43 protein-coding genes, 2 tRNA genes and 1 pseudogene are annotated in these 44,979 nt (G+C 66.2%); 25 read left to right on the forward strand and 21 right to left on the reverse strand.

The features are described 5' to 3' along the window. Positions 1-225 precede the first annotated feature (225 nt). The gene (locus IOC69_RS05075; protein WP_290542453.1) at positions 226-1,740 is read left to right on the forward strand and encodes a DUF1254 domain-containing protein; all 1,515 of its coding nucleotides are present in this window, start codon (positions 226-228) and stop codon (positions 1,738-1,740) included. 259 nt (positions 1,741-1,999) lie between these two features. Here IOC69_RS05075 and IOC69_RS05080 read toward each other — a convergent pair whose 3' ends face one another. Then, entirely contained in the window at positions 2,000-2,428 is a 429-nt protein-coding gene (locus tag IOC69_RS05080; RefSeq protein ID WP_290542454.1) for a YidB family protein, read from the reverse strand. A gap of 143 nt (positions 2,429-2,571) precedes the next feature. Here IOC69_RS05080 and IOC69_RS05085 point away from each other — a divergent pair, with 143 nt between their 5' ends. From IOC69_RS05085 to IOC69_RS05110, 6 genes are all read left to right on the forward strand, one after another. Next, positions 2,572-2,832, forward strand: a complete 261-nt coding sequence (locus IOC69_RS05085; protein WP_290542455.1) for a GlsB/YeaQ/YmgE family stress response membrane protein — start codon at positions 2,572-2,574, stop codon at positions 2,830-2,832. A gap of 107 nt (positions 2,833-2,939) precedes the next feature. Then, a complete protein-coding gene (locus IOC69_RS05090) occupies positions 2,940-3,239 on the forward strand; it encodes a virulence factor (RefSeq protein WP_290542456.1) in 300 nt (99 codons plus the stop codon). Next, complete coding sequence (locus IOC69_RS05095; protein ID WP_290542457.1) at positions 3,236-4,195, forward strand: methyltetrahydrofolate cobalamin methyltransferase; 960 nt, start codon at positions 3,236-3,238, stop codon at positions 4,193-4,195. Before IOC69_RS05090 ends, IOC69_RS05095 begins: the two co-directional genes overlap by 4 nt. 59 nt (positions 4,196-4,254) lie before the next feature. Then, positions 4,255-6,297 (forward strand): ASKHA domain-containing protein, encoded by a 2,043-nt coding sequence (locus IOC69_RS05100; RefSeq protein ID WP_290542458.1) that lies wholly within the window; start codon positions 4,255-4,257, stop codon positions 6,295-6,297. Positions 6,298-6,532: 235 nt separating this feature from the next. Then, on the forward strand, positions 6,533-6,781 hold the full coding sequence (locus IOC69_RS05105; RefSeq protein WP_290542459.1) for a hypothetical protein: 249 nt from the start codon (positions 6,533-6,535) through the stop codon (positions 6,779-6,781). Positions 6,782-6,872: 91 nt separating this feature from the next. Continuing rightward, entirely contained in the window at positions 6,873-7,970 is a 1,098-nt protein-coding gene (locus IOC69_RS05110) for a Xaa-Pro peptidase family protein (protein WP_290542460.1), read from the forward strand. Between the two features lie 70 nt (positions 7,971-8,040). Here IOC69_RS05110 and IOC69_RS05115 read toward each other — a convergent pair whose 3' ends face one another. The 6 genes from IOC69_RS05115 to IOC69_RS05140 form a co-directional block, all read right to left on the reverse strand. Then, positions 8,041-8,481: a hypothetical protein gene (locus IOC69_RS05115; RefSeq protein ID WP_290542461.1), complete on the reverse strand. Its 441-nt coding sequence runs from the start codon at positions 8,479-8,481 to the stop codon at positions 8,041-8,043. 29 nt (positions 8,482-8,510) lie between these two features. Then, on the reverse strand, positions 8,511-8,957 hold the full coding sequence (locus IOC69_RS05120) for a low molecular weight phosphatase family protein (protein WP_290542462.1): 447 nt from the start codon (positions 8,955-8,957) through the stop codon (positions 8,511-8,513). A gap of 9 nt (positions 8,958-8,966) precedes the next feature. After that, positions 8,967-9,464, reverse strand: coding sequence for a UPF0262 family protein (locus IOC69_RS05125; protein WP_290542463.1), 498 nt, complete (start codon positions 9,462-9,464; stop codon positions 8,967-8,969). Between the two features lie 140 nt (positions 9,465-9,604). After that, positions 9,605-10,045 (reverse strand): DUF2948 family protein, encoded by a 441-nt coding sequence (locus tag IOC69_RS05130; RefSeq protein WP_290542464.1) that lies wholly within the window; start codon positions 10,043-10,045, stop codon positions 9,605-9,607. 8 nt (positions 10,046-10,053) lie between these two features. Continuing rightward, positions 10,054-11,340: a UDP-N-acetylglucosamine 1-carboxyvinyltransferase gene (gene murA, locus IOC69_RS05135; protein ID WP_290542465.1), complete on the reverse strand. Its 1,287-nt coding sequence runs from the start codon at positions 11,338-11,340 to the stop codon at positions 10,054-10,056. Between the two features lie 90 nt (positions 11,341-11,430). After that, positions 11,431-11,604 carry a hypothetical protein gene (locus IOC69_RS05140; protein ID WP_290542466.1) on the reverse strand — a complete coding sequence of 58 codons (174 nt, stop codon included), beginning with the start codon at positions 11,602-11,604 and terminating at the stop codon, positions 11,431-11,433. A gap of 94 nt (positions 11,605-11,698) precedes the next feature. On the opposite strand from IOC69_RS05140, the gene IOC69_RS05145 reads away from it, so the two are divergent. Together IOC69_RS05145 and IOC69_RS05150 are read left to right on the forward strand one after the other, a co-directional pair. Continuing rightward, a tRNA-Thr gene (locus IOC69_RS05145) sits at positions 11,699-11,773 on the forward strand. A gap of 121 nt (positions 11,774-11,894) precedes the next feature. Further along, positions 11,895-12,248, forward strand: coding sequence for a hypothetical protein (locus tag IOC69_RS05150; RefSeq protein ID WP_290542467.1), 354 nt, complete (start codon positions 11,895-11,897; stop codon positions 12,246-12,248). Between the two features lie 48 nt (positions 12,249-12,296). Here the strand turns inward: IOC69_RS05150 and IOC69_RS05155 are convergent, their stop codons facing one another. Both IOC69_RS05155 and IOC69_RS05160 read right to left on the reverse strand, forming a co-directional pair. Beyond that, on the reverse strand, positions 12,297-12,746 hold the full coding sequence (locus IOC69_RS05155) for a molybdenum cofactor biosynthesis protein MoaE (protein ID WP_290542468.1): 450 nt from the start codon (positions 12,744-12,746) through the stop codon (positions 12,297-12,299). 31 nt (positions 12,747-12,777) lie between these two features. Continuing rightward, entirely contained in the window at positions 12,778-14,544 is a 1,767-nt protein-coding gene (locus tag IOC69_RS05160) for an AsmA family protein (RefSeq protein ID WP_290542469.1), read from the reverse strand. A gap of 296 nt (positions 14,545-14,840) precedes the next feature. On the opposite strand from IOC69_RS05160, the gene IOC69_RS05165 reads away from it, so the two are divergent. Then, complete coding sequence (locus IOC69_RS05165) at positions 14,841-16,781, forward strand: acetoacetate--CoA ligase (RefSeq protein ID WP_290542470.1); 1,941 nt, start codon at positions 14,841-14,843, stop codon at positions 16,779-16,781. Positions 16,782-16,822: 41 nt separating this feature from the next. Here the strand turns inward: IOC69_RS05165 and IOC69_RS05170 are convergent, their stop codons facing one another. After that, positions 16,823-18,493, reverse strand: coding sequence for an iron ABC transporter permease (locus IOC69_RS05170; RefSeq protein ID WP_290542471.1), 1,671 nt, complete (start codon positions 18,491-18,493; stop codon positions 16,823-16,825). 7 nt (positions 18,494-18,500) lie between these two features. Further along, the gene (locus tag IOC69_RS05175; RefSeq protein WP_290542472.1) at positions 18,501-20,957 is read right to left on the reverse strand and encodes a PAS domain S-box protein; all 2,457 of its coding nucleotides are present in this window, start codon (positions 20,955-20,957) and stop codon (positions 18,501-18,503) included. Positions 20,958-21,165: 208 nt separating this feature from the next. Here IOC69_RS05175 and phaP point away from each other — a divergent pair, with 208 nt between their 5' ends. The 3 genes from phaP (at position 21,166) to IOC69_RS05190 (ending at position 22,349) form a co-directional block, all read left to right on the forward strand. Next, positions 21,166-21,624: a phasin family protein gene (gene phaP, locus IOC69_RS05180; protein WP_290542473.1), complete on the forward strand. Its 459-nt coding sequence runs from the start codon at positions 21,166-21,168 to the stop codon at positions 21,622-21,624. Between the two features lie 152 nt (positions 21,625-21,776). Further along, a tRNA-His gene (locus tag IOC69_RS05185) sits at positions 21,777-21,853 on the forward strand. Positions 21,854-21,944: 91 nt separating this feature from the next. Beyond that, complete coding sequence (locus IOC69_RS05190) at positions 21,945-22,349, forward strand: lysozyme inhibitor LprI family protein (RefSeq protein ID WP_290542474.1); 405 nt, start codon at positions 21,945-21,947, stop codon at positions 22,347-22,349. Between the two features lie 2 nt (positions 22,350-22,351). On the opposite strand, the gene glcF is transcribed toward IOC69_RS05190, so the two are convergent. The 3 genes from glcF to IOC69_RS05205 are packed head-to-tail and all read right to left on the reverse strand — an operon-like array spanning position 22,352 to position 26,276. Then, positions 22,352-23,635, reverse strand: a complete 1,284-nt coding sequence (gene glcF, locus IOC69_RS05195) for a glycolate oxidase subunit GlcF (RefSeq protein ID WP_290542475.1) — start codon at positions 23,633-23,635, stop codon at positions 22,352-22,354. Beyond that, positions 23,635-24,786 (reverse strand): glycolate oxidase subunit GlcE, encoded by a 1,152-nt coding sequence (gene glcE, locus IOC69_RS05200; protein ID WP_290542476.1) that lies wholly within the window; start codon positions 24,784-24,786, stop codon positions 23,635-23,637. The genes glcF and glcE overlap by 1 nt, the downstream gene beginning before the upstream one ends. Then, complete coding sequence (locus IOC69_RS05205; protein WP_290542477.1) at positions 24,786-26,276, reverse strand: FAD-linked oxidase C-terminal domain-containing protein; 1,491 nt, start codon at positions 26,274-26,276, stop codon at positions 24,786-24,788. Before IOC69_RS05205 ends, glcE begins: the two co-directional genes overlap by 1 nt. Positions 26,277-26,367: 91 nt before the next feature. On the opposite strand from IOC69_RS05205, the gene IOC69_RS05210 reads away from it, so the two are divergent. From IOC69_RS05210 to IOC69_RS05255, 10 genes and pseudogenes are all read left to right on the forward strand, one after another. Further along, a complete protein-coding gene (locus IOC69_RS05210; protein ID WP_290542478.1) occupies positions 26,368-26,748 on the forward strand; it encodes a cytochrome c family protein in 381 nt (126 codons plus the stop codon). 64 nt (positions 26,749-26,812) lie between these two features. Continuing rightward, a complete protein-coding gene (locus IOC69_RS05215; protein ID WP_290542479.1) occupies positions 26,813-27,577 on the forward strand; it encodes a (Fe-S)-binding protein in 765 nt (254 codons plus the stop codon). Further along, positions 27,577-28,995, forward strand: coding sequence for a LutB/LldF family L-lactate oxidation iron-sulfur protein (locus IOC69_RS05220; protein WP_290542480.1), 1,419 nt, complete (start codon positions 27,577-27,579; stop codon positions 28,993-28,995). The genes IOC69_RS05215 and IOC69_RS05220 overlap by 1 nt, the downstream gene beginning before the upstream one ends. After that, positions 28,992-29,660: a lactate utilization protein gene (locus tag IOC69_RS05225; RefSeq protein ID WP_290542481.1), complete on the forward strand. Its 669-nt coding sequence runs from the start codon at positions 28,992-28,994 to the stop codon at positions 29,658-29,660. Before IOC69_RS05220 ends, IOC69_RS05225 begins: the two co-directional genes overlap by 4 nt. An 82-nt stretch (positions 29,661-29,742) precedes the next feature. Further along, a complete protein-coding gene (locus tag IOC69_RS05230; RefSeq protein WP_290542482.1) occupies positions 29,743-30,588 on the forward strand; it encodes a fumarylacetoacetate hydrolase family protein in 846 nt (281 codons plus the stop codon). 236 nt (positions 30,589-30,824) lie between these two features. Beyond that, positions 30,825-32,471: a HisS family protein gene (locus tag IOC69_RS05235; protein ID WP_290542483.1), complete on the forward strand. Its 1,647-nt coding sequence runs from the start codon at positions 30,825-30,827 to the stop codon at positions 32,469-32,471. Continuing rightward, positions 32,471-33,610, forward strand: coding sequence for an ATP phosphoribosyltransferase regulatory subunit (locus tag IOC69_RS05240; RefSeq protein ID WP_290542484.1), 1,140 nt, complete (start codon positions 32,471-32,473; stop codon positions 33,608-33,610). The genes IOC69_RS05235 and IOC69_RS05240 overlap by 1 nt, the downstream gene beginning before the upstream one ends. Then, positions 33,607-34,287 (forward strand): annotated as a pseudogene (gene hisG / locus IOC69_RS05245) (ATP phosphoribosyltransferase); the annotation flags it as partial. The gene IOC69_RS05240 and the pseudogene hisG, both read left to right, overlap by 4 nt. 75 nt (positions 34,288-34,362) lie before the next feature. Beyond that, on the forward strand, positions 34,363-34,626 hold the full coding sequence (locus tag IOC69_RS05250; protein ID WP_290542485.1) for a hypothetical protein: 264 nt from the start codon (positions 34,363-34,365) through the stop codon (positions 34,624-34,626). Between the two features lie 146 nt (positions 34,627-34,772). Beyond that, a complete protein-coding gene (locus IOC69_RS05255; RefSeq protein WP_290542486.1) occupies positions 34,773-35,981 on the forward strand; it encodes a lytic murein transglycosylase in 1,209 nt (402 codons plus the stop codon). Positions 35,982-35,984: 3 nt separating this feature from the next. Here the strand turns inward: IOC69_RS05255 and IOC69_RS05260 are convergent, their stop codons facing one another. The 3 genes from IOC69_RS05260 to IOC69_RS05270 are packed head-to-tail and all read right to left on the reverse strand — an operon-like array spanning position 35,985 to position 39,168. Continuing rightward, positions 35,985-37,193, reverse strand: coding sequence for an ABC transporter permease (locus tag IOC69_RS05260; RefSeq protein ID WP_290542487.1), 1,209 nt, complete (start codon positions 37,191-37,193; stop codon positions 35,985-35,987). After that, a complete protein-coding gene (locus tag IOC69_RS05265; protein WP_290542488.1) occupies positions 37,193-37,897 on the reverse strand; it encodes an ABC transporter ATP-binding protein in 705 nt (234 codons plus the stop codon). Before IOC69_RS05265 ends, IOC69_RS05260 begins: the two co-directional genes overlap by 1 nt. Then, positions 37,894-39,168 carry an efflux RND transporter periplasmic adaptor subunit gene (locus IOC69_RS05270; RefSeq protein ID WP_290542489.1) on the reverse strand — a complete coding sequence of 425 codons (1,275 nt, stop codon included), beginning with the start codon at positions 39,166-39,168 and terminating at the stop codon, positions 37,894-37,896. The genes IOC69_RS05265 and IOC69_RS05270 overlap by 4 nt, the downstream gene beginning before the upstream one ends. A gap of 98 nt (positions 39,169-39,266) precedes the next feature. Between IOC69_RS05270 and IOC69_RS05275 the strand changes: the two genes are divergently transcribed. Continuing rightward, positions 39,267-40,061 carry an alpha/beta fold hydrolase gene (locus IOC69_RS05275; RefSeq protein ID WP_290542490.1) on the forward strand — a complete coding sequence of 265 codons (795 nt, stop codon included), beginning with the start codon at positions 39,267-39,269 and terminating at the stop codon, positions 40,059-40,061. Between the two features lie 129 nt (positions 40,062-40,190). On the opposite strand, the gene IOC69_RS05280 is transcribed toward IOC69_RS05275, so the two are convergent. The 3 genes from IOC69_RS05280 to IOC69_RS05290 are packed head-to-tail and all read right to left on the reverse strand — an operon-like array spanning position 40,191 to position 42,854. After that, on the reverse strand, positions 40,191-41,060 hold the full coding sequence (locus IOC69_RS05280) for an SDR family oxidoreductase (protein WP_290542491.1): 870 nt from the start codon (positions 41,058-41,060) through the stop codon (positions 40,191-40,193). After that, positions 41,057-42,178 carry a tRNA epoxyqueuosine(34) reductase QueG gene (queG, locus tag IOC69_RS05285; protein WP_290542495.1) on the reverse strand — a complete coding sequence of 374 codons (1,122 nt, stop codon included), beginning with the start codon at positions 42,176-42,178 and terminating at the stop codon, positions 41,057-41,059. The genes IOC69_RS05280 and queG overlap by 4 nt, the downstream gene beginning before the upstream one ends. Beyond that, the gene (locus IOC69_RS05290) at positions 42,171-42,854 is read right to left on the reverse strand and encodes a glutathione S-transferase family protein (protein WP_290542492.1); all 684 of its coding nucleotides are present in this window, start codon (positions 42,852-42,854) and stop codon (positions 42,171-42,173) included. The genes queG and IOC69_RS05290 overlap by 8 nt, the downstream gene beginning before the upstream one ends. Before the next feature lie 158 nt (positions 42,855-43,012). On the opposite strand from IOC69_RS05290, the gene IOC69_RS05295 reads away from it, so the two are divergent. Then, a complete protein-coding gene (locus IOC69_RS05295; RefSeq protein WP_290542493.1) occupies positions 43,013-43,837 on the forward strand; it encodes an undecaprenyl-diphosphate phosphatase in 825 nt (274 codons plus the stop codon). On the opposite strand, the gene IOC69_RS05300 is transcribed toward IOC69_RS05295, so the two are convergent. Further along, complete coding sequence (locus IOC69_RS05300; protein ID WP_290542494.1) at positions 43,804-44,784, reverse strand: complex I NDUFA9 subunit family protein; 981 nt, start codon at positions 44,782-44,784, stop codon at positions 43,804-43,806. The genes IOC69_RS05295 and IOC69_RS05300 overlap by 34 nt on opposite strands. Between the last annotated feature and the right edge of the window lie 195 nt (positions 44,785-44,979).

Genomic DNA, 44,979 nt, shown 5'->3' on the forward strand with positions numbered 1-44,979 from the left:
AGAATTGGACTCGTGGGCCCCCCACCCCTACCCCTCCCCACGAGGGGGAGGGAAATCCTAGTGGAGTCAATTGACCGCCCGCCGCTTTAAAGGATTTTCAGGTCAAGTGGACACCGGCTGACCGTCGAAAATGCGACAAAACAAATAGATAAAGCAGGTTTCGATTCCACTGAACCGAAACCTGCTCTATTGTGCCGCTCAGGGTTAAACAGGAGGATCGACAGCATGACGAAACGATTGGCATTTGCCGCCGTGCTTCTGGGCGCCATGGCCGGGGCGCTGGCCTTGCCGGTGCAGGCCGAAACTTACAAGATGAGCACGCCCATTGCGCCTGGCGTCGCCACGCCGGATTCGATGGACTCCTCGATCGGCCCCCTCAAGCTCCGCGACGGCTTCCCGACTCCCGAAACGAAAGAGAAGATCTGGGACAATCTCGACCGCTCGCGCGCGCTGCAGGCCTATCTGCTGGCCATTCCCATCGTCAACCAGGCGGGCATGCGCGACACGCTCCTGAAGTTCGGCCCGGTCAACCGCACCAACGTGATCTGGGAAAACCTCGTCGATCCCAAGACCGTCGAGCTGACCGCCAATGACAACACCATCTACAGCTTCATGTGGATCGACACCAGGCAAGGCCCGGTGGTGGTCGAGATTCCGCCGAGGGTGCTGGGGACCATCAATGACTTCTGGTACAAGTGGGTGGTCGATGTGGGCATCACCGGCCCTGACAAGGGGGCTGGCGGCAAATACCTGATCCTTCCGCCGGGCTACACCGGCGAGGCGCCGGAAGGCTATATCGTCGTCCGCCCAACCACCTATGGCATGTGGACGGTGTTCCGCTCCTTCCTGGTCGATGGCAAGACGGGCCCTGGCGTTGAGGATGTGAAGAACAATCTCAAGATCTATCCGCTGGCCGATGCCGCCAGGCGCACGCCCGCAACACTGGTGAATGCCTCCGGCATTCCGTCCAACTTCGTCATGCCCACCGACTATTCCTTCTGGGAGCTGCTGAACCAGGTGATTCAGGAGGAGCCGCCCGAGGGATCGGACCCGACGACACTCGGCCTCTTCGCGTCGATCGGCATCGAGAAGGGCAAGCCCTTCAACCCCGATCCGCGCATGAAGGCGATCCTCACCGATGCCGCCAATATCGGCGCGGTCACGGCGCGGGCGCTTGCCCTCGACATCCGCGGCCGCGACGCCTTCTTCTATCCCGACGGCAAGAGCAGCTGGCGGCTGCCCTTCTTCGGCGGCTACAAGTTCCAGTCCCAGCCCGGTGTCTCGAACCTTGATGGCGCGGCCTTCTATTATTTCTTCGCCACGGGCGTGACGCCCGCGATGGAAGAGAAGATGGTGGGCAAGGGCTCGCAATATCCCTGGACCGCGCTCGATGCCGACGGCAAGCCCTTTGACGGCGGCAAAACCTACAAGCTCACACTGCCGAAGAACGTGCCGGTTGCCGATTTCTGGTCGGTCATCGTCTATGACGTCCAGACCCGCTCGATGCTGCAGACCAACCAGGCAGCACCCAGCGTGTCGAGCCAGAACAAGGACGTGAAGGTCAATGCCGATGGCTCGGTTGACATCTGGTTCGGCCCGAAGGCTCCGGAAGGCATGGAGAGCAACTGGGTCGAGACCATTCCCGGCAAGGGATGGTTCATGATCCTCCGCCTCTACGGCCCTCTGGAACCGTGGTTCGACAAGACCTGGCGTCCGGGCGAGATCACGCTGCGGCAATAGCTCCACACCCAAACGTCATCCCGGCGTTCCATTTGCGCCGGCACCCGAAGCTGGACCTGGCCTCAGCCGGGGTGACGCCAAGGAGGAGGCCAGGGCATGATCCGCAAAAGCGGAGCCGCTTTTGCAACAAGATCATGCTCAAGCTTTTGATCTGTCGCATGTTCCGTTCGGGCGGTTCCGCATGAACGGAACCTGCTCTGTCTCTTTGTTTGGTCGCATTTTCGACGGTCAAGCGGCGTCCGCTTGACCTGAAAGTGTTTTAAGCGGCGCCCTCGCGCGAGGGGGACGGCAGGCGGCCTTCCGGGGTCATGTGATCCACCGCCTCCGGCAGCACCTGGGCCAGGCGCTTCACCAGCTCCGCGCGGGAGAGGCCTGTCTGCTGCGCCAGCCGGTCGAGCAGGTCCGGCCCCAGGGCCTGGTCCATCTCGTTCTCGTCCACGGGTTCGTTCCGGCCGGTCGAGACCCAGCTCTCGGCCTTCTGGCCCAGGCCGGAATTGCGGAAATGCTCGATCAGGTCGCTGAGGCCACCGCTGGCGGCGGCCCCGGTGTCGCCGCCCGGCGCGGGCGGCGCCGCAGCCCCCGGATTCTGCAAGTTCCTGACGAATTCCCCGATCTTTTCGCGGTTCTGATAGCCGGCGACGGCCACCAGGCCCAGCAGCGCGGCGATGGAAGGCATGCGGTTCGACATGAGACGCTCCTGATGTGTGCCCGCCAAGAGTTGACCGTGGCCGGCAGGGATTGCAACTGTTAGTTTGACGATCCGGGGACGGGCAGGTTCATCCCGCCGTCAAGCAAGTCCGGTACTCATCGCAACACACGGAGGGAAAAGCGGTGTTTTACATCATAGGCACGATTGTTATCGGTTTCTTGGCAGGTGTCGTCGCCAAGTTCCTTGTGGGGGGCAAGAACGAGCCGTCGGGTTTCGTGCTCACCGCCATTCTCGGAATCGTGGGCGCTTTCGTCGCCACCTGGCTGGGCCAGGCCATCGGCTGGTACGGGCCGGACGAGGGAGCGGGCTTCATCGCCTCGATCATCGGCGCGATCATTGTGCTGGCGGTCTGGGGGGCGATCGCCAAGAACCGCGCGGGCTGAGCCGGAAAGCTGGCTGAAAAGGGCGGGACGGGGCTTCGCCCCGCCCTTTCTCCATGTCGTTTTCAGGCTATCGGTTCGGTTTCGGACCGGGCATACAACCGGCCATCATGGCCAATCTCATCGTCACCTACTGGCGCGACATACCTTCCGCGGTTTCGGTCAAGGCCGGCCGCAAGGAGGAAAAGCGCATGCTGGCCGACCGTTTCCAGGAAGCGATCGACATGGCCGCCATGCGGGGCGGCGCCTCCGACACCGACAGCTATCTCGCCGACTGGCGCCGGGCCGAGCCCGTTCCGGTGGGTGACGACCTTGCGGCGGAGGTCGAGAAGGCCAGGGCCGGGATCGAGGCGGCCTTCACCCAGGACAGGCTCAAGACCCTCATTGCCAACGGAGGCAAAGCCCAATGACCCACACCCTCGTCGCGTCCGCCACGCGTGAGCACATCATCGGTTTCGACCGTCCCTTCACCGTCATCGGCGAGCGCATCAACCCCACGGGCCGCAAGAAGCTCGCCGCCGAGATGCAGGCCGGCAACTTTGACACGGTGATCAGGGACGCGCTGGCCCAGATGGAGGCCGGCGCCCATATTCTTGACGTCAATGCCGGCGTCACCGCGGTGAACCCCAATGAGTCCGAGCCGCCGCTCATGCGCCAGACCCTCGAGATCGTGCAGTCGGTCTGCGACCTGCCGCTGTGCATCGACAGTTCCGTCTCCTCCGCCCTCAAGGTGGGTCTTGAGACCGCCAGGGGCCGTCCGCTGGTGAACTCCGTGACCGGCGAGGAAGAGAAGCTCGAGGCCATCCTGCCGCTGGTCGCCAAGTACAATGTCGCCGTGGTCGCCATCTCGAACGACGAGACCGGCATCTCGGAAGACCCGGACGTGCGCTTCGCGGTGGCGAGGAAGATCGTCGAGCGCGCCGCCGACCACGGCATCAAGCCTCATGACATCGTGGTCGATCCGCTGGTCATGCCGATCGGCGCCATGGGTACGGCCGGCCAGCAGGTGTTCCGCCTGGTGCGCCGCCTGCGCGAGGAGTTGAAGGTCAACACCACCTGCGGCGCCTCCAACATTTCCTTCGGCATGCCGAACCGCCGCGCGCTGACGGGCTACTTCCTTGCAATGGCGGCGAGCCATGGCATGACCTCGGCCATCATGAACCCGCTGCATGACGAAGACATGCACGCCATTTTCGGCGCCAATGTGCTGAACGGCACGGATGCGCACTGCAAGTTCTGGAACAACAAGTTCCGCGATATGGCCCCCGCGCCCTCGACCGCCGCGCTGCCGCCCGGCGAGGCAGCGCCAACGGCCGAGGAGCTTGCCGCCCGCCGCGCCGCGCGCGAGGCGCGCCGCCGCCGCTGAGACGCTTGCTTCCCCCTCCCCTTGCGCGTGGGGGCGCCATTCGTGAGGAGCCGTCCGCAATGACCGAAACGAACCCTCTCATCGTCTTCACGCCTTCGGGCAAGCGTGGCCGCTTCCCCGTGGGCACGCCGGTTCTTCAGGCCGCGCGCGCCTTGGGGGTCGACATCGACTCGGTGTGCGGCGGGAGAGCGATCTGCGGGCGCTGCCAGATCGATGTGGGCGAGGGCAGCTTTGCCAAGCATGGCATCGCATCAGCCGCCTCGCATGTTTCGGGCATCACCGGGGTCGAGGAGCGCTACGGCAAAATCCGCGGTCTGCCCCAGGGCCGCCGCCTCTCCTGCCAGACGCGGATCATGGGCGATCTCGTCATCGATGTGCCGCCGGAGAGCCAGGTCCACAAGCAGGTTGTCCGCAAGGAGGCCGACACCCGCGCCATCGAACTCGATCCGGCCACCCGCCTGTGCTTCATCGAGGTCGAGGAGCCCGACATGCACAAGCCGTCCTCCGACCTCGAGCGCGTCTACAAGGCGCTGAAGGATCAGTGGGGCATCGACAATCTCTCCTGCGACCTCCCGATCGTCTCCGACCTGCAGAAGACGCTGAGGAAGGGCGAGTGGAAGATCACCGCCGCCGTGTTCAGCCGCGCGCCCGGCGGCGGCAACCGACTCGCCGCCATCTGGCCGGGCTTTCATGACAAGGCCTTTGGGCTCGCCATCGATGTGGGCTCGACCACGATTGCCGCACACCTCACCGATCTCTCGACCGGCGGGGTCACGGCCTCGGCCGGGCTGATGAACCCGCAGATCCGCTTCGGCGAAGACCTGATGAGCCGCGTCTCCTATGTGATGATGAATCCGGGCGGCGAGAAGGAGATGACCGCCGCCATCCGCCAGGCGCTGAACACGCTGGCCGAGGACGTGGCCAGACAGGGCGGCATCGAGCTCAGTGACATTCTGGAAGTCGTGCTGGTCGGCAACCCCGTCATGCATCACCTGTTCCTGGGGATCGATCCGGTCGAGCTCGGCGGCGCCCCCTTTGCGCTCGCCACCGGCCTCGCCGTCACCTGCCCGGCGAAGGCGCTTGACCTGCGGCTCAACCCCGGCGCCTGGGCCTATGTTCTGCCCTGCATCGCCGGCCACGTGGGCGCCGACACGGCGGGCGTGGTGCTTTCCGAAGCCCCGCATGAGCAGGACGAGATCATGCTGGCCGTGGACGTCGGCACCAATGCCGAGATCGTGCTGGGCTCCAGGGCCCGGCTGCTTGCCTGCTCCTCACCCACCGGCCCCGCCTTCGAGGGCGCGCAGATTTCGTCGGGCCAGCGGGCCGCCCCCGGCGCGATCGAGCGCATCCGCATCGACCCGGGGACGCTGGAGCCGCGCTATAGGGTGATCGGCTGCGACAAGTGGTCGGACGAGGAAGGCTTCGAGGAGGCGATTGCGCAGACCGGCGTCACCGGCATCTGCGGCTCCGGCATCATCGAGGCGATCGCCGAGATGTATCTCTCCGGCGTGATCAATCAGGATGGCCTGATCGACGGATCGCTGGCGGAGCGTTCGCCGCGCATCGAACCCCACAGGCGCACCTTCAACTATGTGATCCGCGCCCCCAGGGAAGGCGGCAACGAGCACTGGATCCGCGTGACGCAGAATGACGTGCGCGCGATCCAGCTCGGCAAGGCGGCGCTCTATGCCGGCGTGCGCCTGCTGATGGACAAGCTTGGCATTGAACAGGTCGGCAAGATCCGTCTTGCCGGCGCTTTCGGCAGCCACATCGATGTCAAGTATGCGATGATTCTCGGCCTTATTCCGGATTGCGATCTTTCCAGGGTGCAGAGTGCCGGCAATGCCGCGGGCACCGGCGCGCGCATCGCGCTGCTCAACAAGAAGGCGCGTGACGAGATCGAAAGCGTGGTGCGCCGCATCGAAAAGATCGAGACGGCGGTGGAGCCGATGTTCCAGCAGCACTTCGTCGAGGCGATGGCGATCCCCCACAAGACTGCGCCTTTCCCGCAGCTGTCGAAGGCCGTCACCTTGCCGCCGCCGAAGGATGTCGTCACGGCCGGTGATGACGGTGCGGAGCGCCGGCGCCGCCGCCGTGGCTAGGGTAGGTTCCGCAAAAGTGGAATCGCCTGGCCGGATCATGCTCCAGATCAAAAGTCTGAGCATGATCTTATCGCAAAAGCGGTTCCACTTATGCGGATCACGCTCCAGTCAGCTGCCTGCGCGGTGAAGATAACTTGGGATTGCCTTGAACCGCTCTTCAGGCTAAGCAAGCGGGTATGACAGCCTGGGCGTCTGGGTTGTTTACCGCCATTCTCCAGACAAAACCGGAAAGATAATGCCACTTTCGAAGAGACAGATTGCACATCTCAACAAGATCATCGCGACAGCCCGGAGGATGCTCGACACCGCGCATCTGGAGGACGGCCGGGCCGGTGGCGCGGTAAGGCGCCGCCGCCGCTCGTCAGTCGAGACCGGGAAGATGCGCGCCGACATTCTGGCCAAGCGCGCCAAGGGCGTGCCGGCCGCCAAGCTCGCCGAGAAATATGGCGTCAGCACTGCTTACATCTACATGATGAAGGAATAGCGGGGCGTCCTCCGCAACTTGCTGGAGTCAAGCGGCGTGACGTGGCTTGCGAACAGCGCGAAGATTCATTTCTGCCACGGGGTGCAACCCGATGCTTGAACCGCTGATGACGGTGCTCGCACGCACCGGTCTCGACGCCGTCGTGCTGGTGCCCGGCGCCAATTTCCGCCGCGTCTTCCGCAAGGACTTCCACCAGATGGAACGGCCGCTTGCGGTGATCGTTCCGCGGGAAGGTTCAGCCGTTGCCGTGGCGCCCCAGCTCGAAATGGGGTCATTCGCGCCCATCGGCTTTCCCGGCAAGGTGTTCCCGTGGCGGGACGAACAGGGCTACATGGGCGCCTTCATGGCCGCGGGCGAAGCCCTTCCGCAGCTGCGCGAGGGCACGCGAGTGGGCGTCGAGGGCCAGCGCATGCGGGTGTTCGACCTTTTTGCCCTGCAGCAGGCCCTGCCAGGCGCGGAATTCGTCGACATTCATGGCGAGATATCGAAGGTGCGCCTGCACAAGACGCCTGAAGAGGTTGAACTGCAGCGCAAGGCGATCCGGATTTCCGAAGCAGCCCTTGAGGCAACTCTCGCCGAGGTGAAGGTCGGCATGACGGAGACGGAAGTCGAGCGCATCCTGCTGCGCAACCTGTTCTCGCAGGGTGCCGACGGTCTGTCCTTCGCGCCGATCGTTGCGGCGGGCGATAATGCCGCGAAGCCCCATGCCCATGCGCGGCCGGACTACCATCTCAAGCCCGGCGACGCGCTGCTGATCGACTTCGGCGGCGCCTGCCAGGGCTACTGCGCCGACATCACGCGCACCTTCTTCGTCAGGGAAGTGTCGGACTACGACCGCGCCTTCTACGAGACGGTGCTGGCGGCCAACGCGAAGGGCCGCGAGGTTTCGCGCCCCGGCATCACCGCCTCCGACGTCGATGACGCCGTGCTCACGGTTCTCGAGCAATCGCAATTTGCGCAGTTCGCACGCCACAAGACAGGCCATGGCCTCGGCCTTGACGTGCACGAGGCGCCGCAGATCATGCGCGGCAACAGGGATTTGCTCGAGCCCGGCATGGTCTTCACCATAGAACCCGGTCTCTACCGCGAGGGCGAGGCCGGTGTGCGCATCGAGGACGATGTGGTGGTGACCGAAAACGGAATCGAGTGCCTGACGAGCTTCCCGCGGGAGCTGCGGATTGTGGGTTAAATCATGCGCCAGATCAGAGGCTTGAGCATGATCTTATCGCAAAACCGGTTTCACTTTTGCGGATCACGCTCTAAATCTCACCCCACTGCGCGTTGTCGATCTCCAGACCCTGTGCCGCGGCAAGGCCCAGCTTTTCCCCGTAGGGATTTTTGTGGCGCTCGCCGCCGACCGCGAATGACGGGTCCACCGGGCAGCCCAGCCCGACGTTCCCGCGCACCGCGAAAGGCAGCATGTAAAGGCCGTGGCGGACGTTGCGCAGGAAGGCGCGGCCATTGGCGGCGACGTGGCGCATGATGGCGGGCGCCAGGAAGGCGCAGGAGACATGCTGCAGGTCGAGGCCCAGCGCATCGCGCGTCAGCTCCAGCGTGTGGCGCTGGTCCTTCAGGGCCTCGCCGAGAATCTTCACGCCGGAATAACCGCAAGCCTCAAGCCAGACGGTGGCCCACGCGATCTCGGCGGCGTCAGGGAGGTCTCCCAGCTTTTTCGTAAGTTCGGCTTCGGCCGTCTGCATGTCGAGGCGCATAAGGGAGCAGCTTATACTTAAACCCCGCGCGCGGCAAAGGAACCGAAGCGCTGTTTGATGCGCCGGACCAGCTGGTCGCGCACGTCGCGGTAACTGCCGAGGATCTGCTCGCGGCTGCCGGCCGTGATGGAGGGGTCGAGCGTCGGCCAGTATTCGGCATCGATGGCCATGGTGCGGGTCATTTCCAGCGCGCGGTGGTGCGCCTCGGGGGAGAGCGAGATGACCACGTCGAAGCTCGAATCCTCCAGGTCGTCGAAGCCCTGAGGCCGGTGCTTGCCAAGGTCGATGCCCATCTCGTCCATGACCGCGGCGACGAAGGGATCGGCCGATCCGGGCCTGACGCCGCAGGAGGCGATAAAGACGCGCCGGCCGTAAAAATGCCTCATGATGGCGGCGGCCATCACCGAACGGATGACGTTCTGCGTGCAGGCGAAGAGGACGGCGCTGGGAAGATCTCCCGCCATCTCCTGAACCTAGCCCCGCCAGTGCAGGACGCAGACAAGGGTGAAGAGGCGGCGCGCCGTGTCGAAGTCCACCTCCACCTTGCCGTTGAGCCGCTCCCTGAGGAGTTCACTGCCCTCGTTGTGAAGCCCGCGGCGCGCCATGTCGATGGTTTCGATCTGGCTTGGCGTGGCGGTGCGGATCGCCTCGTAATAGCTTTCGCAGATCAGGAAGTAATCCTTCACGATGCGGCGGAAGGGCGACATCGACAGGCCGATCAGCGTGAGGCGTTCCGCCGCGTTGTTCAAGACGTCGAGGATCAGCCGGCCGTCGGCGGTGGAGAGCCTGAGGCGGTAGGGGCCTTCCGGCCGGCTGAGCAGCGTGAAGCTGTTCTCCTCCACCAGATCATAGATGGCGACGCGGCGTTCATGTTCGGCTTCGGGCGATGGGCCGGGGCCTATGGTCGCGTCGAGCTCGACGGCGCAGAGGCGGGTTTTCGGTTTTTCCGTCATGAGGGGAGGATAAAGCATTTTCAGGTCAAGTGGACACCGGTTGACCGTCGAAAATGCGACCAGACATCGTCATTGTGCAGGTTTCGAGCCCACTGAACCGAAACCTGCTCCGGCCGGGGGAGGGCCGGAGAAGCCAGGGCGGCGGTGAAAGGCTGGCGTTACGCCGGGTCTTCTTCTTCCCCGTCCCCGATGCCGTGGCGCGGCACGGCGATCGCCGCCCAGGCCGGCCCCAGGTCCGTCATCTGGCATTCCAGGCATTCGACCGAGAGCCGGATGGTGGCGCCTTCGGAAAAGCTCAGCAGCACCTCGCCCGAGGGCGCATCGCGCTCGGCGAAGGTGACGGAGAGGAGCGAGAGCACCTCGTCCTTCTCGAGGCGGTTCACGTGAAGCGTCCTGACGCCAAGCACGCGGTCGAAGCGGAGCCCGGTGCGGCGGCGCTGCGGCGTGTCCGCATCGTCCCAGGCGAAGCGGTTGGCGAGCAGCACGAACTTCTTGCGCTTCGGATCATAGCTCATGTCGCCCGCCAGCAGGACGGCGTCCTGCATCTGGGCGGAGACGATGGCAAGGTCCTCGGTGTCGAGCGCGGAGAGCCGGAGCATCGGATGACTCAGCCCGAGATGCGCGCCACGTCGGCGCCGCAGGCGGAGAGCTTTTCCTCCAGCGTCTCGAAGCCGCGGTCGAGGTGATAGACGCGGCTGATCATCGTCTCGCCCGCCGCCGCAAGTCCGGCGATGACGAGGGAGACCGAGGCGCGCAGGTCGGTGGCCATCACCGGCGCGCCGGTGAGCTTCCTCACGCCGCGCACTTCCGCGGTGTCGCCGTGGAGGTGAATGTCGGTGCCAAGACGCGCCAGCTCCTGCACATGCATGAAGCGGTTCTCGAAGATCGTCTCGCGGATCACCGACGTGCCGGTGGCCATGGTCATCATCGCCATCAGCTGGGCCTGGCAATCCGTGGGGAAGCCGGGGAATGGCTGGGTGTCGACGCGCACCGGTTCGAGCGCCGCTCCGTTGCGGTAAATCCGCAGGCCGTCGTTCTTCACGTCGATGCTCACGCCGGCCCGCCGCATGACGTCGATGACGGCGCCAAGGTGGCTGGCGTCCGCGTCCTTCAGCAGCACGTCGCCGCCGGTCATGCCCACGCACATGGCATAGGTGCCGGTCTCGATGCGGTCCGGGATCACGCTGTGCCCGGCGCCCGAAAGACTGGTGACGCCCCTCACGCGGAGTGTCGCCGTGTGGATGCCCTCGATCCTCGCGCCCATCTTGACGAGGCAGGAGGCGACGTCGCCGATCTCGGGTTCCGACGCGGCATTCTCGATGGTGGTGTCGCCATGGGCGAGCACGGCGGCCATCAGGGCGGCATGGGTGGCCCCCACCGAGACCTTGTCGAAGACGATGTGCGCGCCCTTCAGGCCCTGCTTCGCCGTTGCGATCACATAGCCGTTCTCGATGGATAATTGCGCGCCGAGTTTTTCCATCGCCATCAGGTGCATGTCGACGGGCCTGGTGCCGATGGCGCAGCCGCCCGGGAGCGACACCCTGGCCTCGCCGCAGCGCGCCAGCAGCGGACCCAGCACCCAGAAGCTCGCCCGCATTCTGGAGACAAGCTCATAGGGCGCGGTGGTGTCGACGATGTCCGCGGCGGAGAGGTGCATGACGTCGCCCATGCCGGTCTGGCCTGCGCGCTTTCCCGCCACCGTGATGTCGACGCCATGGTTCTGCAGGATGCGTTGCAGCAGGCGCACATCGGCCAGGCGCGGCACATTGGACAGGGTGAGCCTGCCCGGCGTGAGAAGCGACACGATCATCAGCGGCAGGGCCGCGTTCTTGGCGCCCGAAATCGGAATGCTGCCGTTCAGGCGGCTGCCGCCGCGGATGCGGATACGATCCATCAAGTCTTCCCCTGCCCGGCAGGCCGTCCGGGAATCATCCCCGCACAGGTCCAACCTGCCCCGGTCTGGCGGCTAACAAGCACACATGGCTCAATTGCGGCAACCACCGTCCTCAGGCGGCGTTTCCGGGCTGTCCTCCGCCGCCGGGCGGTCCACCGTCTGGGCCGCCGCCTGGGCCTTCGCCTTGCGCCTGGCGATATTGGCCTTCAGCGCCTTGGCCAGGCGCTGCTTGTGGGCGTCGGAAGAGGGCTTTTCGGCGGCCATGACAGGCTTTTCCGCCACCGCGCCGCAACCGTCAAGCGACGGGGTTGCGCTGGCCCTCCCGCTGTGGCATGTGTCCGCCCGCTCCACACAGCGCGCTGCCGTAGCTCAGTGGTAGAGCACTCCCTTGGTAAGGGAGAGGTCGGGAGTTCAATCCTCCCTGGCAGCACCATCGTCGATCAGGACATGGGTGCCTTGAAGGCAGTGCTCCCTGACGTTGTTTAGAAGGCCGCGCCCTGTGATCCCGTTTGGCGGTGGCGGCGTAGTCGGCTTTCAAACATGGGAGGACGGACATGAGGGCGGTCATTTCGGCGGGTGCGGTGTTTTTTGCGGCGGTGAGCCTTGCCCAGGCGGGGACGATGGCCACTGGCGAGCAGATATCCGCCGCGATATCCGGAAACACGGTGCAGGGCAGCATGATCGCGTCCGGCGCCTATACCGAGTTCTATGGCGCTGACGGCGCGATCAGGGGCAAGGGCTATTCCGGCAAGTGGCGGGTGAACGGCGATACCATGTGCTTCCAGTATGGCCAGGACCCCGAGGCATGCTGGCAGGTCAGGCTCGACGGCGATCAGGTGACCTGGGTGAAGGGCGGCAAGGATGATGGCGCCGGCGCCATTGTGAAGGGCAATCCCAACAATTTCTGATCCCAACAATTTCTGAAGCCGCGCCGGGCAGCGCCGCCGCGGCGCGCCTCACTCCGTCCAGCGCTGTGCCGCCTCGTCGTCGCTGTCCCTGGCGGCGACCCAGCTGGCGCCCCGGTCATTCTCCTCGAGCTTCCAGAAGGGCGCCCTGGTCTTCAGCCAGTCGATGAGGAAGTGGCAGGCCGCGAAGGCGGCCTCGCGGTGGGCCGAGGCGGCGATGACCAGCACAATGTCCTCGCCCGGCTCAAGCCGGCCATAGCGGTGGACGATCAGCGTCGCGTCGAGCGGCCAGCGGCGCTGCGCCTCGGCCTCGATCTCCGCCAGCGCCTTCTCGGTCATGCCGGGATAGTGCTCGAGCGTCATGGCCTTGACGTCATTGCCATCGGACAGGTCGCGCACCGTGCCGAGGAACATCACCGTGCCGCCGATCGCGGCGCGGCCCTGCCTGACAAGGTTCAGTTCATGGCCCGGATCGAAGGGCTGCTGCTGGACGCGGATCATGGCTCTGTCATGCCCCGGCTGCCGTTGCGGTTCAATTGCCCTGCAGCGCCGGAACGTCCTGCAGCCGCGCGAAGCCGCCCTCCGGATTGCCGAGGATGTCCGGAATGTCCGGGTATATGCGGGGCCTGGCCCACAGGCCCTTGGCAATCACCGGCACGGGAAGCAGCGGCTGGCCGTTGACCGCGGCGGTGGCCGAAACGGTCAGCCCCTGGCGCAGCACGTCGAGAATGCCCTCCGCGCTGACGGTGAGGCCGGGACCCTCCATCCTCAGCTCGCGGAACGTGAAGATGCCGTCCTCCACGCTCGCCTCGCCATTGAGGCTGTCGAAGCCGGTGACGCCGGGGGCGGCCTGCCAGCTCTCGATGATCTGGTGCCTGGCCGCGAGGAACAGGCCCGCGAGATCAACCCCGGCGATGCGCCCTGCCGCGATGCCGATGCGCGCCGTGCCCTTCAGCGTTCCCAACAGCTCCTCCTGCGTGGCGCCGGTGGCCTCAAGGTCCGCCACCAGGTCGCCCTTGCCGGTGATGTGGCGCGCGCCGGTGAGGGCGCCGAGCAGCGGCTGCACCGGCGTGTCCCCGGCATCGAAGCTCAGCGAGACGCTGGGCGGCAGCACGGTGGCGTCCGCCTTCACGCCGATGTCCAGCGTGCCATTGGAGTCGATCCGCGCGGCCAGCGTGGCATCGAGCTTGCCGCCGGCGAGCTTGACGACGATTCTGCCGGGTCCTGCGGCAATATCGGCATAGCGCAGGTTGCGCGCCTCCAGGCTCAGCTCCGCGTCAATGCTGCGGAGCAGGTCGAAGGGCAGCGGCAGCCGGCCCCAGTCGCCGCCCGTTGCCCCGGAGGCGGGAATGGCGGCGTCGAGCCAGAACGTGTCGGCGGTGAGGCTGGCCTGCAGCCTGGGCTGGTCGTTGCGGAGGTCGACCGCGATCTCGCCCATGGCGAGCAGGCTGCCGATCGCCAGCGTGGCGTTGCGGATGGCGAAGGCCCGGCCGGCGCTGTCAAGCGCGCCTTCGATGGCGATCGGCCCTGGCGGATTGGCGGTCTCCGGAAGCGGCAGGCCGAGCAGGCGCAGAGCCGGGCCTGGCGTGGCGCCCGACAGGCTGACGGGGCCGGCGAGGCTCAGCACCCTGGCGGTGGCCAGCCGGCCGCTGAAACTGGCGGTTCCCTCATTGGCCGAAAGGGCGAGCTCCAGCGGCGAGCCATCGGCATTGACGCGGGCCAGCGATTTGAGGTCGGCATCCACCCGCACCAGCCGGCCGTTGATCACCGCGCTGCCGGCGAAGGAGGCGCCGCCGTCAGCGCGCAGTTCGAGCAGGCCATTGGCATGGTCGACCGACATGCTCTGGCTGTTGCGGGCGTCGAAATAGCGCAAGCGCGCCTGTTCCAGGCTCAGCCGCACGGGGCTTGCGGGCGGGCCGCCGGACATGTCCCAACTGGCCTCGCCACGCTCGTTGATGAGCAGCGCCACCTCCGCGCCATCGAGCGTGATCGCGGAGACGTCCGGCCTTGCGCCGAAGAGCTGCGGAAGCGTCACCGGGATCGTCGCCGACCGGGCGGTGATGAAGCTGCCGTCATCCGGACCAGCACCGGAGAGCGCCGCGTCATCAAAGCGCACCGCGAGCGGCAAGAGCTGAAGCCGCGCGCCGCCGTGGAAGCTGACGTTGCGGCCCAGCTGCTGCTGGGCAAGTGCGGTGAGCCCGCCGGCCACGACACGCGGCGCGACGAGCGCGAAAGCGGCCACCGCCAACGCCACCAGGCCAAGCGCCGCCCCACCTGCAATCAGCCGTCGGTTGTGCATCGGAAACTCCTGAAATCGCACCGCTTTTGGGCGGGACTTGCGGCCCTTTCGTGACGGGACCAGAGCAGGTTTCGGTCCAATGGACCCGAAACCTGCTCTGTCTATTTGTTTGTCGCATTTTCGACGGTCAACCGGATTCCACTTGACCGGAAAATGCTCCAGAGCAGGTTTCGATCCAATGGACCCGAAACCTGCTCTGTCTATTCGTTTTGTCGCATTTTCTGCGGTCAACCGGATTCCACTTGACCGGAAAATGCTCCAGAGCCAAGCCCAACCGCCACTCCGGAGTGCCTTACATGACCGAGCCTGCTTTGTGGACCCCCGGCCCCGAAAGGATGGCGGCCTCCAACCTCGCCCGCTTCATGGCGCCGCTGGGCCTTTCCACATTCGACGAGGTGCTGCGCCACTCGCTGGAGCAGCCCGAGGCGTTCTGGTCCCGCCTGTGGGACTTCTGCGGGGTGAAAGCCGAGACGCGGGGCAGCCGGGTTCTGGTCGACGGCACGAAGATGCCCGGCGCGAAGTTCTTCCCCGATGCGCGCCTGAACTATGCCGAGAACATGTTGCGCCGGAACGACCACGCGGATGCGCTGGTGTTCCGCGGCGAGGACAAGGTGAAGCGCCGCATGAGCTGGGCGGAGCTCAACAAGGCGGTGGCGAAACTTCAGCGGGCCTTTGCCGCGGCGGGCGTGAAGGCCCAAGACCGCATCTGCGCCATCCTGCCCAACATGCCGGAAGCGATCGTCTGCTTTCTCGCGGCCTCCTCGCTCGGGGCCATCTGGTCCTCCTGTTCGCCCGATTTCGGCGAGCGCGGCATCCTCGACCGCTTCGGGCAGATCGCACCCAAAATCCTCATCACCTGCGACGGCTATTACTATGCCGGCAAGACCATCCGCACGGGCGAGAAGATCGCAAACGTGCTGAAGGAGCTGAAAAGCGTCGAGCGCACGCTGGTGATCGACTATATCGGCGAGGCCGATGAGGTGGCCAGGACGCTGCCCGGAGGTGTAACGCTCTCGGCCTTCATCGCGGGCCAGACCGATGCGCCGGTCAGCTTCGCGCAACTGCCGATGGATCATCCGCTCTACATCCTTTATTCCTCGGGCACGACGGGTATTCCGAAATGCATCGTGCACGGGGCGGGCGGCATCCTGCTGAAGCATCTCTCCGAGCATGTGCTGAACACGGATATCAAACCCGGCGACAGGCTGTTCTACTTCTCCACCTGCGGCTGGATGATGTGGAACTGGCTGGTCTCTGGCCTCGCGGCGGGCGCAACGCTGCTGCTCTATGACGGCTCGCCCTTCCATCCCTCCGAACGCGCCCTGTTCGACTATGCCGACGAGGAGGGGATGACCATCTTCGGAACCTCCGCCAAATACATCGATGCGGTGAAGAAAAGCGGCCTCGTGCCGAAGCAGACGCACAGGCTCTCAAGCCTGCGCGCCATGCTGTCCACCGGCTCGCCGCTGTCGGCGGAAAGTTTCGACTTCGTCCATGCCGGCATCAAGCAGGATATCCATCTCGCCTCGATCTCCGGCGGCACTGACATCTGCGGCTGTTTCGTGGGCGGCAATCCGCTCTCGCCCGTCTGGCGCGGCGAAATCCAGGGGCCGATGCTGGGTGTCGCGGTCGATGTTTATGACGAGCAGGGCAGGCCGGTGCGCGGCGAAAAGGGCGAGCTCGTCTGCGTGAAGCCCTTCCCGTCGATGCCGGTGATGTTCTGGAACGACCCCGACGGTTCCAGATATCACGATGCCTATTTCGCGCGCTTTCCCGGCATCTGGCGCCATGGCGACTTCGCGGAGATCACGCCGCATGACGGCATGATCATCCACGGCCGCTCGGACGCCACGCTGAACCCCGGCGGTGTCCGCATCGGCACGGCGGAGATCTATGCGCAGGTGGAGCAGGCGCCGGAGGTGATCGAGGCGCTGGCCATCGGCCAGGACTGGGACGGCGACGTGCGCGTGGTGCTGTTCGTCAGGCTTCGCCCCGGCGTGGCGCTGGACGACGGTCTCGTGGCGCGCATCAGGAAGAGGATCCGCGACGGCGCCTCGCCGCGCCACGTGCCGGCGAAGGTCATCGCGGTGGCCGATATTCCGCGCACAAAGTCCGGCAAGATCACCGAGCTTGCGGTGAGGGACGTGGTGCACGGCCGCGCGGTGAAAAACAGAGAGGCGCTGGCCAATCCGGAGGCGCTGGAGCTGTTCGCGGGGATCCCCGAGTTGCGGACCTGACCCCATTGCTCTCCCCCGCCGGGAATGAGGAATAAATTCTGTCAGTTCGCGATGTGCGGCTCGTGCAGGGTGCGCGACAGCAGGATCACGGGAAGCAGGCCCACGGCGACAATGGTGAGTGCGGGAAGCGCGCTTTCCTCCAGCTGGTCGAGCGAGGCCAGCATGAAGACCGAGGTGGCCAGCGTCTCGAAATCGAAGGGGCGCAGGATCAGCGTGGCCGGCAGTTCCTTCATGCAGTCGACGAAGACGAGGAGGGCCGCGGAGGCGAGGGCGGGCTTGAGCAGCGGCAGGTGCACCTCGAGGAAGGCGGCGACGGGGCCGCGGCCCAGCGTGCGCGCCGCGGCGGCGACGCTGGGCGTCACCTTCTGCAACCCCGTCTCGATCGCCCCGAAGGACACGGCGAGGAAGCGCACCACATAGGCGAAGACCAGCGCCGTGACGGTGCCCGACAGCAGGAGACCCGAGGACACGCCCACATGCGCGCGCAGGAAACTGTCCAGCGCATTGTCGAAGGCGGCGAGCGGGATGAGGACGCCGATGCCCAGCACCGTGCCGGGAATGGCATAGCCCGTGGCGGCAAGGCGGATCACCCGCCTGGTGACCCCCGACTGCATGGCGCGGTTCGCATAGCCCAGAACGAGGCCGAGGATGACGGCGCTGATGGCGGCCAGCACGGCGAGCAGAAGCGAATGATAAACGGCGCTGAGATAGGCGGATGACAGCGCATCGGAAAGCCGCGAGGCGGCGAAGTTCATCAGGATCAGCGCGGGCGCCACGAAGCCTATGAGGATGGGAAGCCCGCAGGCGATGACCGCCAGCGCGCGCTGCCAGCCGTTGAGCCGGATGCGGTCCGGCTGGCGCGGGCGCTGGGCGGGCAGCACGAAGGACTGCCGCCGCCGCGCCTGCCGCTCGATCCACAGCAGCACGAAGATGAAGAGCAGCATGACGGCGGAGATCTGAGCGGCCCCGCCGAGGTTCCCCTGGCTGAGCCATGTCGTGTAGACGCCGAGGGTCAGGGTGCGCACGCCGAAAAAGCCGGCGGCGCCGATGTCGTTGAGGCATTCCATCAGCGCCAGCGACACGCCCACCGCGATGCCGGGCCTGGCCAGCGGCAGCGCCACGGCGCGGAAGGCGCCCCACGGCGTGCGGCCCAGCGCGCGCGCCACTTCCAGCTGGGTCGCCGGCTGGCGGATGAAGCTCGCCCGCGCGGTGAGGAAGACATAGGGATAAAGCACCATGGAAAGCACGAAGATGGCGCCGCCGAGCGAGCGGATTTCCGGAAACCAGTAATCGCCCTTTGTCTTCCAGCCCATGAGGGTGCGAAGCGAGGTCTGCAGCGGGCCCGCATAGCTCAGGAAATCGACATAGGCATAAGCGACGATGTAGCCGGGCATCGCCATGGGCAGCAGCGAGGCCCAGACGAAGAGCGGCCGCAGCGGGAAGCGGCACATGGTGACGAGCCAAGCCGTGCCGGTGCCGACGACGAAGGTGATGAGACCCACCCCCGCCATCAGCGCGATGGTGCGCGTGACATAGCCCGGCAGCACGGTGGCGAGGAGATGCGGCCAGACATTCTCGGTGGGGCTCAGCGCCAGCACGATGATGGTGGCCACCGGCAGCACAAGGCCAAGCCCGATGATCAGCGCCGCCGCGGCGAACAGCCTTTCGCTCGCCGGGCGGGGCGGACCCTTTGCGGCAGCGGCGTCAGCCATCGAAATGCTATTCCGCCAGGACGCGGGCAGCGGGAAAGGTGATCTCGGCCAGCGTGCCCTTGCGCGGCTCGCTGGTGAGCGCGAGACAGGCGCGGTTGGCCTCGACCAGCGCTTTGGTGAGCGGCAGGCCGAGGCCCGTGCCCTGCACCTCGCGGCCCTCGGTGAGAACGCGGCCGAAGGGTTCGAGCGCGCCACGGAGCTGGTCCTCGTCCATGCCGATGCCGGTGTCCTTGACGCGCAGCTTCAGCTCGCCACTGCCCAGGAGCTGGGCGGAGACCACCACCTGCCCCCCGGCGTCGGTGAACTTGATGGCGTTGGACACGAGGTTCAGCAGCGCCTGCCGCATGGAGCGGAGGTCGGCCACCACATTGGGAAGGTCCGCCGGCATCGACTTCCGGAGCACCACGCGCGCGGCGGTGGCCTGCTCCTGCGTGAGCCTCAGCACATAGTCGGCGACGTCGCCGGGCGAGACCGCGGCGAAATTGAGCTCAAGTTTGCCGGCCTCGACCTTGGAGAGATCGAGGAGATCGTTGATGAGCGAGAGGAGATGAGCTCCGCTGGCGTGGATGTCCTGCACGTAGCCGCGGTATTTCTCGTTGTCGATCGCGCCGAAGCGGCCGAGCCGCATCACTTCCGAGAAGCCCATGATGGCGTTGAGCGGCGTTCTCAGCTCGTGGCTGACGCTGGCGAGGAATTCGGATTTCTGGCGGCTCGTCGCCTCCGCCCTGTCCTTGGCTTCGCGCAGTTCGGCTTCGGTCTTCTTCCACTGCGTGATGTCGCGCACCACGGCGCAGAAGGCGGCCTGCGAGCGCGTGGCCTGCAGCTTGCCGATGGTGATGAACAGCGGCACGGTGCCGCCCTGGTTCACCAGCGCGGTGACTTCACGCCCGTCATTGAAGACCGAGGCGAGGCCGGGGCCCTGCAGCGCCGCCAGATAGTCGCGCACCAGCCTGCGGCTTTCGGGCGCCAGAAGATCGAGCAGCGGCTTTCCGGCCACTTCGGCGATGCGATAGCCGAAGATCGCCTCCGCGCCGGCGCTGAAGGTGTGGATGCGCGCGTCCTGATCGAGCGTGATGATGCCGTCCGCCGCGGTGTCGAGAATGGCGCGCAGCTCCTGGTCGGCCTCCGCGGCCGGCGCGCGCAGGGGAAGCTGGATCACCTCGGCGCTGGCCCGCGGCGGCTCGGGCGCCGGCTCCGCGGCGGTCATGGCGGCCGCAGCCACGGGGGCCGCCGCAAGGCAGAATTCGGGCCGCTCCCCTTTCGGTTTTTCGGAGGACACGAGCACGAACTGCCGGGCGGGGCCGCCAAGCCAGGGAATCACCACCATTTGCACCTGGGCCTCGATGGCGCGCCCGGCGCCGGTGACGATCTCGGTGCGGGGCAGCGCCTGGCCCAGCTGGCCAAAGCGGTTCGAGAGAGCCTGGTCATTGATCACGTCTTCGCCCGTTTCATACCCGAACAGGCGCGCGGCGGCGGGGTTGGCGAAGAGCAGCTGCCCGTCCTTGGCCACCAGAACGGCTTCGGGCCGGTTTTCCAGCGGCAGGCGCACCTGGTCCGGAATGCGCTGCAGCTTGCGGCGCGGCGGGGCAGGGGGCGGCGCTGCCTCCGCTGCCGGGGGCGGCGCTGCACGCGCGGCGCGGGGCTTCGTCTCGCGGATGTCCGCCTCCGGCGGCTTGCCGGGCTTTTCCACGGCGGCGGGCGCGGGCTGGGAGGCCGCCGCTGCCGGGGACGGAGGCCCCGGTTCGGTGCCGGAAAGTTTGAGTTCCAGGGCGCGGCGCTCCGTCACGTCGTCAAGCAGCAGCATGGCGAAGGCAGCACCCTCCTCCTCGCGGTTCAGCCGGCGGGCGGTGAGCCGGATATCGCGCACGCCAATGCGCACGGCGAGCGCGCGGTGCTGCACCACCGTGCCGGCAGCACCGATGCGGGTGAGCAGTGCATCGGCCTGGGCCTGCTCGCCCAGCAGCTCCGCCAGGTTGCCGCGCTGGTTGACGTCCAGCAGCAGCTGGGCTGCCGCATTGAGGTGGCGGAAGCCGCCGTCGCGCCCCACCAGCATCGCGGCAGAGGGAAGAAGATCGAAAGCGGCGGCCATGTCGGCATCGGCCCGGGGGCCCTCTTCCACGGCGGAGGCGCGGGCCACCGCCAGCACGCCGGGGCGCCCGTCCGCCAGCGCGTGAATCATGCAGCGGCAGGCGATGGGGCCTTCGGCGGCGGCGGAGGGGAAATTCAGCACCACCGTTTCCACCTGGCCGCGGTGCAGGCTGCGGGCCACGTTCATCAACGCCTCCACGCCCGGCTCCTGCACGTCGAAAGGGCGGTCGATCAGGTCGAACAGCGAGGCGCCACCGAAAAAGCCAATGCCCGCGGGGTTGGCCCACACGATGCGCGCGCGGCTCGCGTCCCACAGCCAGGCGGCTTCCGGCACGTTCCTCAGGTCGTCCAGCGTCGGTGTCGCGGCGTCGGCCAAGACTCACCCCAATATGAGAGGCCTTCTGTTTACGATGGCTTAACCAAAAAAATAAAGGAATTCCGCAACATCCCGTTAGTTTTCGCGCCTCTGAACCCGCCCGGCGCAGCTGCGGTGCAATATTTATATTGCGTTGCACAAAAACCTGCCCTATATCCTTTTCCATCAGGCAGGTTGCGCCAAAGCCTGCCCCACAGGAGAAACACCCATGTCAACCAAGAAGGCCAAGCCCGAAATGACCAGTGAAACCGTGACCAAGGCCACCGAACAGGTTGCCGAGCATGTCGCTTCCTTCGCCCAGAAGACCCTTGACCAGGCGCAGGGCGCCTTCGAGAAGGTTTCCGAAGCGGCCCATGGCAATGTGCAGCTCTTCGACGCCGCCGCCAACGCCTACAAGAACCGCGTGACCGACATTCAGCTGAAGTCGATGGAGTTCGTGCAGCTGAACATCAATTCCGGCTTCGCCTTCGCGCGCAAGCTGTTCGCCGTGCGCGACCCGCAGGAAGCGGTGAACCTTCACCAGGACTACTTCAAGGAGCAGGCCGAGACTCTGCAGCGCCAGACCGCCGAGCTTTCCGAGCTGTCGGTTGCGCTCGCCAGGGAGTCGCTGAAGCCGGTGCAGGAGCAGGTGTCGAAGTCCTTCGCCAGCCTCTCCAAGGTTGCCTGATTACATCGCCGATGCCCGGCCGTCCTCCCCGGCCGGCGCGTCGAACTCCCGAGGCCCGCGCGACGCGGGCCTTTTTGCTCGCTTGAAATCCCGTGCGGCTGGGGCTAGGAGTGCCCTCATGCGCGGGGGCCACCGGCCCTTCAGCCCTGTGCGCCGCCTTAGCTCAGTTGGTTAGAGCACTAGATTGTGGATCTAGGGGTCCCCCGTTCGAACCGGGGAGGCGGTACCACCCGACCGGTTTCTGCATGACCGGTTGAAGCAAGCAGGACAATTGCAGCGTTTCTTGCTAACTCGGAGTAAAGTTGCCGTGAGGTTTTGCAATGATGCGCCTGATCGTTCTCATGATTGCCGTTTTCACCATGCTCCACGGGCGCGCCGCACAGGCTGAGGACTGCACTGGCGATGGAACGCAGCTCGATCTCAACCAATGCGCCGCTGATAACTTTGCCGCATCCGACGCTGAACTGAATGCCCTTTACAAGCAGGTCCGGCAGCGGCTTCGCCAGTCTCCGGACAGCGCCAGCCAACTGGTCGTGGCGCAGAAGGCCTGGATCGCTTTCCGTGATGCGGAATGCGATTTCAATGGCATTAACTACGAGGGGGGCAGTATGCAGCCGATGATCATCTGGGATTGTCGTAACCGGCTCACCAGGTTGCGGGCCGATGACTTCAAGCGCTATCTCGCCTGCGGTGAAGATGACTGTCCGGTTCCGCCAGCGCCGTGATGTCAGCCCGGCAGGCGCTCCGGCTTCGGGCCGCCATAGGCCCAGTCGAGCAGCTCCACCGTGTGGAGGATGGGAATCTTCGTGCCCAGCCCGATCTGCGTGATGCAGCCGATGTTGCCGGTGGCGATGGCTTGCGGTGACAGCTGCTCGATGTTCGCCACCTTGCGGTCGCGCAGCCTGGTGGCGATCTCCGGCTGCAGAATGTTGTAGGTGCCGGCAGAGCCGCAGCAGAGGTGGCCTTCCGGCACGTCCATCACGGTGAAGCCGGCGCGGCGCAGCAGCTTCTGCGGCTCCGTCCTGATCTTCTGGCCATGCTGCATGGAGCAGGCGGAGTGATAGGCAAGGCGCAACCCGCCACGCGCTTCCGGCAGGTCCTGCATGATGAGAAATTCGGTCACGTCCTTCGCCTTGGCGCTGATCGCCTTGGCCTTCTCCGCATAGGCCGCGTCATGGCGCAGCATGTGGCCATAATCCTTGATGGTGGTGCCGCAGCCCGAGGCGGTGACGATCACCGCATCGACGTCGGCCTTGGTCCACTGGTCGATCGAGCGCCGGGCGCGGGCCAGCGCATCCGCTTCCTTGCCCATGTGGTGGGTGAGCGAACCGCAGCAGGCCTCCTCGCCCGAAACGACGACCTCGAAGCCAAGCCGGTTCAGCAGCCGGATGGTGGCGGCGTTGATGCCGGGGTCGAGCACGCTCTGCACGCAGCCCATCAGCAGCGCCACGCGGCCTTTCTTCTGTCCCCGCGCGGGATAGATGCCGGGCCGGCCGATGGGCTCCGGCGCCGGCATGCGCTTCGGCGTCAGGCCCAGCAGGGCGGCGATGCGCGTGGCGCCGAAGGACTTCGCCACGGGCGCCAGCGGCGATGCGAGCCTGGCGCCGATCAGCGACAGGCGGAACAGCCTGGGCCGCGGCATGGTGTAGGCCAGCACGTTGCGCAGCAGCCGCTCGAACGGCGGCCTTCTGTAAGTCTCCTCCACATGCGCCCGCGCCTCGTCCACGAGGTGCATGTAATTGACGCCCGAGGGGCAGGTGGTCATGCAGGAGAGACACGATAGGCAGCGGTCGAGGTGCTTCACCGTCTTCGCGTCGGCGGGCTCGCCCGACTCCAGCATGTTCTTGATGAGGTAGATGCGGCCGCGTGGGCTATCGAGTTCGTCGCCCAGCAGCACATAGGTGGGGCAGGTGGCGGTGCAGAAGCCGCAATGCACGCATTTGCGCAGGATCTGGTTGGCGGTGCCGATGCGCGGAGTGGCGAGCTGTTCGGCGGTGAAATTGGTCTGCATCAGAGCCCCCGATACATGCGGCCGGGGTTGAGGATGCGGCGCGGGTCGAAGGCGTCCTTCACCCGGCCGGTCAGCGCCGCGAGGGCGGGCGCCTGCGGCTGAAACACGTCGATGGCGGCGCGGGTCGTTTCAGGCGCACGGATCAGCGTCGCGTGGCCCGCCGTGAAGGCGGAGCGCACCAGTGCCGCCGAGGCGTCATGCGAGGGCGGCACTTCCAGCCAGACGAGGCCTCCCGCCCAGTCGAGAAGATAGCGGATGTCGAGCTTGTCCTTCAGCATACGGATCATGCCCGGCGCATCGGAGGGCGCCACCGAGACGCGCCACAGCGGATGGCCCGGATTCTCCGCGAACATCGCGCCGTCGCGGATCGCCTGCCACTTGGCGGCGGAGCTCTTCGCCGCCATCACCTCGATCGGGCGCCGCAGCGCCTTGCCCAGCCGGTCACGCCGATAAGCGACGGAGGGCGCAATGCCCTCGAGGCGGAGATAGACCGCCTCGCCGGGAATGCAGGCGGCGGCGGAGACTTCGCAGGCCGACTGCATGGCAAGGCTCATCGCCTCGACCGCCTGCGCGTCATCGAGGCCGGAGAGCGCCACCGTCTCTTCCGTTTCCGGAGCGGGCAGCACCTTGAGGATCACCGAGGTCAGGGCCGCGAGCGTGCCCCAGGAACCCGTCAGCAGCTTCGGCATGTCATAGCCCGTCACGTTCTTCACCACGCGCGCCCCGGCCTTGAAAACATTGCCTGCGCCGGTCACGCCATGCACGCCGAGAATGTGGTCGCGCACCGCGCCGGCCTTGATGCGGCGGGGGCCGGAGAGGTTGGACGCCACGAGCCCGCCGATGCTGCCGCTCTGCGCCGCGCCGAGGAGCCTGGAGAAATCCGGCGGCTCGAAGGCCAGCTGCTGGCCGCGCCGGCCGAGCATGCTTTCGATCTCCGACAACCGCGTTCCGGCATGAACGTCGAGGATCAGCTCCTCCGGCTCATAGGCAATGACACCGGTGAAGCCAGACATGTCCAACACCGCCGCCGCCTGCACCGGATGGCCGATGTGGCGTCTGGCGCCGCTGCCGATGATCTCCAGCGGCGCTTGCGCGGCGGCGATCATCCCGCGGAGTTCGGCTTCGGTCGCAGGCTTCAGCACGGCGCTCATCAGAATCTCGGGATCTCCGGGAAGGGCAGCGCGCCACCCTTCACATGCATGCGGCCCAGCTCGGCGCAGCGGTGCAGCGTGGGGAAGACCTTGCCGGGGTTGAGGAGCCCCTTGTCGTCAAAGGCGCATTTGACGCGCATCTGCTGGGCGAGGTCCTGTTCCGAGAACATTTCCGGCATCAGGTCGCGCTTCTCGATGCCCACGCCATGCTCGCCCGTCAGCACGCCGCCCACCTTGACGCAGAGGCGCAGAATGTCCGCGCCGAACTTCTCCGCCCGGTCAAGTTCATCGGCGTCATTTGCGTCGAACAGGATCAGCGGATGCAAATTGCCGTCTCCCGCATGGAAGACGTTGGCGACGCGCAGCCGATGAATGCGCGAGAGCTCCGCCATGCCCTGCAGCACCTCCGGCAGGCGCTTGCGCGGGATCGTGCCATCCATGCAGAGGTAATCGGGCGAGATGCGCCCCACGGCGGGGAAGGCCGCCTTGCGGCCCGCCCAGAACAGCATGCGTTCCTCCTCCGAGGTCGAGATGCGCAAGGTGGACGAATTGTTCGCGCGCGCGATCCCGGAGACGCGCCCGATGAGGTGATCGACCTCCGCCTGCGGCCCGTCGAGCTCGACGATCAGCAGCGCCTCAACGTCCAGCGGGTAGCCGGCATGGACGAAATCCTCCGCCGCATGGATGGCGGGCCGGTCCATCATCTCCATGCCGCCGGGGATGATGCCGGCGGAGATCACGTCGGCCACGCATCGGCCCGCATCCTCGGAGGTCGGGAAGCCCACCAGCACGGCGCGCGCCGTCTCGGGCTTCTGCAATATCCGCACGGTCACCTCGGTGACAACGCCAAGCAGGCCTTCGGAGCCCGTCATCACGCCCAGAAGGTCATAGCCTTCGGAGTCGAGATGCTTGCCGCCCAGCCGGATCACCTCGCCGGTCACCAGCACCATCTCGATGCCCAGCACGTTGTTGGCGGTGAGGCCATATTTGAGGCAGTGCACGCCGCCCGAATTCTCCGCCACATTGCCGCCAATGGTGCAGGCGATCTGGGAGGAGGGGTCCGGCGCGTAATAGAAGCCCTTGTGCTCCACCGCCCTGGTGATGGCAAGGTTGGTCACACCCGGCTGCACCACCGCGCAGCGGTTGGCATAGTCGATTTCGAGGACCCGGTTGAACCTGGCCATTCCCAGCAGGATGCCGTCGGCCAGCGGCAGCGCGCCTCCGGAAAGCGACGTGCCCGCCCCGCGCGGCACCACCTTGATGGCGTTTTCGTAAGCGTATCTCAGAATGGCGGAGACTTGCGCCACCGTCTCCGGCAGCACCACGACGAGCGGCATCTGGCGGTAGGCAGTGAGGCCGTCCGTCTCGAAGGCGCGCATTTCGACGGGGGCCTCGATCACCCCCTCGCCCGGCACGATGCGGCGCAACGCCGCGGCGATGCCCGCACGGCGCCGGATCGCAGATTCGTCGGGGACGGGCATTGTGAGCATGGGTGATCTATTTTCAGCCGGAAGCGTTTCAGGGAACTGAATTAAACCGCGTCCGATCCCCAATGCAACGAAAGATCAACGGAGTGACCCCATGACCCGACTGACGATCGCGCTGTTCAGCCTCCTGGCGCTGCCCGCCGCCGCACTGGCCCAGCAAGCAGGCGATGCCGCCAAGGGCGAGAAAGTCTTCGCCCAGTGCAAGGCCTGCCACGAGGCCGAGAAGGGCGTCAACAAGGTGGGACCCACGCTCAAGGGCATGATCGGCCGCAACGTCGCCTCGGTGCCGGATTACAAATATTCGACCGCCATGCTGGACTACGCCAAAACCCACCCGGTCTGGACGGACGAGCTGTTCCTCACCTATATCGAGAACCCCAAGAAAGAGGTTCCCGGCACCAAGATGGCCTTCGCCGGCGTGAAAAAGCCCGACGACCGCGCCAACCTGCTCGCCTATCTCAAGACCAAGAACTGACGGAAGCCTTGCGGCCTTGCGCGGGGGCTGGCAAGACCATGTCCCCGTCCAACCCCGAGGTTCCATGCCTGAGTCACCCCCCCGCGTCGGCCTGTTCGTCACCTGCCTGGTCGACCTGTTCCGGCCCTCCGTCGGCTTTGCCGCGGTAAAGCTGCTGGAGGATGTCGGCTGCACGGTTGAGGTGCCGGAGGCCCAGACCTGCTGCGGCCAGCCCGCCCACAATTCCGGCGACAGGGCGGATGCCCGGGCGATTGCGCTCAACGTCATCGCCGCCTTCCGGGGCTTCGATTATGTGGTGGTCCCTTCGGGCTCCTGCGGCGGCATGATCGTGAAGCATTATCCGGAATTATTCGACACCGGCTCGGCCGGGCATGAGGAGGCGCTCCACCTGGCGCGGCGCACCCATGAGCTCACCTCCTTCCTCACCCGCGTCATGAAGGTCGACAAGGTGGAGGCCCGGTTCCCGGCGCGCGCCACCTACCACGACTCCTGTTCGGGGCTCCGCGAGCTCGGCATCCGCGAGGAGCCGCGGAAGCTGCTGGCCAGTGTGGAGGGCGTGTCGCTCCGCGAGATGACGGATGCGGATGTTTGCTGCGGCTTCGGCGGAACCTTCTGCGTCAAATATCCCGGCATCTCCGACAAGATGCTGGAAAAGAAGCTGCGCCACATCGAGGCGACCGGGGCGGACACGCTGATCGCCGGCGATATGGGCTGCCTCATGAACATGGCCGGCAAGCTGAAGCGCGTCGGCTCGGCCATAAAGGTCCGCCATGTGGCGGAGGTGCTGGCGGGCGATTATGCAACGCCGCCCATTGCGGAGGCTGAGTGATGACGGAAATGTCCACCACCGCGTTCAAGGACAATGTGGCGAAGGCGCTGGCCGACGACCAGCTGCAATTCGCCATGACTGAGACGGGCCCGCGCTTCATCGCCAAGCGCACCAAGGCCCGCGAGGCGCTGCCCGAGTTCGATCAGCTTCGCGACCAGGCGCGCGGCATCAAGGATCATGTGCTCGACCATCTCGACATCTACCTCGAGCGCTACGAGGCGAAGGTGAAGGAGACGGGCGGCCACGTGCACTGGGCCGAAACGCCGGACGAGGCGCGCGCCGCGGTGCTGGAGATCTGCCGCAAGGCCAATGCGAAGATGGTCACCAAGGGCAAGTCGATGATCTCCGAAGAGATCGACCTCAACAGGCACCTGGAGGAGAACGGCATCACCCCTGTCGAGACGGACTTGGGCGAATACATCATCCAGCTCCGGAACGAGCGGCCCTCGCACATCATCGCCCCCGCCGTGCACCTGACCCGCGGCCAGGTGGAGGCGGATTTCCGCCGCGTCCACACCCACCTCGACCCCGGGCGCGACCTCTCGGAAATCCCCTCGCTCGTCGAGGAAGCCCGCGGCGTGCTGCGGCGGAAATATCTCACCGCCGACGTCGGCATCACCGGCGCCAATTTCCTCATCGCCGAAACCGGCTCCTCGATCATCGTGACGAACGAGGGCAACGGCGACCTGACGCAGACGCTGCCGAAGGTCCACATCGTGCTGGCCTCCATCGAAAAGCTGGTGCCGACGCTGGAGGACGCGACGACGATCCTGCGCGTGCTGGCGCGCTCCGCCACGGGGCAGGAGTTCTCGAACTATACGACCTTCTCGACCGGCGGCCGCCGCCCGGGCGACCCTGATGGCCCCGCCGAATACCACGTCATCCTGCTCGACAATGGCCGCGCAAACGTGCTCGGAACCGAGTTCCAGGACATGCTGCGCTGCATCCGCTGCGGCGCCTGCCTCAACCACTGCCCGGTCTATAATGCGGTGGGCGGCCATGCCTATGGCTGGGTCTATCCCGGCCCCATCGGCTCGGTGGTGACGCCCGCCCTCGTCGGCATCGAGAAGGCCCGCCATCTTCCCAACGCCTCGACCTTCTGCGGCCGCTGCGAGGAAGTCTGCCCCATGCGCATCCCCATCCCCAAAATGCTGCGGCACTGGCGCGAGAAGGAGTTTGAGCGCCACCTGCAGCCCACCACCATGCGCTGGGGCCTCGGCCTCTGGGCCTGGGTGGCGAAGCGCCCGAAGCTCTATCGCAGGGCGACGGCTCTGGCGGCGCGCGTGCTGGCCAACCAGGCGCATGGCAAGGGCCGCCTGAAAAAGGCGCCGCTCGCCTCGGGCTGGACCGAGTTCCGCGATTTTCCCGCGCCTCAGGGCAAGACCTTCCACCGGCTGTGGAAGGAGCGCCGGTCGTGAGCGCGCGCGAGGCGATCCTGGGCCGCGTGCGCGCCCGCATTCCACATGGGCCCGAAGGCGCGCGCCGCGGGGCGGTGGAGCGGCGGATCGCCGAACACCCCCGCAACCTGATCCCGGAGCGCGGGCAGGGCGACCTTGAGCACCGCATCCGTGTTTTCACGGAGATGATGCTGGCCGTTGGCGGCACGGTGGAGGTTGTGGACGACATCAACGACGTGCCGCACCACGCCGCCGTCTACCTGCGTGACGGCAACCTGCCGGCCCGGCTGCGCCGCGGCGCCGATCCGGTTCTCGCGAAGCTGCCCTGGCATCGCGGCGGCGCGCTGGAGGTGACGGAAGGCCCGGCGGCGGATGAGGACCGCGCCTCGATCTCCCGCGCCTTTGCCGGCATCGCCGAGTCCGGCACCATCGTTCTGATCTCGGGCGCGGACAATCCGACGACGCTCAACTTCCTGCCGGAAGCCCATATCGTGCTGCTCGAATCCTCCGCCCTGTTCGCCAGCTATGAGGAGGCGTGGACCAGGTTGCGCGCGCTCATGGGCGAGGGCAACATGCCGCGCACGGTGAACATGATCTCGGGCCCGTCCCGCACCGGCGACATTGAGCAAACCATCGTCAGGCCCGCCCATGGCCCGAAGAATATGCACGTCATCATCGTCCGCTGAGACGCGCTCAAGTGAGCTTTTGACTTGCACGTGATTCAGCGGCATTTTGCGGCGATCGTCATAAAACGGGATGGGACGTCAGATGAAACTTTTGCGTTACGGTGCGAAGGGCAGGGAGAAGCCGGGCCTTCTGGACGGCGAGGGGCGGCTCCGCGACCTCTCCGCGGTGATCCCGGACATCACGGGCGGGACGATTTCCCCCAAGGGCCTCGCCCGGCTGAAGAAGATAAAGCCCGGGTCACTTCCGCTGGTGCGCGGCACGCCGCGGATCGGCGCCTGCATCGCCAATCCGCAGAAGTTCATCGCCATCGGCCTCAACTATTCCGACCATGCGGCCGAGTCCGGCCTTCAGGTGCCGAAGGAGCCCGTGGTGTTCGCCAAGCAAGTGAGCTGCCTGTCGGGTCCCTTCGACGACGTGACGCTGCCGCCCAGGTCCAGGAAGTCGGACTGGGAGGTGGAACTGGGCGTCATCATCGGAACCAGGGCCAAGAACATCAAAAAGGCCGACGCGCTGAAACATGTGGCCGGCTACTGCACCATCAACGATCTCTCGGAGCGCGAGTTCCAGACGGAACGCTCCGGCCAGTGGACCAAGGGCAAGTCCTATGACAGCTTCGGGCCCGTGGGTCCGTGGCTCGTCACGGCGGACGAGGTCAGGGACCCGCAGAACCTCGCCATGTGGCTCGATCTCAACGGCAAGCGCGTGCAGAACGGCTCCACCTCCACCATGGTGTTCGGCGTGGCGCACATCGTGGCCTATCTCTCGGAATTCTTCACCCTCATGCCGGGCGACATCATCACCACCGGCACGCCGCCGGGCGTGGGCATGGGCATGAAGCCCCAGCGCTTCCTCAAGCCGGGAGACACCATGCGGTTGGGGATAGAGGGCCTCGGCGAACAGGCGCAGAAGGTAGTGCGGGACAAGTAAGACTGCCACAGCTTCCCCTTCTCCCGTCGCAACGCGATGGGAGAAGGTCCCCGAAGGGGGGATGAGGGCCTCTTTCCGCGAGTCGTGCTGGTTGAACGAGGCCCTCATCCGGCCTGTCGGCCACCTTCTCCCATCGCTTCGCGACGGGAGAAGGGCACAAGGGCCAAGACCCGGTTATGGTTGCCCCCCGCCCGCCGTTCCTCTAGATAATCCGGCATTCAAGCCGGGTTGCCAGAATGACCAAGGAAAACCGCCCCAGGGCGCGCGTCGCCAGGGGGTTCCGTGACATTTCAGCCGACGAGATCCGCGGCACCCGCCAGATGCTGGCGAAGATCCAGGAGGTCTATGAATCCTATGGCTTCGAGCCGGTGGAGCAGCCCTTCGTCGAATACACCGATGCGCTGGGCAAGTTCCTGCCCGATCAGGACCGGCCCAATGCCGGCGTCTTCTCCTTCCAGGACGATGACGATCAGTGGCTGAGCCTGCGCTATGACCTGACGGCCCCCTTGGCCCGCTACGTGGCCGAAAACAGCCAGAAGCTTCCAACACCTTACCGCAGCTATCGCCAGGGCTGGGTGTTCCGCAACGAAAAGCCCGGCCCCGGCCGCTTCCGCCAGTTCATGCAGTTCGACGCCGACACGGTGGGCTCCGCCTCGCCGGTGGCCGATGCCGAGGTCTGCATGATGGCGGCGGACACGTTGGAGGCGCTGGGTCTCAAGCGCGGCCAGTATGTTATCAACGTCAATAATCGCAAAGTGATCGATGGCGTGATGCAGAGCATAGGCCTTGGTCAAAACGAGTCGCTTGCTCGCAAACTGACTGTTATGCGTGCTCTTGATAAGTTTGACCGCCTGGGGGAACTCGGCGTGAGTCAGCTGCTAGGTGAAGGCCGAAAGGATGAAAGTGGAGATTTCACGCCCGGGGCCGGATTGTCCAAGGATCAGATTGATCCTCTTATTCAACTTCTCCGTTTTGGCAGTGCATTCGACGCCCTGCAACGTGGAGAGCACTTGAGTTCATCGCTGAGCTTCCCGAATCCCTTCGTCCATCCGCCAGCAACTTGGGATATGAATGCCTATGGTCACGCCGAGGAGCTGGAAAGAATTCGAGTATCCATCGCGGGAGTCAATCCTCACAATAAGCGCTATTCGCGCAGTTTTGGCTTTGATGTACTCTCGAGCATCCCTGCTCTTTTCAAGATGAACGATACTCTCGCATCTGGCGTTCACGAACTTGCAGAAATGCAGGATCTCTTCGACAAGGCAGGTTATGGGCCTGAAAGAATTCTGATTAATCCGAGTATTATTCGCGGCCTCGAATACTACACCGGCCCCGTCTTCGAATGTGAACTCCTGATGGAGACGAAGGACGAGGACGGCCGCACCGTGCGCTTTGGTTCCGTGGGCGGTGGCGGGCGTTATGATGATTTGGTGGCGCGTTTCACCGGCCAGCCGGTTCCTGCCACGGGCTTCTCGATCGGCGTGTCGCGTCTCTATTCGGCGCTGAAGCTGGCGGGTCTTGCGCAGGAGTCCTCCACACTTGCGCCCGTCGTGGTGCTCGTCATGGACAAGGAGCGCACCGGCGATTACTGGCGCATGGTGCAAGAGCTGCGCAAGGGCGGCATCCGCGCCGAGATGTATGCCGGAACGGCGGGCATGAAGGCGCAGATGAAATATGCCGACAGGCGTGGCGCGCCCTTGGTGGTGATCCAGGGCGGTGACGAGAGGCTGAAGCGCGAAGTGCAGATCAAGGACCTGCGGCTTGGCGCGGAACTCGCCGGCAACATCGCATCCCGCGCGGAATATGCCTCCCAGCGCCTGGCGCAATTCTCGGTTCCCGAGGCCGATCTCGTCTCCGCGGTGAAGAAGGCGCTGGCGGAGTAATGGCCGGCAAGTCGAGTGCCGAACGCTCCGCGCTGGAGCGCCAGAACGTGGCGCTGATGGCGGTGTTCGAGCGGGGCGGTTTCGACCACATCGCACCCGACATCATCCAGCCCGCCGACATCTTCCTTGAACGCTCCGGCGAGGATATCCGTGCACGGACCTTTGTGTTCACCGATCCCTCGGGCACCGAGATGTGCCTGAGGCCCGACCTCACCGTGCCCGCCTGCCGCTATCATTTGAGCCACGCAAAGGACCCCGCGGGGGAGCGCCGCTATTGCTACTCAGGCCCCGCCTTCCGTTTTCCGGACGAGCTCCTGAGCCCGCGGGAATTCACGCAGGCTGGCATCGAATGGTTCGGCGCGTCCGAACCTATCTCGGCGGAAGCGCGCGTTCTCAAGCTTGCCATTTCCGCGCTCGAAGCCGCGGGCCTCCCGCGCTGCCGCGTGAGCTTTGGCGATCTCGGTCTGTTCTCCGCTCTTCTCGAGGATACCGGCATGCCGGCCCGCTGGCGCCAGCGCCTGCGCCACCACTTCTGGCGGCCCCATGCCTTCCGCGAATTGCTTGACAGTTTCTGCGCGGGCCGCGGCGCGCGCCGCACGTCGGTTTCGCCATTGGTTGACCGCGTCGCGGAGGGCGACGCGCTGTCCGTCGTGGAGGCGGAGATCGGCGCGCGCAACGTCCCGCTCGTTGGCGGGCGCGACCCGCCGGAAATCGCGGCTCGCCTCGCCAACAAGGCGGCCGACCGGCAGGAGACGCCGCTCGCGCGCACCAAGGCCGATACGCTCAACGCCTATCTCGCCATTGCGGGCGGGGCCTCCGCCATCGATGCGCAGTTCGCAGGCATTGCCGCAGGCCCCCGCTTCCAGGCTGCGCGCGACGATTATGCCAGGCGCCTGTTCGAGATGGAGGAGCTGGGCCTCAACCCGCGCCGCTTCCGTTTCGCGGCGGGCTTCGGGCGCGAGCTCGAATACTATACGGGCTTCACCTTCCAGATCGAGGCGGATACGCCGCATGGCGCCGTCGTCGTGGCGGGCGGCGGGCGCTATGACAATCTGCTCTCCGACATGGGTTCGCCCGTGCGTGTGCCCGCCGTTGGGTGCGCCATCCACACGGATCGCCTGAAGGCGGTGCTGGCATGAGCCCGCTGACGCTGGCCATCCCCTCCAAAGGCCGCCTGATGGAAGAGGCTGCCGGGCTGCTTGAGAAGGCCGGCTTCACCATCGACAGGCTCGGCGCCGGCCGCGGCTATCGCGGGCTTGTGCGCGGGCTTGATGGGGTGGAGATCGCCTTCCTCTCCGCCTCGGAGATCGCCCAGAACCTGCGTGACGGGAAAATCGGCCTCGGCGTCACCGGCCAGGACCTGCTCGCCGAGAAGATCGCGCCGGATGACAAGGCCGTTCAGCTGCTCGTCCGCCTCGGCTTCGGCCCGGCGCAGGTCGTCGTCGCGGTGCCGGAGTGCTGGCTTGACGTCGCCACCATGGCCGACCTCGACGAGATCGCCGAAAGCTTCTACGAAAGCCATGGTCGCCGCCTGCGGGTGGCCACCAAGTATCGCAACCTCACCCGCCGCTTCTTTGCGGAAAAGGGTGTGACCGGCTATCGCATCGTCGAAAGCCTCGGCGCCACCGAAGGGGCGCCGGCGGCGGGGATTGCCGAGATCGTTGTCGACATCACGACGACGGGCGCAACTCTTGCCGCCAATGCCTTGAAAATCCTCGATGATGGCGTGATCCTCCGGTCCTGCGCGGTGCTCGCCGGAAGGTCCGCCGCGCTGGATGACCCGCGCGTCCGGCGGCTGGTCGAGGTTCTGTCCGCCATCACCTGAATGTGTGGAGACCTTTTCCGCGTTCGGGGTTATGACTCGGACGATTGTTCAACAGGGAGAAAGCCGATGAAGTCCCTTCTGATGGTCACAGCCCTTCTCGTGGGCCTCTCCACCTCCGCCCAGGCGGAGGACGCCACGGCCGCGCCGCCCCCGCCGCAGGCCCAAACCGCCCTTGCCCCCGCCCAGGACGCGGCAGCGCCGGATGGCCTGCCGCAGAGTGCGCCTGAGCCGGAGGAGGCGATGTCCGCCCCGCTCGATGCCAATAGCCCACCCTCTGCCCGCGGCGGCGGTTGCGGCCATGACAAGTCCACGGTCTATCTTACGAACTGAGCCTTCCCCCCCAGGCAGGCCGGTTCGCCCGCCCCTCCCGCACCCCCCTGCGGGAGGGGTTTTTGCTGCGCCCGGCCTTTAATTTGACCAAGACAGGGCTTAGCGCCAAAGGTCTCACCCAGCGGCAGACGAATCGGGAGACAGGAATGCGGAACCTCAAACTGGCGGCGGCGGCCTTCGTGGCGATGGTGGGGCTGAGCGGCATGGCCCATGCGGGTGCTGCCTGCGGCGACTCGGCTGCGGGCTTCGACGGCTTCATCAAGCAGTTCAGGAAGGAAGCGGCCGCCCAGGGCATCGACGCCAGGGGCCTCTCGGCGCTCGATGGCGTTCAGTATCAGCCGGGCATCATCAAGAAGGACCGGGCGCAGAGCGTGTTCTCGCTCTCCTTCATCGATTTCCAGAAGCGCATGGTCTCCGCCTACCGCATCAAGGAGGGCGCCAACATTCTGCGCCAGAACAAGCAGCTGTTCGATGCGGTCCAGCAGCGCTACGGCGTGCCGGGCGAGGTGCTCATCGCCTTCTGGGCCTTCGAGACGGACTTCGGCAAGAACATGGGCGATTTCGACACCATCTCGTCGCTCGCCACCCTGTCGTGGGACTGCCGCCGGCCGGAGAAGTTCCGCGAGCAGCTGATCGGCGCGCTCAGGCTCTACCAGAACGGCGACCTGGCGCGCGAGGACATGAAGGGCGCCTGGGCCGGCGAGATCGGCCACACCCAGTTCCTGCCCAAGGAATATGTCGAGACCGCCGTGGACTTCGACGGCGACGGCCACCGCAACCTGCGCCTTTCGATCCCCGACGCCATGGCCTCGGGCGCCGCCCTTCTGGTGAAGCATGGCTGGCAGGCCAACCAGCCCTGGCTCGAGGAGGTGCGCCTCACAAAGGACCTGCCCTGGGATCAGGCCGACATCGCCATCCAGCTGCCGCGCAGCCAGTGGGTGAAGTGGGGCGTCACCGGCGTCGACCGCAAGCTCAAGGCTGACAAGTTCCCCGCCTCGCTGCTGTTGCCCATGGGCAAGGACGGTCCGGCCTTTCTCGCCTATGAGAACTTCACCACGGCCTATCTCAAGTGGAACGAGTCCCTCGTCTATGCGCTCACGGCCGGCTATCTCGCCAACCGCATCGCCGGCGCTGGCCCCTTCTATCCCGGCCGCGCGCCGGTTGAGGCGCTGTCCTATGACCAGATCAGGCAGCTGCAGCAGATCCTCGAAGGCAAGGGCTATGATGTGGGCACCGTCGACGGCAAGCTCGGCAAGGCCACGCGCGATGCGGTGAAGCAGGAGCAGATCAAGATGGGCTGGCCGGCCGATTCCTACCCGACCGTCCCCTTCCTCGAGAAGCTGCAAAACGGCTGATCACTACTCCCGCCGCAGCGCCTCGATCGGGTCAAGGCGCGCCGCGCGCCTGGCGGGAAAGAAGCCGAAGATCACGCCGGTCAGCGCCGACACGGCGAAGGCAAGTGCGATCACCCTGATGTCAGCGTTGAAGGGCACGTCCATCACCGCCGCCCCGGCCGCCGCAAGGCCCAGCCCGATGGCGATGCCGATCAGCCCGCCGAACAGGGCGAGCACCACCGCCTCCACCAGGAACTGCGTGAGCACCTGCCGCTCCAGCGCGCCGATGGCGAGCCGGATGCCGATCTCGCGCGTGCGCTCGGTCACCGACACCAGCATGATGTTCATGATGCCGATGCCGCCCACCAGCAGCGACACCGCGGCCACCGCGCCGAGAAGGCCGGTGAGGATTGCCGTGGTCGACGCCATGGTGGCGAGGATCTGCGTCAGGTCGCGGATGGTGAAGTCGTCCTCCTCGCCCGGCACGATGCGGCGGCGCTCGCGCAGCACGTCCTCGGCGTGGCGCTGCACGCGCGGAATGTCGGCGGCCTCCGTCACCGAAATCGAGATGGTGCCGATTCTGGTGTTGCCGGCAATGCGGCGGTGATAGCCGCGCAAAGGCAGCACCAGGACCGCGTCCTGGTCGGAGCCGAAGGCCGACTGGCCCTTGGCCGCCAGGCGCCCGATCACCTCGCAGGAGAAACTGCCGATGCGCAGCCGCTCGCCGATCGGGTCCTGACCCGCGAACAGTTCGCGCGTCAGCGTGGCCCCGATCACGCAGACCGAGGAGCCGGCGCGCAGCTCCGTTTCCGAGAAGGGCTGGCCATCCTCCAGCACCCAGTCCTGCACGGTGAACCAGTCGGAATTGGTGCCGGTCACGGTCGCGTCATAGTTCAGCGCGCCGAACACCACCTTCATCTGTTTCTGCGCGGTGGGTGCAACGCCGCGGATGCCGCTCAGCTCATTCTTCAGCGCCGCCACGTCGCGCTCGTCGAAGGAGCGCGCATCGGTTGAGCCGCCGGGGCCGAAGGTGGTCTGCCCCGGCCTGACGATCAGCATATTGGAGCCGAGCTTGGCGAGGTTCTCCTGCACCTTGCTCGAGGCGCCATTGCCGAGCGTCACCATGGCGATCACCGCGCCGACGCCGATCACGATGCCGAGCAGCGTCAGCACCGAGCGCAGCACATTGCGCCTGATCGAAGACATGGCGAGCTTCACCGTTTCCCACAGCATCAGGCGGCCTGCTTCCGCCCGTCGCTGGCGATGTGGCCGTCGACGAAGCGGATGGTGCGGTGCGCGAAATCCGCCATCTCAGGCTCATGCGTGACCATCACCACGGTGATGCCGCGCTCCCCGTTCAGGCGCGCGATCAGCTCCATGATCTCGTGGCTGCGCTGGCTGTCGAGATTGCCCGTCGGTTCGTCGGCCAGCAGCAGCAAGGGCCCGGTGACGATGGCGCGGGCAATCGCCACGCGCTGCTGCTGGCCGCCCGAAAGCTCGCCCGGCGTGTGGCGCTCGCGGCCCTGAAGGCCCACGAGGTGCAGGGCCTCCAGGGCGCGTTCGCGCCGCTCGCGCTTCGGCGTGCCGCGATAGATCAGCGGCAGTTCCACGTTCTCGATGGCGGTGGTGCGGTTGAGCAGGTTGAAGCCCTGGAACACGAAGCCGATGAAATTGCGCCGGAGCAGGGCGCGCTGGTCCTGGCTCAGTTGGTTCACCTCGACACCCAGGAATTTGAAGCTGCCGCTGGACGGCCGGTCGAGGCAGCCGATGATATTCATCGCGGTGGACTTGCCGGAGCCCGACGGGCCCATGATGGCGATGAACTCGCCCTTGCCGATGGTCAGGTCGACGCCTGCCAGCGCGCGCACCAGCCCGCCGCCCTCGCCATAAAAGCGCGTGACGCCGGCGAAGGAGACGAGCGGCGGGCCGTCGCTCACGAGCCCGAAGCCCTGGAGGAAACGATCACCTGGTCGCCTGCCTTGATGCCGCCCGACAGAATTTCGGTATCCTTGCCGTCGGAGACGCCGGCATGCACGGCGACCGCCTTCGGAGCGCCATTGTCGAGCACGTAGAGCGTGCGCATTCCGTCGGCGGCGGGGGCCGTGTTCTTCACCGCGGGCGGCATTCTCGGGATGAACAGGTTCATCACGCTGAAACCCTGTGACTTCCGCTCCCTGGGCGGGGTGTAGCGCAGTGCGGCATTGGGCACGGCAAGCGCGTTGGGCACCTCCTGCACCACGATCTGCGCGGTGGCCGTCATGCCGGGCCTGAGCAGCAGCGCGCTGTTGTCGACCGTCAGCACCGCCTTGTAGGTGACCACATTGTCCGTGACCTTGGGCGAAAATTCGATGGTGTCGATCAGCGCGGGGAAATTCTGGCCGGGATAGGCATCGACACGGAAGGTTGCCTTCTGGCCCTCCTTCACGTTGCCGATGTCGGCCTCGTCCACATCGGCCTCGAGCTGCATGTGGGCCAGGTCTTCGGCGAGGGTGAACAGCACCGGCGCCTGGAAGGAAGAGGCCACCGTCTGCCCCGGCTCCGCATCGCGCTTCAGCACGATGCCGTCGACGGGCGACAGGATGCGCGTCTTGGCGAGGTCCGTTTCCGTCATCGTCATGTCGGCCCTGGCCACTTCGATGTCAGCCTCCGCGGCGATGACGCCCGCCTCCGCGCGCGACTGCGCGGCGCGCGCCGTGTCGAGGTCCTGGGTGGAGGACACGCCCCGCGCACTCAGCTTCTCGGCGCGCTGGTAGAGCAGCTGTTTCTCGAGCAGTGTCGCCTTTGCATCCGCCAGGCGCGCCTCGGCCGCCGCAAGGGCCGCCTTGCCGCGGGCGAGTTCCGCCTGCAGCCGTTCCGTGTCGAGCTCGGCCAGCACGTCGCCCTTCTTCACCACGCTGTTGGCCTTGACGTTCACCGTGCGGATGACGCCCGAGCGCTCGCTCGAAACCTCCACCTCGGTGGTGGGCTGGATGTTGCCGGTGGCCTGCACGCGCACAATGACGGGCTTGCGCTCCGCCGGCGCCGTTTCATAGGCGATGGCCGAGCCGCCGTGCTGGCCCGATGCCGCCCACCAGACGATGCCCGCCACCGCAAGCGCCAGCAGCGCCGCCCAGATAAGGCGGCGGCGCCGGGTCCGGAACCGCGCCTTGGCGTCCAGGCCCAGCATCGCCTCGATGCCGGCCGGTCCGGTGGGTGTCTGAATATTCATCTGGTCCAGGTCTTTCGTCCGATGGCGGGGCGGGGCTGACGGCGCAAATCGGGCAGCGCCGGATGTTCAATCCCGGTCACGCCTGATATGACCCTGCCATGACCGATATCAAGTTCGAAAACGCTCCGGACGGCACCCCCATCGCCTATCGCCTTGACGGAAGGGACGATCTTGGCCGCTGCGGCTTCGTCTGGCTGGGCGGTTACAAGTCCGACATGGAGGGCGCCAAGGCCGAAGCCCTGGCGGCCCTCGCGCGCGAAACCCGCAGGCCCAGCCTGCGCTTCGACTATTCGGGCCACGGCGCCTCCGGCGGGCTGTTCGTCGACGGCGCCATCTCGAAATGGCTGGAACAGTCCGTTCACATGGTGCTCACCCATGGCCGGGGGCCGCGCATTCTGGTGGGCTCCTCCATGGGCGGCTGGATCGCCTTGCTGCTCTACCGCCAGCTGCGGCTCATGCATCCGGCCGCGGCGCAGAATATCAAGGGGATCGTCCTGCTCGCCCCCGCCGCCGATATGACGGAGGACCTGATGTGGGACAAATTCCCCGACGCGGTCCGCAAGGAGCTGAACGAGAAGGGCGTGTGGCTCCGCCCCTCCGCCTATGGCGAGCCCTACACCATCACCAAACGCCTGATCGAGGATGGCCGCGGGCACCTGCTCCTGAATCAGGGGCTCGACGTGCCATGCCCCGTCTGCATCCTGCAGGGTGACGAGGACGCGGACGTGCCCGCCACCCATGCCGTGAAGGTATTCGGCGCGCTCCGCGGCCCGGATGTGACGCTGGTGCTCATCAAGGGCGGCGACCACCGGCTCTCGACGCCGGGCAACCTCGCCCTGCTGCGCGACACGGCGCTGCGGTTGGCTGAGAGGTCCGAGGGAATGAGAGTCTGAATCGATCCGCGCTCTTCACCTTGCGCGGACTTGATCCGCGCATCCGTTTCGGGTGCCGCGGAAAAAAGAACCCCCGGGTCAGGCCCGGGGGAGGTGAAAAATCGGCGGGAGGCGTGCGAAGCGTTGGCTCTACCGCTTCAATCCCTTCGCCAGTTCCCCCAGCCCCTCGCGATAGGTCGGAAAGCTCAGCCTCACGCCCAGCTCCTTCACGATCCGCGCGTTCGAAACCCGTTTCGAATCCGCATAGAAGCTCCGCGCCATGGGCGAGAGACCGGCTGCCTCGAACGGCACGTCCGGCGGCGCCGGAAGGCCCAGCAGCCGCGCGCCATATTCCACCACGTCCTGCGGCGGGCAGGCCTCGTCGTCGCACACATTATAGGCGCGGCCGGGGTGCGGATGGGCGATCGAGGCTTCAAGCGTGTTGGCGATATCGGCCACATGGATGCGGCTGAAGATCTGGCCTTCCTTGATCACGCGCCGCGCCGATCCGTCGAGCAGCGGGAGCAGCTGGTTGCGCCCCGGACCATAGATGCCGGCCAGCCGGAAGACCATCACCGGCAGACCATGCCCGCGCCACAGCCCGAGCCACTGCGTCTCGGCGAGAAGCCGCTTGTGCCCGCGCTCCGTGTTGGGCGAGAGCGGCGTCTCCTCGGTCACCAGGCCACCGCCATGGTCGCCATAGACCCCGGTGGTGGAAAGATAGGCCACCCACTGGAACTGCTTTGCCCGCTCCGCAAAATCGCCTGCGTGCTGACGCAGCACCGGGTCCCCGTCCTCGCCGGGCGGAGCCGAGCCGACCGCATGCGTCACGCCCTCGAAGGCCCCCTGCGGCAGAGGCCGCGATCCGTCGAAGACGAAGCCGCGATAGCCCCTGGCGCGGATCGCCGCGGCCCCGCTTTCGCTGCGGCTGGTGGCGCTCACCGTCCAGCCCCTTGCCGCCAGCCGCTCCGCCAGGGCCTTCGCCGAAAAGCCCAGCCCGAAAAACAGAATGTGGTTCATGCCGTCTCCCATTCGCGGCGTACCCCGTCATCGGTCTCGCCACCCATGTGCCGGTTACGCAAGGCGGCGAAATCCGGTTCGTCCAGCAGCTGCGACAGCGCCCACACGGCCATGGCGCGCACGATGGGCGCGGGATCGCCGAGCAGCGCCATCACCGCCGGAATCAGGCCCGCATCGCCGCTGTTGCCCGCCGCGATCAGCACGTTGCGGATGAAGCGGTCGCGTCCCGTGCGCTTCACCGGCGAGCCTGCGAACAGCGTGCGGAATGCCGCATCGTCGAGCTTCAGCAATGCGCCCAGCCGCGGCGCCTTCAGGTCCTCGCGCGCCACCAGTTTTGATTCATGCGAGGCTTGCGCGAACTTGTTCCACGGGCAGGCGGCCAGGCAATCGTCGCAGCCATGGATGCGGTTGCCCAGCGCCGCGCGGAATTCGCGGCCGATGTGCCCCGCATGCTCGATGGTGAGATAAGAAATGCAGCGCCGCGCATCGAGCTGGTAGGGCGCGGGGAATGCCCCGGTCGGGCAGATGTCGAGGCAGGCCCGGCACGAGCCGCAGTGATCCGCCTCCGCCGCGTCGGCCTCGATCTCCGCCGCCGTCAGGATGGTTCCGATGAAGAACCACGAGCCAAGCTCGCGCGAGACGAGGTTGGTGTGCCGCCCCTGCCAGCCGAGCCCCGCCTTCTGCGCCAGCGGCTTTTCCATCAGCGGCGCGGTGTCGACGAAGACCTTCGCCTCCGCGCCCGTGCGCCTGGCCAGCCACTGCGCCACGCGCTTCAGCTTGCCCTTCATGAGGTCATGATAATCGCGGTTCAGCGCATAGACGGAGATGACGCCGGAGCCCCTGTCCTTCAGCCGCTCCAGCGGATCGAGGTCCTGCCCATAGTTCTGCGCGAAGACGAGCGCCGTCTTCGCCCCGGGCCACATGGCCTGCGGGCTGGCGCGGCGGGTTTCCGTCTCCGCCATCCACGCCATGCCGCCATGGCGGCCCTCCGCGATGAATGCGCGCAGACGCCCGGCCTGCCGCGCGTCGGGCGAAAGCCTCGCCACGCGCACCGCGCTGAAGCCTTCGCCCGAGGCCTTCTCGCCGATCTCCTGGCGGAGGCCGGCCACCTCAGAAATCGAGGTCCGCGTAATGCGGCCCCGGCGCCATGCCGCGGATGGTGTCGGCCAGCAGCGGCCGGAAGGAGGGGCGCGACTTCACCCGCTGATACCAGCCCTTGGCGGCGGGATAATCCGCCCACGGAATATCGCCGAAGTAATCGGCCGCCGAGATGTGCCCCGCCGCCGCCAGGTCGGCGATCGAGAGTTCGTTCCCCGCCAGCCACACCCGGTGGTCCACGAGGTGCGAGACATAGCCGAGGTGCTCGCGCAGCCGCGTCATGGCCTGGCGCACGCGGCCTGTGTCCGGCCCGCCGCCGCCGCGCTCGCGGCCGAGAAAGCGGCGGATCACCTTCTCCGTCAGCAGCGGTTCGGAAACCTCGGCGTAGAATTTCACGTCGAACCAGCCGGCGAGCCGCCTCGCCTCGGCGCGTTCGAAGGCATCGCCGGGGATCAGCGAGAGGCGCGTCGCCTTGGTCTCCTCGAGATATTCGGTGATCGCCTCGATGCCGGAGAGCGCGGTCCCGGCGTCCTCGAGATAGACCGGCAGCGTGCCGGCGGGGTTGAGCTCGAATATCTCGGGCATCGGCTCCCAGGGCTCTTCGTCGATCAGCTCCACCGGCACGCCATATTCCGCGAGGGCAAGGCGCAACCGGCGGCTGAACGGATCGAGTGTAAAATGAATGAGCGACGGCATGTTAGGACGAATTTAACCCTGTCATTGGCAACTGGTCCGGCCTTGGCGAAACAAAAGCCGCAATTGCCCGGAATGTAACGCGCGTATAAAACGCCCGCGTCCCCCGCGGCAAGAAAATCCGAAAAGATCCGACTGTCCCAAGCCCAGAGTTGCCGTCCATGCTCATCCTCCAGATCGTCGTGCTGGCGCTCATCCAGGGCATCACCGAATTCCTTCCCATTTCCTCCTCGGGCCACCTGTTGCTGGTGCCCGTGCTCACCGGCTGGCCGGACCAGGGGGTCCTCACCGACGTGATGGTGCATATGGGGTCCTTTCTGGCGGTCATCGTTTACTTCTGGAAAGACTGCGCGAAGCTGTCGATGGGCCTTCTGGACATGGCGCGCGGCCGCAACAGCGCCTGGGGCCGGCTTGCCCTGCTGCTCATTCTCGGCACCGTTCCGGCGGTCGTGGTCGGCGTTATCCTCGACAAGCTGGGCTTCATGGACCTGGTGCGCCAGATGCCCATCGTGGTGGCGTGGAACGCCATCATCTTCGGCATCCTGCTCTACGTCTGCGACCGGTTCGGCCTGAACACGCGGCGCATGGCCGGCATGACCTGGGCGCCGGCCCTCATCATCGGCCTGGCCCAGGCCCTGGCCCTTGTGCCGGGCGTCAGCCGTTCCGGCATCACCATGACGGCGGCGCGCGCGCTGGGCTTCGAGCGGCCCGAGGCGGCGCGCTTCGCCTTCCTGCTCGGCATTCCGGCCATCGCCGGCGCGGGCGTGCTGAAACTCGGCGAGGCGGCGCACAGCGGCGCAGTCATCTCCGTCCCGATGATCCTGACGGCGGTTCTCACCTTTTTCGTGGCGCTCGGCACCATCACGGTGCTGATGAAGCTCATCCGCCATATGAGCTTCCTGCCCTTCGCCATCTATCGCGTGGCGCTCGGCGTCGTCCTGCTCGCGGTGATTTACTCGGGGGTTCCCCTGGGTGTCGTGAACTGACCGGCCTTGCGGTAGCGGTAGAGATAGCCCGGAACGATTCCCCCGATTCCCTGCGGCACGATGCCGAGGCCCTCCAGCGTCCTCTGCTCGCGGAGCGCCGCCCCGCTCACCACATTGTCATGGCGCAGCATTTCCACCTGGTCGGCGGTCAGCATCGGCTTGGGGGCAAGGCCCATGATGGCCGCCTGCACCCTGGCCACACCCCAGGGCAGCGGCAGCAGCAGGCGCCTGCGGCCGATGGTATCGAGTGTGAACTGCATAAGCTGCCTGAAGCTGAACTGCTCCGGCCCGCCCAGCTCATAGGTCTTGCCATCGGCCTCGCCCGCATCGACGAGGCGGGCCACCGCCTCGCCCACATCGCCGGCGAAAACCGGCTGGAACTTCGTCTCGCCGCCGCCGATCAGCGGCAGAAAGGGCGAGATGCGCGCCATGCCGGCGAAGCGGTTGAAAAAACTGTCCTCCGGTCCGAACACGATGGAGGGTCTCAGCACGATCGCGCCGGGGAAATTGGCGCGCGCCAGCCGCTCGCCCTCGGCCTTGCTCCGGGCATATTGGGCGCTGGAACCGGCATCGGCCCCGATCGCCGACATCTGGATGAACAGAAGGGCGCGGGCCGCCCTGGCGGCCCTGGCCGAGGCTTCCGCCCCGAACACATGCACGGCATCGAAGTTCTGGGCGCCCGAGGAATAGAGAACGCCCGTCAGATTGATCACCGCATAGGCGCCCGCGCAGGCGGCATCGAGCGAGGCCGGAAAGCGCACATTGGCCTGCACCGCCATGATCTGCCCGGTGTTGCCCAGGGGCTGCAGGTGGCCTGCAAGGTCGGGCCTGCGGCATGCCACCCGGATGCGGTAGCCGCGCTGCGCCAGCGCCCGGACGATGTGCCGCCCCAGAAAGCCCGATCCGCCGATGATGGTGATGAGTCTGCCGGATGGCTGAACGAGCACGGAAGCTCCCCCTGATTATCGGTTGTGCGGCGGTTTCTAGAGTATCCGTGATGATCAAGCGATTTTTTTCTGCCAGGTGGCGCGTTTTTTGAGGAGTGCGTTGGCGAGGACGACGAGCTTTCGCATGACGGCAGTGGTGGCCTGCTTGGGAGCTTTTCCGATGGCGATCAGCTGTTGGTATTTGGCCTTGAGGTC

It is taken from the genome of Aestuariivirga sp. (assembly GCF_020252405.1).
Lineage (GTDB): Bacteria > Pseudomonadota > Alphaproteobacteria > Rhizobiales > Aestuariivirgaceae > Aestuariivirga.

Coding starts and splice junctions, on each gene's coding strand:
- IOC69_RS05075 (WP_290542453.1), top strand. CDS start 226: ATGACGAAACGATTGGCATTTGCCGCCGTGCTTCTGGGCGCCATGGCC.
- IOC69_RS05080 (WP_290542454.1), bottom strand. CDS start 2,428: ATGTCGAACCGCATGCCTTCCATCGCCGCGCTGCTGGGCCTGGTGGCC.
- IOC69_RS05090 (WP_290542456.1), top strand. CDS start 2,940: ATGGCCAATCTCATCGTCACCTACTGGCGCGACATACCTTCCGCGGTT.
- IOC69_RS05095 (WP_290542457.1), top strand. CDS start 3,236: ATGACCCACACCCTCGTCGCGTCCGCCACGCGTGAGCACATCATCGGT.
- IOC69_RS05100 (WP_290542458.1), top strand. CDS start 4,255: ATGACCGAAACGAACCCTCTCATCGTCTTCACGCCTTCGGGCAAGCGT.
- IOC69_RS05105 (WP_290542459.1), top strand. CDS start 6,533: ATGCCACTTTCGAAGAGACAGATTGCACATCTCAACAAGATCATCGCG.
- IOC69_RS05110 (WP_290542460.1), top strand. CDS start 6,873: ATGCTTGAACCGCTGATGACGGTGCTCGCACGCACCGGTCTCGACGCC.
- IOC69_RS05115 (WP_290542461.1), bottom strand. CDS start 8,481: ATGCAGACGGCCGAAGCCGAACTTACGAAAAAGCTGGGAGACCTCCCT.
- IOC69_RS05120 (WP_290542462.1), bottom strand. CDS start 8,957: ATGGCGGGAGATCTTCCCAGCGCCGTCCTCTTCGCCTGCACGCAGAAC.
- IOC69_RS05125 (WP_290542463.1), bottom strand. CDS start 9,464: ATGCTTTATCCTCCCCTCATGACGGAAAAACCGAAAACCCGCCTCTGC.
- IOC69_RS05130 (WP_290542464.1), bottom strand. CDS start 10,045: ATGCTCCGGCTCTCCGCGCTCGACACCGAGGACCTTGCCATCGTCTCC.
- murA (WP_290542465.1), bottom strand. CDS start 11,340: ATGGATCGTATCCGCATCCGCGGCGGCAGCCGCCTGAACGGCAGCATT.
- IOC69_RS05140 (WP_290542466.1), bottom strand. CDS start 11,604: ATGGCCGCCGAAAAGCCCTCTTCCGACGCCCACAAGCAGCGCCTGGCC.
- IOC69_RS05150 (WP_290542467.1), top strand. CDS start 11,895: ATGAGGGCGGTCATTTCGGCGGGTGCGGTGTTTTTTGCGGCGGTGAGC.
- IOC69_RS05155 (WP_290542468.1), bottom strand. CDS start 12,746: ATGATCCGCGTCCAGCAGCAGCCCTTCGATCCGGGCCATGAACTGAAC.
- IOC69_RS05160 (WP_290542469.1), bottom strand. CDS start 14,544: ATGCACAACCGACGGCTGATTGCAGGTGGGGCGGCGCTTGGCCTGGTG.
- IOC69_RS05165 (WP_290542470.1), top strand. CDS start 14,841: ATGACCGAGCCTGCTTTGTGGACCCCCGGCCCCGAAAGGATGGCGGCC.
- IOC69_RS05170 (WP_290542471.1), bottom strand. CDS start 18,493: ATGGCTGACGCCGCTGCCGCAAAGGGTCCGCCCCGCCCGGCGAGCGAA.
- phaP (WP_290542473.1), top strand. CDS start 21,166: ATGTCAACCAAGAAGGCCAAGCCCGAAATGACCAGTGAAACCGTGACC.
- IOC69_RS05190 (WP_290542474.1), top strand. CDS start 21,945: ATGATGCGCCTGATCGTTCTCATGATTGCCGTTTTCACCATGCTCCAC.
- glcF (WP_290542475.1), bottom strand. CDS start 23,635: ATGCAGACCAATTTCACCGCCGAACAGCTCGCCACTCCGCGCATCGGC.
- glcE (WP_290542476.1), bottom strand. CDS start 24,786: ATGAGCGCCGTGCTGAAGCCTGCGACCGAAGCCGAACTCCGCGGGATG.
- IOC69_RS05205 (WP_290542477.1), bottom strand. CDS start 26,276: ATGCTCACAATGCCCGTCCCCGACGAATCTGCGATCCGGCGCCGTGCG.
- IOC69_RS05210 (WP_290542478.1), top strand. CDS start 26,368: ATGACCCGACTGACGATCGCGCTGTTCAGCCTCCTGGCGCTGCCCGCC.
- IOC69_RS05215 (WP_290542479.1), top strand. CDS start 26,813: ATGCCTGAGTCACCCCCCCGCGTCGGCCTGTTCGTCACCTGCCTGGTC.
- IOC69_RS05220 (WP_290542480.1), top strand. CDS start 27,577: ATGACGGAAATGTCCACCACCGCGTTCAAGGACAATGTGGCGAAGGCG.
- IOC69_RS05230 (WP_290542482.1), top strand. CDS start 29,743: ATGAAACTTTTGCGTTACGGTGCGAAGGGCAGGGAGAAGCCGGGCCTT.
- IOC69_RS05235 (WP_290542483.1), top strand. CDS start 30,825: ATGACCAAGGAAAACCGCCCCAGGGCGCGCGTCGCCAGGGGGTTCCGT.
- IOC69_RS05240 (WP_290542484.1), top strand. CDS start 32,471: ATGGCCGGCAAGTCGAGTGCCGAACGCTCCGCGCTGGAGCGCCAGAAC.
- IOC69_RS05250 (WP_290542485.1), top strand. CDS start 34,363: ATGAAGTCCCTTCTGATGGTCACAGCCCTTCTCGTGGGCCTCTCCACC.
- IOC69_RS05255 (WP_290542486.1), top strand. CDS start 34,773: ATGCGGAACCTCAAACTGGCGGCGGCGGCCTTCGTGGCGATGGTGGGG.
- IOC69_RS05260 (WP_290542487.1), bottom strand. CDS start 37,193: ATGCTGTGGGAAACGGTGAAGCTCGCCATGTCTTCGATCAGGCGCAAT.
- IOC69_RS05270 (WP_290542489.1), bottom strand. CDS start 39,168: ATGAATATTCAGACACCCACCGGACCGGCCGGCATCGAGGCGATGCTG.
- IOC69_RS05275 (WP_290542490.1), top strand. CDS start 39,267: ATGACCGATATCAAGTTCGAAAACGCTCCGGACGGCACCCCCATCGCC.
- IOC69_RS05280 (WP_290542491.1), bottom strand. CDS start 41,060: ATGAACCACATTCTGTTTTTCGGGCTGGGCTTTTCGGCGAAGGCCCTG.
- IOC69_RS05290 (WP_290542492.1), bottom strand. CDS start 42,854: ATGCCGTCGCTCATTCATTTTACACTCGATCCGTTCAGCCGCCGGTTG.
- IOC69_RS05295 (WP_290542493.1), top strand. CDS start 43,013: ATGCTCATCCTCCAGATCGTCGTGCTGGCGCTCATCCAGGGCATCACC.